The following is a 57,671-nucleotide window of genomic DNA, read 5'->3' on the forward strand; positions in this document are numbered from 1 at the left end:
CGAATTAACTGTTGGAAAATGTTCCAAAACTGTAAGATTTGAAAACAGCATTGATGTGGAAAAAATTACTGCAAAATATAAATCAGGTATAGTATTAATAACTATTCCTAAATTAATTATTCCAAAACACAAAGTAACTGTAGAATAAATTTTAAATAAAGTCTACTCTGCACCGCAGAGTAGTACCCATTTTATTTTTTTACCAAAAATAACCAATCACAAAAAAAGAATTAAATAAATTAATAACAGTAGATAGAATCTACCGTATTTAAAAAAAAATTAGTATCTGACTTTACCAATGTGTCTTGTAGCACCAGGATCTTCACCATTGAAATGTGCCAAATAGTAAACAAACCATTCAAGAGGAACAACAAAGATTAATGGAGATAATAACTTATCCACATCAGCATAGTCGCTTAAATTAAATAAAATTACTTTTGCTTCCAAATTATTGGAAAAATCAATAGCTTTTCTTGTAATTTCATCGGATTCAAAATCACAATCAAAGATAATCATCGGGACATCCTTTTCAGCACGTTCAATTAATCCATGCCTGAATTCTGATGAATACAAAGGACATGCATGCTTTATAGCACCCTCCATAAGCATGGTCATTGCTAATTTAAATGAAAGACCGAAGTTAGGTCCGCTTCCCAAACAGTAGAAAATTTCTTCATCCTTATACTGTTCAGCCAATTTTTTATTGTCTTCTTCAGTAGTCTTAAGCAATTCTTCAATGATATCTGGAATTTCTTTTAATTGAGATAACAATTCATCTTTGTTTTCATAATCAGATGCTGAAAATAAAATTTGATAAAGACAAGCGATTTGAGTTACATAAGTCTTTGTACCAAGAATAGCGGTTTCTGTTTCACACCTAGTTACAATTGGAGTTTTAGCTTCTTTAATCATTGAACTATCCGGTTCATTTGAAATTGAAACTGTGTGAATTCCGTATTCATTAGCACGTCTAAGAGATGATAATGTGTCTGCAGTTTCACCAGATTGTGAAGTGAAAATTGCCAGTGAATTTTCCCCTTTTTGTAAAAATTTATTATAATAAAACTCATAACCTGAGAATACTTCAATATTCATAGCAGTAGACATTCTAAGTGCATCCCTAACACTATAACAAGTTGATATTGAACTTCCACATCCAATTAAGTATACCTTATCTACTTTTTTTACTAACTCTGAAACTTCATCCATAGTAGATAATTCACTTTCAAAGGTTTTTCTTAGTGAATCTGGTTGTTCCATCATTTCATCATACATTTTATAGTTCATGAATAAAAACTCCTATAATTTTTATATAATATCTATATTTTATTTTTTAAAATATAAAAAGTTTTTTTAAAAAAGAGTTACAATGTTATATTGATGGAGATTGATTTAACAAAAATTAGCATGTTTAAAGGCCAACAATATGAAACTATCATAACTACAATCAACGATGACGGCAGTTTGAATGCCGCGCCGATAGGCATTTTATGCAGAGGAAAAGACAAGGTAATGTGCCGTATTTTTAAAGGAAGTCATACTTTAGAAAATATTATTTCCCAAAAGGAGTTCATTGTTAACATCTGTGAAAATCCTGAATTGTTTACATGGTCTTTATTGGACAATCTTGAAAAGGACGATTTTAGTGAAGATCAATCAATAAAAAATGTTGATGCTTATTTTAAATGTAAAGTTACCAGTATAAAAGAAGCCGTTAAACAAAGCGATCCAGTTAAAAAGAAATCCGAAGCAAATGTCATTAAGGCAGATGTCTGCAAACTGATTATCAGAAATCCTGTAAAAGCATATAATAGGTCATTCAGTTATGTTGTAGAATGCCTGGCCAATTTTTCAAGAATAGATATTGTCGATGATGAAAAAAGAAAATATTATCTTGATTCGTTTAAAGAAGCCCGTAGAGTTGTAAAAAAAGTAGGCTCTAAACAGGATAAAGAAGCTATGGATATGATAAAAAGTAAATTAAATGAAAAGGGATATGACATTTAATCTACAATAACATCTATGAATTCAAAATTATCCCCATCAAATAATCCCTTATCAGACATTTTTAAAGACGGAAGTACTAAAAGTGACATGAAAGCCATCGTCATGAATGGAGCATCAAGTTTACAACCTAATGCAGAAGCCATTTTCTGCAATACCCTCAATTTTTTAGCCACATCAAATGCATCCTTATTACTCATCAAACCGGCAATAGGAAGAGCTAAAGAATCACTGAAATCTTCACTTACAACAGCTATTCCACCTTTATTATCTATTACAGTATTTACTGCATTAGCCATCATTTCTGAATTATATCCGATGACAATAATATTATGAGAATCATGAGAAATTGATGATGCAATAGCTCCTTTTTTAAGGCCAAAACCCTGTATAAACCCATTAGCTATATTATTCCCACCATAACGTTCAACAACAGCTATTTTTAACACATCATGATAAATATCTGGTTGGACTTTGCCATCAACACATTTTAAATCTGCAGTTTTCTTTTTGGTCAACAATTCACCATTGTAACATTTTATTAAATTAACTTTACATTGGTCACCATCATAATATATGTCAAAATCTTCAGGCTGCTTTTTGGATGCATTAATAGTATTTTCAAATTCAACTTCACCACAATCAAACAAAACATTTTCACCATCGAATACGCATTCACCTGAAATATAAGTTTTTAATATATTAAAATCAACTATATTATCAATTATGACAAAATCTGCTTTTGCACCTGTTACAATAGCTCCAGCATCCAAGTTATAATGTGCTGCAGGATTGATAGTTACCATTTCAATAGCTTTAATTACATCCACACCTAATTCACATGCTTTTTTTACAGATTCATTTAAATAACCTCTAATCAAATCTCTAGGATTCTTATCGTCACTTACAATAAAGTCAAAAATCGGGGAGTGGATTCTTCGCTCAAGAACTTCAGTAGGTATTATTCCGAAACTATCCTGACTTTTCCAATAATTTACCCTTTCACTAAAATCAAAAAGAGCTTCCATATTCTTAGCAGATGAACCATCACGAACCATAATTTTCATGCCTTTCTGCTTTTTTTCAATAGCTTCTTTAAAATTACTGCATTCGTGGTCTGTAATGATATATTGTTCTAAATATTTATCCAATTCTTTACCTGAAAGCAATGGAGCATGACCATCAATAGGCAAATTATAATCTCGAGCCAACTTTAATTTTCTTAAAACTTCCTCATCCCCATTTAAAACACCAGGAAAATTCATCATTTCTCCAAGTGCTACAACTTCATCTTTTTTAAGTAAAAATTCAATATCATCAGAGTTCAAAGTAGCACCAGCAGTTTCAAAAGTAGTTGCTGGAACACAAGAAGGAGCAGAGAAATAAAAATTAAATGGAACTTGACGGGCATTTTCAATCATGAATTCAATACCTTCAATTCCACAAACATTAGCTATTTCATGAGGATCACAAACAACAGATGTAGTACCATGTCTAACAGCAATTTTAGCAAACTGCGCAGGTGTCAACATGCTGCTTTCAATATGAATATGGGAATCAATAAAACCTGGAATCAATAATCCTTCAACATCAACACTTAAGTTGTCATCAGAAACAATAGGAACAATTTCTTCAAAAACCCCATTATTGATAGTAATTCTGGCAGGATAAACTGAATTTGTTAATACATCCAAAATATAAGCAGTGAATGGCATTTTTAATCCTCTTTTAATGCATTATAAAGCAATGGCAAGAATGTTCCAATATCCGTAACAATACCAACTACCTGTGCACTACCCCTATCTGATAACTTAGTAACAGTGGATGGATTTATATCCACACAGATACTTTTAACTCTTGAAGGAAGCAAATTACCTGTTGCAATTGAATGGAGCATAGTTGAAATCATGAGAACCATGTCAACTTCCTGAGCGTATTTTCTCATGACTTTTTGCGCTTCAATAACGTCCGTCATGACATCAGGAAGAGGCCCATCGTCACGAATGGAACCTGCAAGAACAAATGGAACATCATTCTTTATGCATTCATACATGATTCCGCCGGTTAAAGTACCGTCTTCAACAGCTGCTTTAATGGAACCTGAACGATTGATTTTATTGATTGCTCTCATATGGTGAGTATGTCCATGAGCAACAATCTTACCTGTTTCTACTTCAATACCTAAAGAAGTTCCGAATAAGTTTGATTCAATATCGTGAGTAGCTAAAGCATTTCCTGCCATTATAACATCAATATAGCCTTCCCTAATCAATGATGCAAGATATTTTCCTGAACCGGTATGAACAATAGCTGGTCCTCCGACAATACCTATTTTACCGCCTTTTGCTTTGATTTCTTTCATTTCTTCAGCAATACCGTTGATTAAATTCATTAAAGGTTTTTCAGATGAAACTTCACTGTTCATAAATTCAAATACTTGCTGTTCATCCCTTGACCTATGTGGAGGAGAAACTTTAACACCATCCAAACCAACTACAATTTTATCTCCGGATTTTACTTCTGCAATCGGTTTTACAAATGCACGATTTTCCTGTTCATCCACAACAACCAAACAGTCCATTTCAATATCTTCAACAGGAATCCAATTACCATTATAAAAAATATGAGTAGTGTGGTTTGATGAAGAGTAAAAACCTTCAGGAGCAACCTTATCTTTTGTAGATGCAACTAACTGAACTTCCTTAAGTTCATCAATTGATGCACCAAGAACAGACAATTCATCCAATATAGATTCTAATAATTCGGGAGATTTAGCGGAAACTTCTATTTTCGCTCTACTAATATCAGATTTCTTTCTTCCAACATTAATTTCCAAAATATCAAATTCTCCACCTTTGTCCATAATTATTGCCATTGTTTTAGTTAAAGTTAATGAATCAATAATATGTCCAGAAAGGCCAATAGTTCTTTTATACATAACATTTTGCTCCATTTTAGTTAATATTATAATTATATTAACCGTGATATTTAATGGTATTGTTAAAAATAAGAAAAATGAAGTTGGAATAAATTATTAACACACAATATGAACATTGCTATTATCATGCTAATAGCATATACAAACCCATAAAATAGCAAAAAACAATATAATAATCATGGATATTAAAGATGACATGAGAATCATATCATTATTACTTCGTTCCAAAAAAAGAGTTGAGGTATTAAAATCTTTAGAATTTGAAGATAAAATTCCATCTAAAATCAGTAAGGATATTGGTGATAACAGCAATCATGTATCAAAATATTTAAAAAGCTTAAAAGATGCAGATTTAGTTGTTTGTTTGAACGAAGAAGATAACAGATATAGATTTTACAGCATTACAGATAAAGGATCTTATTATCTAAAGCAAGTAAAAGACAAATATGAATAACTACATATCCAAAGCATTAACAGAACAGTTTCTAATACATTCACCACACAATATACATTCAGTCCCATTCACTCTTTTTCTGGAATTATTTAGCATATCAACATCCATTGGACAATTTTTTAAGCACATATTACAATTAACACATTTATCTTCATCAACAGTTACTCTTAAAAGAGAATAATAACTACTTATTTTTAAAAATACTGCAATTGGACAAACATATTTACAAAAAGCCCTGTTGTCTTTAAATATGAAGGCCAGTGAAATGCCCAATACATAATATACAATATTTCCAAGGATAAATGTATAATACATTATTATCTCCAGATTTGGAATTTTAAATAGGAATAATCCTAAAATAAAAGTGAAAATAATTATGAATAACACATATCTAATATATCCATAGTTTTTTCTTGGATTTTTAGGTGCTTTATATGGAAGCAAATCCAGTATCATTGCAGTCCAGCATGCATATCCACACCATCCACGGCCAAAAAGTAAAGGTCCAGCAATTTTTGCAACCAAAAAATGAATTACAGCCGCTTCAAATACTCCTAAAAACAAATAATACCAGAAACCTGAAATCAGCATGTTTTCATGACCGATTATTCCTAAAAAAATCAGCAAATAACATCCTATACCAAACATTACTATATTACGACCATATTTGTAGCCATTTACAAGCAATCCTATTCCAATAGCTAGAGCAGTCCCAATATAAACAAAATTATAAATATAGAAATCATTGCCAGTTATAAAATAAATTAAAAAAGCTATAACTAAAAAAGTTATTTCAATAATTAATGGTGCCTTAATTTTCATTTAAATCAAAGATAAAAAATCATAAATGATTTTAGCAGCAGTTACTGCAGTATTTTCGCCCAACCGATCAGTTGCAGTTTCAACTACATCCATCCCAACAACATTCTTAAAAGATAAAGACCTAATCAAATCCTCTATTTCAGAAATGAATAAACCACCAGGAGTTGGGTTTCCAACAGAAGGAGCAATAGCTGGATCTAAAACATCCATATCAATTGACAGATAAATAGGAGTGTCTACAGTTGTTAAATAATATTCTACAGCATCCATATGACGATGAACATCCTTATTTTTAAATGTCTGAATATTATATGTAGATTTAACAAAGTCTTCTTCTTCAATTGATGAGGATCTTATTCCAATCTGAACCAAATCCACACCGAATTCATGAGCTCTTCTCATAACAGTTGCATGAGAGTATTTCTCACCAATGAAATCAAATGCCAAGTCCCTGTGTGCATCCAAATGAACTACAGTTAATTTTTCATATTTTTCAGATAATGCTTTTATCACACCGATAGATGCTGAATGCTCACCACCAATAGTAATCGGCTTAATGCCCAAATCAAACAGTTCATTAACTGTATCTTCAACGATGTTGCATGTAGCTTCACAATTTCCAGGAACTACATTCACATCACCGAAATCATAGAATATACAATCAAGAGATGTTTTAAAATTAATATTATAATTTTCAAAACCATATGACGCTTCACGAACAACAATAGGACCTAAACGAGAACCTGAATGATATGATGTTGTGCTGTCAAAAGGTACACCGATTATGCCATATGAATCCTTTTCAATGTTATCAAAATCAGTTTCTGCGGAAAATGCGAATTTCCACGGTTCATAAGTATTCAATAGCATAATATATCTTAAAAAAAAGAATAATAGAGAACTTATTTAGTTCTCATGATTTTCATATTGCCTAAAGCTACAATATATTCCACTTCAATACCTTCAGAGATTTGGTCTTTTAAGTCTTCAGGCATTGGTAAATCTAAAGTGTCGTAACTTTCCATATCCATTAACTGAACATTGTCACCTTGGATAGATAATACTTGACCTACTCTTTTATCAATAATAGGAATATCTACTTTAGTATCTACAGGTTTAACAATACTTCTTTTTTGATTATCAAAGATACCTACTGCTTCTAATCTTGCTTTAGCAGCCCCGTGTTTACCCGGGGATGAGGTAGTTAAACTAGTGATTTTAGATGCTTCTCCACCTAATACAATATATTTTCCAACTTTTAATGTTTTAATCTCTACAACTTTAGTTGACATTAATTTTCCTCCATAAATTCCAGAATTTTTATAATCTATAATAAGAATTATTTTAGATTAATTATTAATTTTATTTAATATTTTATATAAACTATTCGATTAACCTATTATAACAAAGGTTACTGCTAAAAGAATTGTCATCAAAATAACCCAAAAAATTACAAATATCTTTTTTATATCGCTTTCACCTTTGGTGATATATGATTCACCTTTAACATCAGAAGACCTTTTTCTTGTATTCTTATATTTATCATCATTTCTCAGATAACTATAAAATGCCCTGCATATAAAAACGAATGCAATCATCAAAATTCCAGAAAAAGCAATGTTTAATCCGGGACTAATCCACATTACAACAGACGATAGAAGTAACATCAGCATTAAAAATAAAACTCCCGTGAGTACCAATGAAATATATTTGTTTATAATCATACTTTTATATAAATAAAAAGTATATAATAAAATTAGTGATAAAATGAAAATAGCGATTGTTAGTGGAAAAGATGAAGGACCTACAAAATTAAATGCTTTTGACAATGCTTTAACTGATGCTGGAATTGGTGACGTGAATTTGATTAAAGTATCCAGCATGTTATCAGAAAATACTAAAATTACTGAATTACCTACACTTAAACCAGGATCTATGGTAAACTGCGTATTATCCGAAATTACTTCAGATAATCCTGGAGATGAAATAAATGCAGTATTGGCAGTGGCTATTGGAAAAGAATTAGGATGTGTTGTTGAAACAACAGGAATTAACAAAAATGAAGATGATTTGATTGATGAAGCAAAATTCATGGTTACATACATGATGGAAAAGCGCAATGTTGAGATTGAAGAATTAATTGTCGAAAAAGCTACAACAAAAGTTAAAGAAATAGCTTCTGTTGTAGCATCTGTAGTTTATTTAGAAGAGTGAAAACATGGATGCTAAAGATAAAAAAATAGCTACCGATTTAGCTTACGAAATAATTAGAGAAGTAAGTATAGCAATTAGACCTTATGCCGGAACTCCTGAAGCCGGTGAAAAAGTAAAGATGGGTGCTGACGGAACCCCTACATCCTACATAGATATTATTGCTGAAGATAAAGTAATAAATATCTTAAAAAATGCACCTGTTTTATCATACATCATCAGTGAAGAAGTTGGTGAATTAAAACTGGGAAAAGGAACTAAAAGAAGCATCAATTTATCCGAAGAACTGAAACGTGACGATTTGACTGAAGAGGAAACTCCGAAATTCATATTTTTAGTTGATCCTATTGATGGGACAAGCAATGCAATTAAAGAAATACCTGCATATGGAATTTCAATTGCAGTAGCGAATGTTCCTGAAGGCAGATTGGCTACATTGAATGATGTGGAATTAGGTTTTATCAGCAATTTTGGAAACGGAAACTTTTTTGAAGCTGAAAAAGGCAAAGGATGTTGGCTAAACAATGAAAGAGTTCACCCAAGTGATGTTATAAACATTAGTCAGATGACATTAGGAGGATTTACAAAAAGCGGAACATCTTCAGCATCAAAATTAGTTGATAATGCTAGAAGAATGCGCGTTTTAGGTTCTGTGGTGTTAGAATTATCCTATGTTGCAAGCGGAAGATATGATGCATTTCTTGATTTGAGAGGGAGTAGAATTATTGATGTCGCCGCTTCAAAACTAATTGTTGAAGAAGCTGGAGGAATTATTACATCAAAACATGGTGAAAAACTAAATAACAAGCTAAGCATATATGAAAAGGCAATAGTGGTAGCAGCCAATAATAAAATTCTTCACAAACAGATAATCAATATATTAAACGATAATGAAGCAGATATTATTGGAAAAGTTGGTATTTTAAGTCGTGTTGATCAGGAAAAGGCAATATTGTTCTCTGCGAAACTTGTCGAATACTTTTTAACAAACGGTATTGAAGTTGTTGTGGAAAAAAGACTGGCCAGCAAAATTGAGGAATTAAAACAGGATCCTAAAATCGAAAAAATTATTGAAAAAATAATTAAAAAATGCCCGGACATTGCAGAAGCGCTGCATGATTTGAATTTGAATATTGACTTTATGAAAATTGCAAAAGACACCCATGAGTTTGAATGTGATATGGCAGTTGTTTTAGGTGGAGATGGAACATTACTTAGAGCTCAGGCAAAACTTAAAGAAGAAACCCCATTGCTTGGAATAAATATGGGTACAGTTGGATTTTTAACTGATGTTGAAGTAAAGGAAACATTTAATGCACTGAATAAAATTATTAAAGGAGACTATTATAAAGAAAAAAGAAGCAAATTAATGGTTTCACACGAAAATCACTATTTTAATGCGATGAATGAAGTAGTCATAATGACAAACAAACCTGCAAAAATGCTGCACTTTGAAATTCAGGTTGATGGAGAAACAATTGAAGAAGTAAGAGCTGACGGACTTATAATATCTACACCTAGCGGATCTACAGCTTATGCAATGTCAGCAGGAGGTCCGATTGTTGATCCTAAGCTTGAAGGGCTCATCATCATACCAATATGTCCATACAAGTTAGGTGCCAGACCATTTATTGTATCGGATACCAGCGAAATAACTGTAAAATTACTTAAGAAAGGTAAAAGTGCAGTATTTGTAATGGATGGCCAAATCAATGAAGAAGCAGATTATCTTGAGGAAATCAAATTTAAAAAAGCAGATAAAGACGTTTATTTCATAAGAACCAGCAGCAAATACTTCTATGAAAAAGTTAAAGATAAATTAAAAGAAGGTGGACTCAAAAAACAAGAAGGGTGTTTATAGTGAACACCCTTGTAATCGATTTAACACATGGGGGAGTTAAAATTGCAGTAAGCCTTGCAAAAAAAGGAGATAATGTTTACTGCTATGATATTTACAATACACTCAAAGACATTGAAAAGAGAATGCTTGATGTCTATAATATCGAATTGATTCAATTAGACGATTTAAAAAAATTTAATGATGATTTAAAAGTTATTTACCCAATACATCTACCATTAAGCAATGATGAAATAAAAGAATATAATCCAGATTTGAATTACACATTCATTACACATCACCAAGCAATATCTGAAATTCTAACAGGCTGGGGAAAAGACATAAATAAGATTGAAGTGACTGGAGTTAAAGGCAAAACAAGTTGCGTATTCATGCTTAAAGAAATATTCATGGATTATAACCCTTTGATATTATCAAGTTTAGGTGCATTAATCTATGAAAATAATAAAGAGATAATTTTACAGAAAAATATATCCATTACTCCTGCAAACATCAAAGAAACAATTGATTTGGCATATAAGCTAGCCAATCCAATTTGTGGTGGACAAAAAAAAGATCAGATTTATAAATGTGCAATTTTTGAGTCATCGCTTGGCACCAGCGGAATTGGTGATGTAGGTCTTTTGACAAATATTGTAGAAGACTATCCGATAGCCAAAAACAAATCTTCAGCAAGTGCTGCAAAAAAACAGGTTTTTAACTGCAAAATTGTTTGCTGCAATAAGGAATCTCTGGACAAATATTATAATAATATTAATCACACCAAAATCAATACATTCAGCATAAATGATAAATCTGCCAATTTATATGTTAAAAACGTTGACTATTCACTTGATGAAACTAAAATCAGCATCATTTTTAATAACATTAAAACGAAAAATGATGATGTGATTAATGGTGAAATGAAAATAAAAACATTTGCTCCAGGACCACACCATGTTTTAAATGTTTTAGGTGTTGTAGAAACTGCATTATCCTTGAATATTGATAAAAACAAAATAATTTACGGATTAAGAAATTATAAAGGAATACCAGGAAGAACAAATAAAAGAAATGTTGAAAATAGCATAATTATTGAAGAAATAAATCCTGGAATCAATACAAAAGCCATTGAAGCATCAGTTAACATGTTAAATGATGAATCAAATTACCTCATTTCAATCGGAGGAGATTACGGAATAACCTGTGAAGAAATTAATGAAGATTCTGTTGCAAAGTTTATTGAAAACATAGACAATGAAATTATTTTAACTGGAGAAGTTGGAAAAAGCATTTCTGAAAAGATTAGTAAAGAAGTATTGTTTATTGAAGATTATAATTCTGTTTTTGACTTTGCAATTAAAAATAATAGAAATTTACTTTTTATTTACAGATCAGACTACAGAAAACTATCCCAAAGATAATAATTACCAGTTAATAACAAAAAAATGTAATATATAATTTACTAAAAATTGAAACATTTAATTATAATTAAAAATAGAATATATTTTGTAAATTTGAATAATAGTTATAAGTTAAAACTTATATGCAAAATAAAAAAAAATTGAATTTTTTCTGCAATACTATAAAATTGGAGACGATAATTTTGATTGTTGGAACAAGAGGTAGTCAATTAGCGCTTGCACAAACAAAACAAGTTTGTCAGGATTTAACCAAAATAACTGGAGAACAAATTGACTTAGAAATCATTAAGACGAAAGGAGATAAAATCACTACTTCCCAATTATACAACATGGATTCCAAAGGTCTTTTTACAAAAGAATTGGATATTGCATTGTTAGACGAAGAAGTTGATTTTACTGTCCACAGTTTTAAGGATTTGCCTACCGAGTTAGATGAAGACTTGGAAATTGTTGCAGTTCCAATACGTGAATCTCCTCGAGAAGTATTGATATCTGAAAAAAGTTGGGAAGAATTAGAACCAGGTTCCAAATTAGGTACCAGCAGCCTCAGACGCGAAGCATTTTGTAATCACTATGAAAAAGACTTTGAACTTAAGCCTATTCGAGGAAACATCGAAACAAGAATTAATAAAGTTTTTGAAAGTGATTTGGATGCTACGATAATGGCCGAAGCAGGATTGAAAAGACTCGGTTTAACAGAAAATATTAAAACAGTATTTCCAATCGATTATATTACTCCACCTGCAGGACAAGGCGCATTAGCAATAATAACCAGAAAAGATTCAAATAAAAAGAAAATCATTTCCAAATTAAATGATTATACTTCAATGCAAGAAGTATTTGCTGAAAAAAAAGTATTGGAAGAATTGGGTGTTGGTTGCCAATGGCCAATTGGTTCAATAGCACAAATGAAAGATAAAAAGTTTAATATTTACTCAATATTATTAACAAGAGACGGAGAAATCCTAAAAGAACAAAATGAAACTGGTTCAATTAAAAATGCAGTTGAATTAGGTAAAAAAATTGGGAAAGTATTCGAGGATTATGTTTAAGTGGAGGAATTAAAATTGAGAACTGTTAATGTAGGAGTTATCGGAGTAGGGGCAATGGGTGAAAACCATGTTCGTGTATACCATAAAATGGATGAAGCTAATTTAATTGCTGTTTCTGATGTTAATGAAAGAGCACTTAAAAAAATTGAGCGAAAATATGGTGCAAAAGGATACACTGAATATAGCGAACTACTCGAAAATCCAGATATTGAAGTAGTAAGTGTATGTGTTCCAACTACTTTCCACCATGCAGTTGTAATGGAAGCTATTAAAAATAAAAAACATGTGCTTGTTGAAAAACCAATAGCATTTACATTGAATGAAGCTGAAGAAATGATTGCTGCTGCAAAAGAAGCTGGAGTAATTCTTGCAACAGGACATGTCGAAAGATTCAATCCTGCTGTTCAAAAAGCTAAAGAACTCATTGAAGAAGGAGTAATTGGTGACATTGTATCTGCATTTGCAAAAAGAGTAGGACCACTCCCACCTAGGATAAAAGACGTTGGTGTTTCAATAGATTTAGCAATTCACGATTTAGATATTATGAATTACCTGTTTGAAGAGGAAGTTACTCAAGTTTATGGAACTATGAACAGTATACTTAATGATTGTGATTTTGAAGACCATGCAGAAATAATGGTAAGTTTCGATAACGAATCAACAGGAATAATTGAGGTAAATTGGTTAACTCCATACAAAAGAAGAGAACTTGAACTTACCGGAACAGATGGAATTATCTCTGTAGATTACATCAAACAAAGTATAGAAGTTTTTGGAAAATTTGCACAAGATATCCAAATCACACATGAAGAACCTTTAAAAGGAGAATTAAAATCATTCTTAAATGCTGTTGTTAATGAAGAAGAACCAGAAATTACTGGTGAAGATGGGCTTAAAGCTCTTAAAATGGTAATAGCAGCAAATAAATCATCTAAAGAACATAGACCAATTAGTTTAGATGAACTTGGGGAATAGTGATATTTATGAAAAATAAATTAATTCAAAAAGCTCAAGAGTTAAGGCAACATGGATTTACAACTGGTGAAATAGCTGATGAACTTAACGTAAGTATGGACACAGCAAGATGGTTAACTCTTCAGAAACCTAGTGAAGAGAAAATTGAATCCCCCGGAGACTTTGCCATCAATTGGAAAAGCATTGGAGGAAATTCAACCCGTTTAAGTTATGTTTCAGGTGCTTTAAGTGATTTAGCATTATCCCATGGTGAAGCAGATGTTGTTTTAGGAATTGCAGTTAGTGGAATCCCATTTGCAACAACAATGGCCGACTTTTTAGAAGATATGACTGGATTTGACACATCTTTAGCCATTTTCCACCCAAACAAACATAGAAAAGATCAGGACAAAACAGATGATGAAGGTACTATCAGTACAAATTTCGGAACTGTCGAAGGTAAAAAAGTCATCATCGTTGATGATGTAATTACAAGTGGAAAAACCGTTAAAGAAGTAATACATACAGTTAAAGACAATGGCGGGGAGCCTACCTGTGTTACTGTCCTAATCGATAAAGCAGGACTTTCAGAAATAGAAGGAGTTCCTGTGGAATCTTTAATTAAAGTAAGTAGATTATAATCATCTACTTTTAATTCTATTTTTTATCTATCACCACAATATTAAAAAATTTTAATTTAATATGAACAAATTACCATGAAATTACATTAAATTTATAATAAATTTAATTAAAAATATCTTTAAATAATATCAAAAACATACAATATAACAGAAATTATTAAGGAACAACGAAATTATGGACATATACTTATTACAAAACGTGGCAATGATTTTAATCACTGCGGTAATAGTCCTTCTAATTTTTAATAAACTCAAATTACCTACAATGATAGGTTTATTCATTACCGGAATCGTAATCGGTCATGTCATCAACGACACGAGCATGATTTCAACATTATCAGAATTAGGTGTTGTATTTTTATTATTTATAATAGGACTGGAATTCTCAATAGAAAAGTTCTCTGCAATAAAGCACTATGCTCTATTTGGAGGTATTCTACAGGTTAGTCTGACAACAATCTTAGTAACACTGCTTGGACTAGGATTAGGCCTTGTATTAAACAGTGCAATATTTTTAGGATTTTTAGTGGCATTTTCAAGCACTGCTATCGTAATGAAAATAATGCAACAGAAACATTTAAATCACTCTGTTCAAGGAAGAGTTACCTTAGGTATTTTAATATTTCAAGATATTGCAGCCATTGTTGTAATTTTAATCACACCTCTTCTTGGCGGACAATCAATTGAATTGCACACATTTCCGGAATTGCTTATTAAGTTAATTGGTGTGGCAATATTAATAGTTATTGGAGCGAAATGGTTTATCCCATTAGCTCTAAAAGATGCTGCCAAAACCAAAAATAGAGATTTATTCATGCTCCTGACATTATTCATTTGTATGGGAACCACATTTGCAACCAGCCTAATCGGTATTGGACCAGAACTTGGTGCATTCCTTGCAGGATTGCTCATTTCAAATACAGAATATTCACACCAGACATTAGGTTATATCCAACCATTCCAGGATGTGTTCATGAGCCTATTCTTCATCAGTATCGGATTGATGGTTAACCTGCATTTATTCATATACAATATTGGCATAATTTTAGCTTTAACGACAATTATACTCCTCATCAAATTTGCAGCTACCCTATTGACCGGAATCGTGTTAAAACTTCCAAACAAGATATCCATTTCAATAGCTATTCTTTTAAGCCAAATTGGGGAATTTTCTTTTGTTCTTGCAAGGGAAGGAATGACATATGGATTAATGACTCAAAGATTCTTTTCAATATTTTTGGGCGTCAGTATTTTAACGATGTCCGTTTCACCATTTTTACAAAAATTCACACCACAAATAACAAAATTATTGAGCAAATCCAGTTATTTCCAAGAAGAAGGAGAGTTAAAAACATTACCGGAAGAATTAACTGAAGCTCAACCCATAAAAGATCATGTTATTCTGGTCGGTATGGGTCGTGTCGGAAAGCAAATGACAAAGGCATGTAATCAGTTCAATGTTCCCATCCTTGCTGTTGACATGAATCCTATAGTTGTTGAACAGCAGCAGAATTTAGGTGTTCCAATCATATATGGTAATGCATCAAATGAGAATGTTTTAAAGCAGCTTCGAGTAACCAGCGCACAGTGCATTGTCATATCTGCTTCAACATATGAAGGAACTCTCAACACAATCGATGCGGCAAGGAGATTGAACCCAGATATCCATATCATTGTAAGAACAAAATATCTGAAAAATATTGAGGAAGTTATCGAAGCAGGGGCTGATGAAGTAATTCCTAAAGAATTTGAAACAAGTATTTTAATGTTTACAAGAATCATGGACTATTATAATAAGGATATGGATGAAATTGCTGATGCTGTCAATGACTTAAGATCAGATAACTATGATGCATTTCGTAGCGTATCATCAGAGGACGTTTCAGCATACTTAAGCAACTCATTTACAGAAGTGGAACTTGATTCGCTAAGAGTTTATAATGATGCACACATTAGCGATTTTCCTTTTGAAAAAAACAATCTGACTGTCACAAGCGTTATCCGTGACAATTCAACAATCATATATATCGATGAAAAGTTCCAATTCCTGGAAGACGATATCATCTTGTTTACAGGATTGCGACATGATATAAACAAATTTTTTGAAGATATTGAATTTTGATACAAACATGATAGAAAATTATTCATTTTTAAACATGTTTTCAGGTATAGTACTTTACCAAATTATTATGTTGGATTTGGTAAAAATTCTTGGGCTGTTACACTTTTAGTAGTATAAGGATTACCAAGCTATCCCCGGATTACTTTCCGGTTTGTTAATTTTATTAACAATTATACTTAAGTAATATAAATATAAGTAATTTTATGATTAATATAAATCATATTACTTTATGACACAAATATTTCTTTAACTCATTTGCACATATCCCAATTTATTTTGTTAAAAATGATTATTTTAAACAATATTCCATTAAATAAGTCAAAATTTATTGCATGCAAAAACTAGATTAAAATAGGTATAATATTTGAGAAAAAAAGATAATAATTTAGAAAAGTAGAAAATCTACAAATCCAAATCAAAATTTCGCACACGAATAATTAAAAAAAATATGGATTTTTTTAATTTTCATTAATTACTATGTCATGATTAGTATATAAATATTATAGTCATATAAAAATTACATCAATCGAGTAAAAATTTTAAATAATTATATGATACATAAACCACCAAAATAACAGCAATTATTGTTTGGATTAAAATAAGAATATTTAAAGAATCATAATTTATAATTTTAGAAACTTCTGTTGATGCAATTGCAGTTATAACAAATGGAAAAGTGAATGCAGAATAACTTGGATAAAAATCCAAATTCCGATACTCTATTACTTTTATCAATGCAAATATGAAAAACACAAAAGCAGTCAAGTATAATCCAAGTAAAAATTCCATAGAAATAACATTTGCGGAATTTGTATATCCCACAATCAATATACTGAAAATAGCTGTAAAAATACAGATTAATGGCTTATTTTGATCCAGCTTATTCGGATACTTCAAATATCTATAAACCACTAAAGGCAATGTAACAATCATTGCAACAAAACCGAATATGAAAAAGTAAAATCCGATTTCATTAAGGCCATGAACATGTGCAGTAATAGCACCCATAGTTATTCCAATAAAGACTATCCACCAACTGGGATAGACCACATTTATATCAAATTTACATATAATATAACGATAAGTAAACCAAACAATCAATAGAATATGTAAAGCTACACCCAAAATCCAAACACTTAATGCCAAAGTGCCATTAAATTGATTAAGGTATGTAGATAAAATCATCAAAGCCATGGAAAAAGTTCCGGAATTTGACAGAATTACTGGATTGGACAGGTCTTTTTTAATTTCCTCCGGATAAAAAACTAACTTTAAAACAAGTAATAAAATCAATAAAATACCAATTATTCCACAAATTAACCTGATATTTGAATTATAAACCGCCAAAAGATTTCCTAAAGATAAAATAGCTAAAATCAATCCAGAAACTGGAACAGGTATTTTTTTTATAATATTCATCAACAATATCTTTCGTTGAAAAAATTAATAAAATTATCTATTGAAGTCTGTTACCACAATTAGTACAAAAAACATCTCCTTGTGTTACTATCTGACCACAGTTAGGACATTTTGACTTGTCATCATGTAATTTAAAACCGCATGAAGTGCAAAATTGATCACTTTCACTAATGTTTACACCACAATTTGGACAAAACAGATGACTATCAAATTTAGACCCACAATTAGTACAGAATACCGCATCTTCATATTCTTTATGCCCACAATTTTTACAGGCCTTCATTGAAGTGTTTTCGACTTTAGGAGCATAATTGGCATCAGGACGATCTGCCAACACAGGCCTTGAATAATCAATGCCATCTTCAATTTCATCCACTAAAGACCTCATGACAGCAATTCTTTTATCATCTGCAGGATGTGTTGAAAAAAAATCAAAGTTGTTGGCATTCTGACCGCTCATTTTCTGCCAGAATGCAGGAACACCCGTGATATCATAGCCTGCCCAATGAATAATTAACATACCTAATCTGTCTGCTTCAAGTTCCTGGTCTCTTCCCCATGGATTCAATAGTAAAAACTGAGAACCAATATCCACACCATTAACGGCAGCTCTTGTAAGGCCACCTATCTCTCCCATACCAATTAAATCAAAAGCAAAACTGCCGAACCATGAGACAGTGGTCAGTGTATTTTTTGTATTTTGAGCACTGGCTCTTGTTCTTGTGTGGTCAAGCAATGCATGAGCCATTTCATGACCTAAAATAAAAGCCAATTCCTCTTCACTATTGGCAACAGATAAAATTCCAGAAAATACTGCAATCTTACCTCCAGGAATACAGAATGCATTTACAGTATTATCTAAAAGCAAATGAAATTCCCAATCATAATAATCTTCAACATAGTCAAGTCTTCCAATTGAAGACAGATAATTATAAACTGCCTTAATTAAATTGGTTGCAACATTATAAATTAATTGACCTTCAGGCGTATTATCTATAATTTGAGCTTTGTTAATAATAGCATAATATTCACGATAGCATTCTGCTAAAAATTGATCATCATTAACTTTATCATAATGTTTACGTCCAGTGAATGGATTTAATGGACTCCTGTCATCTTTTGCCATAATATGAAATTTATTGTTGCAATAATATAAATATTGTTATTAATATGTTATTAAATCCATTACTAGAATATTCTAGTAACTGGAAAAAAATCCATTTTGAAATAAAAATAAAATCAATAATCCTTAATTTCATTAATTTTTTCATCCAATTTATTTTTAATTATTTTAACACATTCTTCGCCTTCACTATCCAATCTGAAAGGATCTTTACTTGAAACGCCAAAATCCTTTAAAACATCAACAACTGCAACAGTTTTAAAGACATTAATGCCCTTATTTTCTAGAATCTTATTTACGCATGCACCATCGCAGCCATTGACTGCAATAATAGGGTATTTTTTAAGCATTTCATTATTTTTTCCATCAATATCCGCTGAAGTTGAACCCATACATATGGATATTACATCATCATGTTCCTCCCGACAATCCCCCACGGCGACACGTGAAACCAAACCGTTAGGACTCATGCCATTACATGGTGCCAGTGCAATCTTATCTGCCATAATATCACCTCAATATTTAATTAATATTATACATCATATTTTATATAAAGAGTGATTATTATGAGCATTTTAGTAGCATATTATTCCAGAACAGACATAACAAAAAAAGTGGCTGATGAAATAGCTGGCAGATTGAATGCAGATAGTGAAGAAATAATATCTGAAGTAAAATATGATGGAAAAATAGGTTATGCACGTGCAGGTAAAGACGGCATGACTGCAAAAATCATTAAAATCGGAGATTTAAAGTATGATCCGTCAAATTATGATATGGTATATCTTGGAGTTCCGGTATGGGCAGGAAAAGCCGCAAACCCTATGATTTCATACATCAAACAAAACGAAGGTAAATTCAACAATGTAAAATTTTTTGTTACTGCAGGTTCAAGCGGTTTTGAATCAGCTTTTAAACAGATGGAAGACTTTGTTGGAAAATCACCATTGAAAACACTATCATTAACAACAAAAGAAGTTAAGAAAGGAGAATATATGGAAAAATTAGCATCATTTTTAGAATGAATTTAAATTATTTACGTAATTTAAGTTCAATATTTCTTTTTTCACCACAATGAATTAGCTTTTCTTTTATGAATAGTGATTTTTCATCCAAATTCATATTAATAGTTGATTCATCACATTCTTTTAATACATTGTTCAAATCATCAAGTTCAAGCAAATTAACGGCAAGAGCGAAAAAAACATCCCTGTGACCAGCATCATAATCAGACAGAAACTTATTAAGAATCTTCTTTTTTTCCAGTTGTTTTTCATGATACTTTTCAATGCCAATTGTTTTTGCCTTTTGCATGTCTTTTAATTAATTTTTGTGTGAAATTAGGGAATCACGCTTATCTATTCCATCATACTTGGAGCATGGATACTCCCCACATTCAAAACAATAGTCAATGTTTCCATGCTCAATGCTACATGGTGCTATTCCACATATTAATGCACAGGAACTTCCCTCCCGACATCCAGTACAGTTTCCACGAATGAATGAAAGACACAAACTGCAATTCAACCCACATAATGAAAAAAGCAAATCATTTCTTTTTAATGTATTTTTTGTCAAGATATCACATCAATATTACTTTCTAAACTCCAATCTCTCAACAAAATTCAAAATTTTATTAACGACTTTGGATAATGGGCCTAATTTTAATGAGTATTCCCTTAAAGTTAGAATATCTTCTTGTGTGAAAAATTTAACCAAGATTAATGCAAAGAAATATACAATTATGCAAATGATAATGCCAGGAAACAAAAATAAAGGAGTTTTTGGAATGAAAAATCCAACCAAACCCATGATTAAAGCAGCTGCCACAATCTTAGCAATAGGAAGTTTAGGTGCTTTGGTTTTAGTTAGTTTAAATACAAAATACATACATGGAACCATCATGCAGAAACAAGCAATGGTTGTAGCAGTCGCACCTCCGGCAATACCCAAATATGGAACAAATATCCAGCAGAGAGCGGCTGTGACAACAGAACCAAAAATCAAAATATACATAGGAATTCTAGGATTTCCAACACCCTGAACAATACTTGTGGATATGGAAAATATTGAATAAAATGTCATTCCAATAGACAGTATTGCTAATGCTGAAGCTCCCGCAACATAATCAGGATTTTTGAAGTATAGGAGCTGCAATGTAGGAACTGCAAACAATGCAAGTCCAATACACATAGGAATAACAAATAACATAGATATCTTATAAGCTTCGCCAACATATTTTTGAAGAGAATCAATATCATTAACCTTGAATGCTTCAGAAGAGGCGGGCAAAATAGTAGTTGCAATAGAAATGGAAATCATCAAAGGTAATCTCGCAATAGGATCTGCAGCTGTGAAAAAACCAATATCCGCCAATGTCAGAAATTTACCCATAATAATTGTACAAATATTATAAATGAGCATTTCAGCAATTGCAGTAATAATTACAGGAATGGAAAATTTAACCAGCATTGCACCAAGTTTAAGCTCATCACGCAATGAAAATTCAAAATCATCACTAGGTTGAGGAATATATTGTCCCATATATAATTTAAATATGACCACACATGAAACAGCGGAAAGAGAATATCCGATGACAGTACCCCATAATGCACCAACAACTGAAAATCCTATCAAAACAAACGCAGTAGCGAATAAAATCATTGCCAACTGTTCAATAGCACGGGAATAAACTATATACTCCATTTTATAGACTCCCTGAAATGCCCCCCTAAATGCTCCCATAATAACACTGAATGGAGTAATCAAACCAATGATCTGCAGTGGAACCATAACCTCAGGCTTATGCATAAAATTATTAGCAATAAATGGGGCAATGACAAAAATCATCAAAAATCCCAAGGATAAACCCAGAAATACCATGATTTTTAAAGCGGTATAAATTGTCTGGCGAGCCATATTATAGTCTTCAACGGCATTATATTCAGCAATGTATTTAGATATTGCAGGCGGAAGTCCCCCCGCTGCCAATGTCTGAAATATTCCTTGAAATGACATGGTAGTTCCTAAAATACCATTGTTTACCGGACCTAAAAGTGTGGCCATTAAAAAACGATACAGATAACCTCCGATACGGAAAATTATATTACCAACAAAAATAATTAAACTACCACGCACTAACTTATTTCCCATAATATGACCTTAAAAAAAGTATTTAATATATTTTAACTTGGTTATAGTATTTAAATGTATTATTTAAAAAATTTTCAAAACGACAAAAGAAATAATAATTAAGAAAAATACGAAAATCCTCGTTTTATAAATGGAAATACTTATTACTTGCATTATTTAAAGGTATTATTAAAAAAACTTTATTATTGGAAAATTATGATTCAATCTTTAAAGCCAAAACTCATCATGTTTCTTGCAATGTTTTCATTCATGGCATTATACATGATAGTTTTTGGAAGCAAAAACGCAGTTATTGGATTAATAATGGTATTGGCAGCATTCATGAGTTTGGGCAATGACTTATCGTTCAAACCTAAGACTTCTTTTATCAAAGTACTGTCATTGCTGTTGATTTTAGGGATTGCCTCTTATTTAAACAATCCTTTGACAATATGGGGATGCATATTTACGTTCATTGTGGTGTTTGGAACCACTTTTACATCACATAACCTATTCGGAACTGATGTTTATATACCTTATCTTATGTGCTATTTCATGATGGTGGGAATTCCTATAGATATTGAACTGTTGCCTATGAGACTGCTGTCATTGGCATTCGGAGCAGTCTTTATTGTGGGATTGAATATAATAGTCAATAAGAAAAAAGATTATAAATTAACTAAAACTACAATATCCAATCTGATTGATGAATTGAACAAAGCAATCGACTTGAAATTGGCAGGAAAAGAGGTTTCATCCAATAGCTTCAAAACAGCCAATGGATTCTATTTAGCCATTTACAATAAGTTTGAATACAAATATTTTCCAACAAAAACCCACCAATCTGTTTTAAATGTAGTGAAGTCATTTCAATATATAGGACATATAATCTCCACTAAAAATCTAACAGAAAACGAATTAATGTATACAAAAGATACCCTATCTAAAATCAAGAAAATTAATCCCGATGATATTTTTCAAGGTATTGAATTAAAGACAAAGGATATGGCTTTGATTCTGTTGAACTTAGAGATTATTGCAAATGAAGTAAACAATGACCTTGCCTCTGATGAAAATATTCCTGATAGAAATACCGTGAAAACATTGTTGAAACCAATCATTAAAAGCCAGATTACTTTCAAATCTCCCAAATTCATATTTGCATTTAAAATGGCTTTTATAATGTTTATTTGGCAATTATTGACATTAATGTTCAACTTGACATTCAGCAAATGGTTATATTTTATCACAATTCCCCTGATGATGCCTTACATTAACGATTTGGCATACACTGCGAAGGCACGTATTAAGGGAACATTTTTAGGAGCGTTCATATTTGCAGTAATTAATGTCTTGATGCACTACATCCCAATATCTCAAGCAGCACCACTTATGGTAATGGTTGTCTGTATTTTCGTCATGGCCTTGAAGAGTGAAGACAAATTCATTTTAACGACATCTACAACAATAATGTCTTTAATGGCTGCGTTAATCTATATTTCGCCCCAAGAAGCTATTGAATTAAAAATATTATGGGTAACAATTGGAGTATGCGTAGTATCATTGTTCAACTTCAAATTCATGCCATACTCCGTTGAAATAGAAACTGAAAACAATTTAAGAGAATGCTGCAGATTAAATCTGAAATCATTTGATTTAATAAAGGAAAAATGCAGAGGAAGATTTGTTAATAAAACCACTTTACTCGTCGTGACAAATATCATTCGTGAAAATATTGAAGTCACTGATGAAAATCGTGAATTATATTATTTACAGATTAAAATAACAGACATCTGTAATTTTATATTGAGTTACCTCGATGTTAATATTGTTTCAGATGAATTGAAAAATAATTTAACAGACATTATTGATAAAGATAGTGATGTTGATGAAAATTTGAATGATAAGGAGAAGATTATTGCATTAACTTTAAATTATGTCAAAGAGTTATATGATCATGAAAAAGCTATTATGATAGATTTAAATGAATAATTCGGGCATTAAAATATGGGACTCTGTTTCTGGATAAAAAGGACTTTACAAGCATTGACCATGACCAGTAAAACGATGCATATGAATGAAGATTCAACCACTTTGATTCAGAATATGTGTTCAAAAGATATGTTTTCAAAGCAATAGACATTAAATTTAACTTTTTCATTGTCAAATTTACAATTTGCTTAACTTGATTGAAGTTAAGTTTAAAAAACAATTAATATACTGATTCAGAAAAGTTCCAATGGCGAAATAAAAAAATAAGAGTTAAAAACAAAAAAATAAACAAGGAAATCTATACGATTTCTATGTAGGAATTGGGCGATACCAGTCAACTTTTTAGACAATATTAATCTAATCTAAATGGATATGTTCCATTTTTCTCATATTCCAATTCTAACCATCTTTTAAGTATTGGTTCAGACAAATAATAGAGATTATTATCCAAAATCATTAATTCTTGATGTTGGAGATTAACTAATGGTTTACTGATAGAACCAGTAGTAACATTTAGTGTTTTTGCAATTTCGTTTCTTTTTAAAGGCCCATCTATTAAAGATATTATAATGTATTGTTCACGCAATGTTAATTTATCCCACATTACAATTAAATGAGTGTTAATGACTTCAATTTTATCTTCAAATTCTGATTTTACAAGATTTTCATCTAGTTCAATGTCTTTCGGAAGCAATGTTGCAAAAATATTGACATATGCAGGAATCCCCGAAGTGCATTTAAAAAACCTGTCAAATCCCTCATCGGAAAATTTTAAATTCGGAACCTCTTGTGTTAGATATGATTTAACAGTTTCCTTACTGAATGGAGATATGTTGATTGTAAGCATTCTACCTCCAAATGCACCTCTTTGGCTTGCAATTTCAGAAATTAATTCATCCTGCATACTCATTGATCCGGAAAAAACATAGGACACATAATTTTGATTTTGAATATAACTTCTTAATTTCCATAAGAATGATTCCTTATAATCGTCCAATTCCTTAATGATTTGAAATTCATCAATGAAAATCAAAACACCTTTTATTTTATCAGAATTGCTTTCATGAATTTTTTCAGGCAATGTTAAAACAAAATCCATTAATTTTTCAACATTAGTCTCACTGCCAAAAACAGGTATTGGGAACTTATCAAGTTGAATGAACTCCTTGATTTTAAAATCATTTACTTTAAAGTATTTCTCAATTCTTTTATCCAATGTGTTTAGATTCTTGTTTTTTGCTTCAATTAAAAATTCCTTAAAGAAAAATTCCATTAATCCCATTACAGACATGTTTCTTTTTTGATAACATTCTGCCTTAGAAAAATTAATGTATACCACTAAATAATCATTATCTAATTCTTTTTTAATTTTTTTAAGAAAAACTGTCTTTCCAACACCTCGAAGACCAGTTAATAAAATTTGTGGCGCATTGCCATTAGATGTTGTTTGTAAAAGACTTTTAAGATTATCTATTTCTGCAATCCGGTTATAAAATTCATCTTCACGAAGATTTTCTCTAGTCCCCCAGGGTATCATATTTACATCCTCACTATTATATAACATTAAATAATATATAAAATTATTCATCAAGAGAATAATTATTCACCATTAGAATAAGTATAAAAGTTATTCACTAAGAGAATAACTATTCATAACTTAAATAAAAATTAAAGTTATTCCAACAGAGAATATATTTTGAAGATCAATAAAAATTTGAGAACAGTGATTTTGCACAAAAACACATTAACACAAAAAACACTCTACTTTCAGCCAAAAAAATCAATGAAATAAACTCTCTTCAAAAACGATGAAAATAATAAAAAAAATAAGAGTTAAAAACTCTTAAAAATAAATTTACACAATTCCTTGTGCGTTCATTGCTTCAACAACTTTTTGGAATCCTGCAATGTTTGCTCCTGCTACATAGTTTTTATCCATTCCATATTCTTTAGCAGCAGCTGCAGCATTTGCAAAGATGTTTTCCATAATAGCTTGAAGTTTAGAGTCAACTTCTTCAAAGGTCCAGGATAATCTTTGTGAGTTTTGTGACATTTCTAAAGCGGAAGTAGCTACTCCACCAGCATTTGAAGCTTTACCTGGTGCGAATAATACATCATTTTCTTGTAAGTATTCGGTTGCTTCAATGGAAGTAGGCATATTTGCTCCTTCAGCTACAGCCAAAACACCATTTTTAACTAATGCTTTTGCATCATCCAATAATAATTCATTTTGGGTTGCGCATGGTAATGCGATGTCACATTTAATTGTCCATACACCTTTACCTTCGTGGTATTCTGCACTTTCTCTTGCTTCAGCATAAGCAGTTAATCTTTCTCTTCTAACTTCTTTTACTTCTTTTAATAATTCAACGTCGATTCCTTCAGGATCATAAATCCAACCGGTTGAATCGGAACAGGTTACAGGTTTACCACCTAATTGCTGTGCTTTTTCGATTGCATAAATAGCTACATTACCTGCACCTGATACTGCAATGGTTTTACCTGCAATATCAATATCGTTTGCTTTTAACATTGCATTGGTGAAGTATAATAATCCATATCCAGTAGCTTCAGTTCTTGCAAGAGATCCGCCGAAGGTTAATCCTTTACCGGTTAATACTCCTTCGTATAATCCTCTAATTCTTTTATATTGACCGAATAAGAATCCAATCTCACGACCACCTACACCAATATCTCCAGCAGGCACATCAGTATCTGCTCCGATGTATTTGCATAATTCGGTCATGAAACTTTGACAGAATGCCATGATTTCTCTGTCTGATTTTCCTTTAGGATCAAAGTCTGATCCTCCTTTTCCTCCACCGATTGGAAGTCCGGTTAATGAGTTTTTGAAGATTTGTTCAAATCCTAAAAATTTAATAATACCGAGGTTTACTGAAGGGTGGAAACGTAATCCTCCTTTGTATGGTCCAATAGCTGAATTGAATTGGACACGGTATCCTGTGTTTACTTGCACTTGTCCGTTGTCATCTACCCATGGGACACGGAATTTGAATTGTCTTTCAGGATTGGTTAATCTTTCAAGAAGTGCATTTTTCTTAAATTCTTCTTCATTTTCTTCAATAACAACCCTTAAGGATTCCAATACTTCGCGTACAGCTTGATGGAATTCTGGTTCGGAAGGGTTTTGTTCAATAATAGTTTCAATTACATCGTCTACGTATGACAAAATTATTCCTCCAATATTCATTATCAAATATTATTTTGATATGACAATTAATTTTTTGTACCTTCTTATATTTAATAGTTTTCAATTTTTTTAAAAAAAATCGAATATAATTAATTATATTAATAATTTTATTAGACAAATAAATATTAAATTTAAAAAAATTTATATAAAATTATAGAAGTTTTATTATAATAAGATACAATATTTAGTAAAAATAGTTATTTTATAAACAAAAATATAAAAAATCAAATAAAATATAAATAATAATATAAAATTCTGAAAAATAATAATCATTGTTTATAAAATTATTAATTAAATTAAACAAAATTGGGTGGAAGTATATGTCCGACTAGAAAAAAACACAAAACGGTGGAAGTATATGTCCGACTAGAAAAAAAACAAAAAAATTACACAAAAAAACCAAAAACAAAATAAAAAAAAGTAAAGGATTATAAAAATCCTAGTGTCCTACATAGTATCTTAAAATTGCCCCAATACCACCAAAAGCACGGTAAAGTTGCATTCCTTCTTCAGTTTCAGTAGAAATAAACTCAACAGACGTATTCATTTCTTCAGCCATTTCAACAAAATCATCAACTAAAAGCTCAGAAGAATCTTCTTTAAGCAATTCATTACAATTAGGACAACGTTCTTCAAGTGAATCTGCTTCAGATTGATTTTTAACAGTGATTCCTTTTTCAAAACCACAGCTTCCACATTTGAAAGTTTTACGCATTGAATCCAAATCTTCGGATAAGAGCAAAGTATCAACAGCACCAATAATCAAGTTGTTTCTAACTTCCTCTTCACCATAGGAATACAAACCATCATCTTTTCTAAGTTCACCCAAAAACTTTTGAATAACTTCTTTTTCATGGATAACATCCAATTCATTTAAAAGATCAGTTGATTTATTTATAACTTCACGAATACCAAATTCACCAGTGTAGGAAGTATCAACAGTTGCAATGATTTTATCCTTAATCTCATATTGGATATAATCCGCATCAACCAAATCATTTTTAGTAAAACCCGGTCCACCAATAACAACCGCTTTCAAATCATCTTTTAATGGTAAAAATTCATCATTGATACGCCTAGCAATACGTTTCAAGAATTCACGAGCTTCATCCTCAATTACACGGTCAAACCTTCTTTGTGATTGTCCCCCTGCCTTATGTTTTCCTGGAACACCACTGGTCAAATGACCGACAAGAGTAATTTTTTTACCTTTTAATGTTGCAATAGTAGCTTCTTTTCTGTCGACTACTGCCAAACCATAAGTGTCCCTTTCCTCAATCATGTATTCAAGAGGTTCTAAGAAAAATTCATTATTACATTTATACCAGTAAGTTGTAACCGGTTCAGGTGGCTCCAAAATATATTTTTCCATCTTTTCAGTACCAGGACCACCTTTAGGAATCATACCAACAAATAATACAATACCATTTTCCGGAGGTTGTTTGTATAAACGTATGCTTTGCAAAATAACCTCAATAGCTGACTGAACATTCTTTTTGGTTTGTTTACTCTTGATGTTAGCACTCTGCCCAAGTTCATCCCTCATATGTTTACCGACATCACTGAGCTGTTTGTCAGGAGGGATATATACTGAAACAAGTTCTGTACCTCTTCCTCTTTTTTGTGATAACTCTTTTAAAGTTTTTTTAAATTCATATAATTCTTTTGATGAGACTTCTGACATGATATCCCCCATAATAAAAATTAATATAATATATAAAATTATCTACTTACAAATATAAATAATTAATGAAAAATAAGCTATTTTTTACAATAATTTTTCTTTTCCATAATTATTAAATAATTCAATTTCCTCTTGAGGAATGCTTTCGATTTCAAGCAAATCCAAACCGGTTAATTTTTTAACATCATATGCCAGACACAAATAAGTATCTGGATATTCATTATGTCCTAGAATATTCCATATGATAGAATTATTGAAAACAAGCTCCAAATACCAGTCATATCCGTCCAATACAGGAGAATCATGATTTTTAGATTTATTTTGATAACTTTCAAAAATCCATTCATAGACACCGTACTTTTCTAAAAGATTATACAGAACTGTAAGGTCAATATCTTCCTTTTCATAATAACCAGTAATTTCCCGGTTTTCAACATCCACCATTACGCTAGGGTGTGGCGTATCATAAGGATAAACCTCATAATGGCCGAATTCAATTGAAGTGAGTTCCAGTCTATTATTTTTCTTATCATAAACCCCATCATGTTGTATATTGAAAAATAAATTTGTAACTATTTTTTCTAGATTGGATATATTCAAAACATCGAAATTAAATAAATTAAATAGCATTTCTCCAAATTCAATCCAATTTTCAGGAAAATTATTTTTTATACAATATTCCTGATAGTCTCCTGAAAAATAGAGATTAATGTTGCATGAATAGACATTTTCCAGTTTCTCAAAATATGAAAAGCTTTCGGATTCAAAATCATTAAAAAGCTTCAAATCAGCAAACTTCTTTTGAATATAATCTATTGATTTTTCGTCCAGATGATGAATCTTACTTGAAACTCTCTTTTTTAAATCATTTAAAATTGGAGACCAAGGATAACTGGCCAAATAATTAGTTTCAAAGAATCTGTCAGGATAAATCATTTCATTTATATTAAAATAAGCATTTCCACGAACTAAATCTATAATAAAACAATCATAATGCTTATTTAATTTTTTAAAATTGAATCTTTGGATAATCTCTATTTTTTCAAGCAAATTTTCACCGACACAGATTATTGATAATAATATTTGTAATGAATACTTTTAAATAATATTGATTAACTAATTTTAATTTAGTGATAATATGGTTATAAGAAGATGCCCTAAATGCCACACAACAAGTGACGACCAATATGGATTTTGTATAAAATGCGGATATGAATTTCCAGAATTAGAAGTTGATGCAAACACATGCCCATTATGCAATTATTCAAATCCTGAAGAGGCAGATTACTGTGTAAAATGCGGTAGCCCATTGATTTTTAAAAAACAGTTTGAACAGGAACAGTCACTCAATCCCATTATCATTCAAAGAAAAATATCTGAAGATGCCCAAAGAATTAATGCGCCACATACCAGCAGATTTTTAATTCTTTTAGGATACATCTTCTCAATTTTAGGTGGACTTTTAGGTCTAATTATTGCAATTTATCTTATAACAAGAAAAGATCCTGTCGCAAAAAAACACGGACGCATTCAGCTTGCAATATTCATATTCTATTTAGTGCTGATATTAATATTGATATTGACTGGCACGATAAATACCGATACATTAATGAACTATAGCCAAATGAATTTTGCTAATTTGACTAACGTGACCTTATAATCGGTAAATACATCACAATAGCCCCATCACCACCATCATAATAATTCGGAACTATCCTATCAACTTTAAAATTAAACTGCTTATAGAATTTATATGCACCACAGTTATTTTCATTAACTTCCAAATAGATATTTGCTATGTCAAACATCATTAAAACTTGAATAGCTTTGGATAATAAACGAGTTCCTGCCTTTAATCGCCTGTAATTCTTATCAACTGCAAGAGAAATAATGTGGCCCTGATTTTCATACTTAATCCAGAAAATTATATAGCCGATTACATAGCCGTCTTCTTCTGCAACCAAAAAACCAGTACCCATATCATATAATCCCTTAAATGTATTTATCCCATATGATTGACTAAATGACATGTTTTCAATTTCAAAAACTCTCTTTAAATCACTCGGCCTGAACTCACGTATTATCATCATATCAATAATATAACAAAGAAGTTATTTAAATATTATTAAGAAAAAAATATACATCTTTTTGTAACCAAAATTATTAAGAAAAATTTAATATTATAAATTACTTAAATATTAAAGATATATTATAAGAGTTGATTATATGTGGCAGAATTTCGCAGAATATATTTTATCACGATGTGAAAAAAATCCAACCAGAATATGTGAAATAGCTGTTGGAAAATTCACACAGGTTTTTGATTATTTAAATGAGCAGGAAAATGTTGAAATTATAAAAACAGACATTTCTCCAAACGATCCAAGTGTGATAAAAGACGACATTACTAATCCAAATTTGAAAATATATGAAAATTTAGATATAATCTATTCAATAAGGCCACCAAGCGAGTTGCAACCATATATAATTAATCTGGCATTAAAAACGGACACAAAACTAATCATTAAACCGTTATTTAATGAAGATATAAATGGAAAAAATGTAAAATTAAAATTAAAAAACTATAAAAAAGCAAGTTTTTATACATTGGGTGTCTAAATGACAAACGACATTTTATCAAAATATCAAACATCGAAAAATGGATTAAACGAAAGCGAAGTTCGAAAAAGACAAGAAAAATACGGTCCGAATAAACTCTTAGAACAAAAACCAAAAAGTCCTGTTTTTTATTTTTTGAACAGTTCGTGGATGTTTTAATAGCTCTTTTAATTATTGCAGCCATTGCTGCTTATGCTATTGGAGATGTTATAGATGCAGGAGTAATCATCTTAGCCATTTTATTAAATGTTATCATGGGATTTATACAGGAATATCGCTCCCAAAAAGCAGTAGAAATGCTTAAAACATTAATAACAAAACATGCAATAGTAAAAAGAGATGGTGAAATTAAAACAATCGATTCAGAAGAACTGACTATTGGAGACATAGTGCTTTTAGAGGAAGGAATTAAAGTACCTGCAGATTTAATTTTAATCGAATCAAATAATCTTATTGTTGATGAATCATCCCTGACAGGCGAATCAGAAGGCGTTAACAAAAACATTGGTGATGAAGCACACATGGATTCAAATATTTTATCCGGAAATGCTGTTGGCGTTGTCTCAAACATAGGTATGTCCACAAGCATTGGAAGGATTGCCGAAGTTGTCCAGCAGGAATCCAGCGAAACACCTCTTCAAAAGAAAGTTGACAGATTAGGAAAATCATTATCTGCAATTGCAATAATTGTATGTATTGTTGTTTTCTTTTTAGAGTTATTCAAGGGCGTTCCTCTGGTTCAGACATTCATGACTGCAGTTTCACTTGCAGTTGCAGCAATTCCCGAAGGATTGCCTGCCGTTTTAACATTGACCCTGGCTTTAGGAATGCAGCAGATGGCAAAATCAAATGCAATAGTTAAAAGACTGCTTTCTGTTGAAACTCTTGGATCATGTACAGTCATATGCAGTGATAAAACAGGTACATTAACAGAAAACAAAATGACAGTTACTGATTCATTTTATTATAATGAGGAAAAGACTGCATTTATTGGAACATTATGCAACAATGCACTGATTAAAGAGAATGAAACAATTGGAAACTCAACCGACATTGCAATTTTAAAACATTTCCAAGACAAAAAAATCAAAACTGAAAGATATGATAGAGTAAATGAAATTCCACTTGACCGTTCTCGTAAAATAATGACTACTGAATATACGTGCAGTGATGAAAATAATATTATTTTATCAAAAGGTGCTCCAGAAATAATAATATCCAAATGTAAATACATAGATAATAATGGAAGTACTAAAATAATCACACCTGAAATCAAGGAAACGCTATCTAAAAAAATTAATGAAATGACAGGCAATGCTTTAAGAGTAATAGGTTTTGCATATAAAATCAAAGATGAAAATCCGGATGAAGAAAACCTTACATTTACTGGCCTTGTTGGAATAATAGATCCTGCTAAAAAAAGTGCTGAAAAAGCAGTGAAAGACTGTAAAAAAGCAGGAATCAAAGTAGTGATGATAACAGGAGACCACAAAAAAACAGCAACTGCTATTGCAAAAAATCTCAAAATACTGACAACAGGCAAGGTCATAACAGGAGAAGAACTTGATTCAATGAATGATGAAGAATATTCCAAAATCGTAGAAGATATTCAGGTCTATGCAAGGGTAAAACCAACACAAAAAATGAGAATTGTTGAAACACTGAAAAACAAAGGAAACATAGTTTCAATGACTGGAGACGGTGTTAATGATGCCCCTGCACTTAAAAAAGCATCAATAGGAGTTTCAATGGGAAATGGTACAGATGTTGCTCATGAAGCATCAGATATGATAATAGAAGACAATGACTTTGCAACAATAGTCAAAGCAATAAAAGAAGGAAGAAAAATCTATGACAACATTAAAAGATTCGTAAAGTTTCAGGTATCCACAAATGTTGGTGCAATATTAACAATTATAGGTACATCAATCTTATCTCTCCCATTGCCGTTCAATCCAGCACAACTGTTATGGATTAATATAGTAATGGACGGACCTCCTGCACAGACATTAGGTCTTGAAGGTGCAGAAAAAGACATAATGGAAAGAAAACCAGAAACAGGAGATATTTTAAATAGAAATGTGCTGCTTAAAATATTCATATCAGGAATTGTTATGGCCATCGGAACAATTGGCGTTTTTATTCATGAATTGAATACATCAAACGACACTAAAGCAATGACTGTTGCATTTACATTATTTGTGGTTTATCAATTGTTTAATGCATATAACTGCAAGGCAAACTCTGAAAGCTCAAGTAAATACCTGTATTTGGGAATATCTCTTTCATTAATACTGCAAATTTTAATAATATATATTCCACAACTTCAAATTATATTTAAGACAACATCTATCGGATTAATAGATTGGATCATTATTATAATCGTTGCATTTACAATAATAATAACTGAAAAAGTAATGAATAAAGTGATACAATGAAAGATTTGAACATATTTATTTTGGGAGGAACCAAGGACTCAACTGAAATAATTAAACACTTGAAAAATAATTACAATACCCATATTTTAACTACCACAACAACAGAATATGGATCAAAATTAGCTGCGGAAGCGGGAAGCGATGATACAATATCAAGACCTCTCCTAAAAGATGAAATTATCAAAATCATAAACAATTCTGACTTTGATTTGCTGATAGATGCAACACACCCATTTGCAGAACACATTACAAAAACAAGCGTAAGCGTTTCAAAGATTTGCAATATCTCATACATCAGATTTGAAAGGCCATCACTAAACTTTGACAATATAGACACATCACATATAATTTATGCAAAATCCTTTGAAAATGCAGGACAGATAATATCTGAAGAAATACCCGAGGGAAATATCCTTCACTTTGCTGGCGCAAACACTATGGAAGATGTATTGAAAAATGTTTCAACAGAACGATTTTATCCACGAATTTTAAAAGTTCCAAAATCCATTGAAAAATGCGAAAAGCTGGGAATAAAAGAGGACCATATCATAGCTATGGAAGGTGCCGCCAGCTTAAAGGAAAACATGGATTTAATTGAAAAACATAATGCAAGTGTCATGATTACAAAGGAAAGCGGTGAAATAGGCGGAGTAATTGAAAAAATTGATGCTGCAAACAAGAAAGACATATCTCTAATCATGATTAAAAGACCATTCATCAAAGAATTGAATAAAAAAGACATTGTTTCTAATTTAGAAGAACTTGATGAAAAAATAGAAAAAATAATTAAAAGCGCCGAGACTGAGATTTGAACTCAGGAGGAGAAACTCCACGGGATTTCAAGTCCCGCGCCTTACCAGACTAGACTACCTCGGCCCACAAAACAAATGATATAAAAAAAATCTTATTTTTAAATTTGAAAAATTTATAATAACGCCGAGACTGGGATTTGAACCCAGGCGGAGAAACTCCACGGGATTTCAAGTCCCGCGCCTTACCAGGCTAGACTATCTCGGCTTTATGAATATAACAAGGAAATATTTAGAAAAGTCTAAATATTTATCCTTTAAGTTCAATTTCTATACTTACATTATCAGGAACATTAACTTTCATTACTTGTCTCATTGCACGTTCGTCAGCTCCAATACCGACTAAACGTTTGTGAATCCTAAGTTCCCATTTTTCCCAAGAAGCTTTTCCTTCACCATCTGGTGATTTTCTTGTAGGAACTACTAATTTTTTAGTAGGTAATGGAATAGGACCAGATAAATCCACACCAGTTCTTTCAGCAATGTTTTTAAGTTGGTCACAAACATATGCTAATTTTTCTGGATCGGTTCCTGTAAGCTTAATTCTTGCTTGATTCATTAATTATCCTCCAAAGTACAAAAAAAAGAAAAGATAGTGTTAAGTTAAAAACTTAAACACAAATTTTCACAAACTTATTGTTTTTCAGTAATTTCAATACATAAACCAGCTGCAACAGTTTGACCCATATCTCTGATAGCAAATCTACCCATTTGTGGGATTTCTTTTGCGTTTTCGAGACACATTGGTTTAGTAGGTTTGATTTTAACAATAGCTGCATTACCAGTTTTTAAGAAATCAGGGTTTTCTTCGTCAACAGCACCAGTAGCAGGGTTTAATTTTTGCATTAATTCTAAGAAAGTACATGCTACTTGGGAAGTGTGACAGTGGAATACAGGAGTGTATCCAACGGTGATTACACCAGGGTGTTGTAAAACAACAATTTGTGCTTTGAATTCTCTTGCAACAGTAGGAGCGGAATCAGTGTGTCCAGCTACGTCTCCTCTTCTGATATCGTTTTTACCGACACCTCTTACGTTAAATCCAATGTTGTCACCAGGTTCAGCAACATCAAATACTTCGTGGTGCATTTCGATAGATTTAACTTCTCCGGAAGCTCCAGCAGGTTGGAAGATAACGTTTTCACCTTTTTTCATGATACCGGTTTCAACTCTTCCTACAGGTACAGTACCTACACCAGTAATGGAGTAGACATCTTGAATAGGAATTCTTAAAGGTAAGTCGGTTGGTTTTTCAGGTGGAGTTAATTTGTCTAAAGCGTCAATTAATGCGTCACCTTTGTACCAAGGAGTGTTGGAACTTGCTTCTTTAATGTTGTCCCCTTCAAATGCAGATAATGGGATGAAAGGTACTTCAGCAGGGTTGAAACCTACGGTTTTGATTAAGTTTGATACTTCTTCTTTTAATTCATTGTATTTGTCTTCACTGTAATCAACTAAGTCGATTTTGTTAATAGCTACGATTAATTGGTTGATACCTAAAGTTTTGGATAAGAACACGTGTTCTTTAGTTTGTGGCATTACACCGTCGTCAGCTGCAACAACTAATACACCTGCGTCTGCTTGGGAAGCACCAGTGATCATGTTTTTAACGAAGTCTCTGTGTCCTGGGCAGTCTACTACAGTGTAGTCGTATTTTTTGGTGGAGAATTTTTGGTGAGCTAAATCGATAGTTACTCCTCTTTCTCTTTCTTCTCCTAATTTGTCCATAACAAATCTGAATTTGTTTTCTCCGTCATCTAATTGTTGTTCAGCGATTGCACCAGCTTTTAATAATAAGTGTCCAACTAAAGTGGATTTTCCGTGGTCAACGTGTCCAATAAATGCTAAGTTAAGATGTTCTTTTTCTTTTGCCATTATAATACCTCATTTTAAATTATATATTAACAAACATTAGTAAGCTTAAATGTTAGCTTAAATTTAATTTATATTTTAACATATAAATAGATAATGTTTTTTTCATGAATTTTTTATAAAAATATAAAAAATAAAAAATTAAAATTAAATTTTAAATTTATATGTCTCCTAAGTAGTGACTTGTAGGGAACGGTTCTGGAGATAAACCTTTTCTTTGTCTGATTTCTCTCACAATTTGGTTTTGCATTTCACGTGGGAGTGGTTCAAATCCTGCAATTTCAGTAGACCATAAACATCTACCTTCTGCTGCGGATCTGATGTCACCAGCAAAACCGAACATTTCTGCTACAGGAACTTTGGATTCGATTCTTGCCATGTCTCCTTCTTGACCCATGTCAACAATTTGACCTCTTCTGTTTTGGATTTCACGGGTACATGCTCCCATGTAATCATTAGGAGTGTCAATAACTACTTTTTGCATAGGTTCAAGTAAAGCAGGTTCTGCAAGAGTCATAGCACCTAAAATTGCGTTTCTGATTGCAGGTAATACTTGTGCAGGTCCTCTGTGAACTGCGTCTTCGTGAAGTTTTGCATCGTGGAGTTTGAATTTTAATCCCATGGAGATTTCTTCACCTAATGGACCACTTTCCAAAGTGGATTCAAATCCTTCGAGTAACAATTCTTTAACTTCATCCAAGTATTGAATACCACGAGTCATGTTAAGGAATAAGCTTCTGTTGTGGACAGACCAGACTCTTCTAGCTTCTTCTTTATCTAATCCGTATTCCATGAAGTCATTAGCTGCTTCTTTACCTTTAACTCTACCTTCTTTTATGTCACCATCTTGGATAGCGTCGTAAATAGCTGGTTCTAAAGGTTCGACAGTTATGTAGAATCTGTTATGTTTGTTTGGAGATTTACCTTCAACTTGTGGAGATAATTTTCTTACAGTTTCTCTGTATACAACAATAGGTTCGGAAGTAGTGATATCTACACCTTTTTCTCCAATTCTGTATCCGATAACTTCTAAGTGAAGTTCACCCATACCAGACACTAAGTGTTCACCAGTTTCTTCATTAATATCAATTTTAACAGTAGGATCTTCTTTACCAACTTGTCTTAATACTTCAATAAGTTTTGGTAAGTCTTTAGTATTTTTAGCTTCTACAGCAACAGTAACTACAGGTTCTGAAATGTGTTCTAAACCTTCAAACTCTTTAATTTTGTCTTCAGGTGAACAGAGAGTTTCCCCAGCGATTGCACCTTTTGCACCAGCAACATATACAATGTTACCTGCAGGTACTCTATCGGTGTTAACTCTTTCAGGACCGAAGTATACACCTACTTGTTGTACTCTGGATTTACCGTGAGAACCAACGAGATATACTTCTGTACCTTTTTCAATAGCTCCTCCATAAACCCTACCTGTTGCGATTTCACCAGCGTGCTTATCTACAGATACATTGGTAACCATTACAGCTAAAGGTCCGTCAGGAGAAGTTTCTACCATACATTGACCAGCAGGAGATTCGATGTCTCCATCCCATATGTTAGGTACTCTGTAAACTTGAGCTTCTTTAGGAGAAGGTAAGTGTTCTACTACCATACCTAATAATACGTCGGATAAAGGTACTTTTTGAGCTAATTCTTTTTCATTATCAGCATTACAGTAATCAATAATATCTTTAAAGTTGATTCCAGTTTCTTGCATGGTTGGAACATTGATAGCCCAGTTGTGGTATGCTGAACCGAAAGCTACACTACCGTCAGTGAAGTCTAATTTCCATTCTTCTTTTTTATCTTCAGGAGCCATGTTTTTGATTAACTTGTTAGCTTCCATGAAGATTTTCAAGAATCTGTTTTGTAATTCTTCAGGTTCTAATTTTAACTCGTTGATTAATCTGTCAACTTTGTTAATGAATAAAACAGGTTTTACGTTTTCTTTTAAAGCTTGTCTGAATACAGTTTCTGTTTGAGGCATGATACCTTCTACAGCACAAACAACAACTACTGCACCATCCACAGCTCTCATAGCACGAGTTACATCCCCACCAAAGTCAACGTGACCTGGAGTATCAATTAAGTTAATTAAGTATTCATTTTCTTTATAATCGTGTACCATAGATACGTTTGCTGCATCAATAGTAATACCACGAGCTTGTTCTTGCTCATCAAAATCTAAGAATCTTTGGTCACCAGCAAGTTCTTCAGAAATCATACCTGCACCTGCTAAGAGGTTATCAGATAAAGTGGTTTTACCGTGATCGATGTGAGCACAGATACCGATATTTCTGATTTGGTCAGGTTCATACATTAATTCTTTGATTTTTGCAATCATTTTGTCTCTTCTACTCAAAATAACCACCTAAAATATTATAAGATTAGTGTGCTGCTTTAGCAACTCTTTCTTTCTCTTCAGCTTTTTGTAAAGCAAAACTTCTTGAATCTTCTTCAGAAGCAAGAATTAATTCATCAGCCAAACATTCAGCAACAGATTTTTTGTTTTTGAATGATGATTGTAAAGTACCTCTAGTCAAGAAACCAAGGGATAAGTCAACTCTTCTTTGTGGAGAAATATCCACAGCCACTTGGTATCCGATACCACCGTATTTGATACGGGTAGTTTCTTCACGAGGTGCAGTATTTTCAACTGCAGTAACTAAAACTTGAACAGGATTCTTTTTAGTTCTTTTGTTGATAATTTCTAATGCTTCTTTTACAATGTTATAAGCTTTATTTTTCTTACCTGAGTTGAGGTGGGTTCTCATAACTTTGTTCATTAATCTTTCAACAATAGATACTTTTGATTTTGCGAATTGTCTTTTTACATGTCTACCTGAAGTGTGAGGTACAAGAGTTTCATCCAAACAAATGTATTTAATTAAACCTAAGTCCTCAACTTTTACTTCATCGAGATCCCATTTATCAAATAATTTACTCATAAAAATTACCTTCCTTATCTTACAGGTTTTTCAATTTTTCCACTTACCATTTCAGATAAAGCTACATTGTTAACTTTGGACACTTTCCAACGAACTCCAGGAATATCTCCCATGGATCTTCCGGATGGTCCTCCAATTCCTTCAATCATAACTTCATCGTGCTCATCGATAAAACCAATAGCTCCGTCACCTGGTGCGAAAGCAGTTAATTGTTTACCGTTTTTAATTAATTGAACACGTACACATTTACGAATAGCAGAGTTAGGTTGTTTTGCTTCTATCCCTACTTTTTCGATTACAATACCTCTAGCTTGAGGAGCTCCTTCAAGAGGGTCTGCTTTAACGTCTAATCTTAAAGCTTTCCTTTTGTAATCCACATCTTTCCACTTAAAATTTTGTCTATTTTTTTTAAGTTTTTTTGCAGCAAAAAGTCCTGGCATAATTTTTTCCTCTAAACATTTTTGTCAAAAAACATATCTAAGAATCCACCGCTGCGATTTATACTGTACACTAACAGTACAATCTAAATTCTAAGATATAAATTAGTAAATAATAATTAATAGATAAATAACAATTTTTATCTAAAACAAAGATATCTGAAAGTAAATTTTAAACATAGACAAAAAGCACACATAGTCATGTTTGTAATAAGTATCGATATCTTACAATTAAATATCTTTTTTAACCTTTATAAAGGTATGGTTTTTATCAATGAAAAAATAAAAAAAATAAATTTTCAAAAAATGAAATAAAAAAAATATATAAATAGCTTTAAAAAAAGCTATTTTAAAATAATATTGTCAATATTATGAAGTCTATTAGCTAATAATTTAGCTCTTTCAATGTTAATACCATTTTTACCAATAGCAATACGCTTATTAGTATTATCTGTTGCAACAGTAGCAATTTTTTCTCCAGATTTTCTAGTTGAAATTTTTACACTTTGTAATTCTGCCGGAGATAAAACATTTCTAATAAATTGAGCCGGATCTTCATTTAATTCAATGACTTCAACTCCTCTATCTACTGCCCTTTGAACTTTTGATACGGTACTTCCACGTTTGCCTATAGCTAATCCCATATCTCCTTGCTTAACAACGAAAGTAACCTTATTGTTATCATCATCGATAATGCAATCCTTAACCATTGCTCCAGTCATATTTTCAAACAGAGCAATGAATCTTATTTCATTTGCACCGAATTTAATAGACACGTAAATCTACCTCAAATCGTCTAATATAGTAGAATCTCCTGGATCGTTAACGATTAATGTAGCAACGGTAAAAGGTTTACCACAAACAGAACCTAAATCAACACTTGTTCCATCATAAATGTGACAAGGAATTTCTGAGAGTCTTGCATAATATTCAACATCTTCAATAATGTCTTTAGGAGCATTTTGAGCAACAACAACAAGTTGTCCTTTTCCTAATTTTAAAGATTGAATTGATTTTTCAGAGCCTAAAGTTACATCACCTGTATCAACAGCTACCCTGATTCCTCTATCTACGTCCATCATCTAGCCTCCTATTCATTTTTTGCCATTTTGACACCGATTGATCCGGTACCAAGAGGTATTGGTTGTCCAATAATAATATTTTCGATGATACCGGTTAAATCATCTACTTCACCACGAATACTTGCGTTAAGTAAATGTTTACCAGTTTCTTCAAAAGCTGCACGTGCTAAAACACTTGATTTTTCACCACTAATACCATGTCTACCAATAGATTTTACTTCACCCTCGGAAGTCATGATATCTGCAACTAACATAATATGTCTTACATCAACAGTAAGCCCTTGTTCTGAGAGAGTATTATTAGCCTCATTAATAATTGATTGACGAGCTGCTTCAATACCTAAAACATCTTCGATTTCACGAATACTGTTAGTTGTAGTTCTCCTAGCATCAATTCCATCAAAAGATAAAATTTCTTTAAGATTGGATCCTTCAGTGTGAATAACCCATTCTTCATCTTTACGAATAATGACTTTACCAATTTTTTTGACACCACTGATTTGTAAATCACGAACTTTATCTGCTAACAAACGGAGATTACGGATTCTGTGTCTGTCATCCCCATCCTGCTTAGGCTTGATTATTATGAGATTACCATTGATTTCTGGTTTCTCTTTTTTAAAGTCAGCTTCGATTTTTTGAATAATATCCTCTTTGACAAGTCTTCTTTCATCTATTTTTTTATCTGACAATGTAGCTTCAACTTGCATTTCAGCATAATTTAAGTTAAAATCATCAAGAATATCGTTAATAGTACTTTTTCCAATTTTATTTGCTAAAGTCTTAACAAATTCTTCATCATAACGTTTGTCTTCCTCAAAGTAAATATCCATTGTTGGAGTTGCAATGTCTTTTCTTGCATCAACAATCTCAATAAGTCTCGGAAGACCTAATGTTACGTTTAATTCAGTAACCCCTGCATAGTGAAAAGTACGCATAGTCATCTGAGTACCCGGTTCACCAACAGATTGTGCAGCTACTGTTCCAACAGCCTCTCCAGCTTCAACATGAGCTCGGTCATAGGCAGTTTTTAGCTTGTCAACAAGTTTATCTAATTCATCATCAGTTAAATCACGACGAGTATAAGCATTTGCTAAATCTTCAACATAACCTTTAGGGAATTCAATACCTTTATCGAATAGCACATTTAAAACTTTATCGATGACAGATATTTGGCCAATGACAGAGTCCAAATCTTCTTCGGAAAGTTGGTTAGTATTGAATTTGCTGAAAATATTTTTAATATAATAATAATCCAACAATTCAATATCATTTTCCTCTAAAGTTTGTGAAAATTCAACAAAATCCATATTAAATTGATTTAATAAATTACAAATTAAATTAATATTTTTTAATTTAGCGATTATTTCTTCAAATACTTCATCAGTAACATCTATTGAATCATAATCCACTAAAATATTTTTAATATCATAATTTTCTGGAATGCAAATATTACGCTCTTCCAAAGTATTTTGCACTTTTTCAATTAATTCATCCATATTTACACCCCTTATTTACCTACCTGAGATATTTCATTAGATTTTTCTTCTAATTTAATCTCTTCAATGAGTTTGTCTAAGTTTGCTGCTATACCAAAGTCACTTTTAGCCGGATCTACTCCATCGTCACCAAAGATTCTTTGAACAACATTACTTTGATTATCAGTTACAAGTCCGGATGGTTTTACCTGCAAGTCTTGAAGTGCGTTTACAAGTCTTCTTTGCATATAACCTGATTGTGCTGTACGAATCGCAGTATCTACAAGACCTTCTCTTCCCCCCATTGCGTGGAAGAAGAATTCAATTGGGTCAAGTCCAGATTTATAACTTGAATGTACAAATCCTTTCGCTTTTGCCCCTAATTCGTTTCTTTTGAAGTGAGGCAATGTTCTTTCAATGTAACCCCTGTGGATACGTCCACCCCTAACTGCCTGTTGACCTACACAGGAAGTAATCTGAGTCAAGTTCAACATGGATGCCCTAGCACCGGTACGTGCCATGACAACAGAGTGATTGTGTTCCATAGTCAAGTAATCTTCTGCAATTTCACCAGATTTATCCCTAGCTTCCCCGAGAACTTGCATGATTCTCATTTCCAAAGTTTCTTCTAAACTTCTACCCGGCAAAGCATCAAGAATACCTTCATTATATGCATCAATTAATCTATCTACTTTTTCTTCAGATTTTTGTAAATGCTCATTAATCCTTGCTTGAGCTTCTTCAGGAATTTCTTCATCGTTTAGACTGGTGGTGATACCAGTTACCATGATTCCACAGATAGCTAAGTCAGTTGATCTGTCTAAGAATTCTTTAGCTCTTCCAGGACCATATTCTTTAACTATTTTATCCAAAATTTGACCAGACATGGATCCATATGCTTTTTCATCGATTACTCCATGTTTTAAGATACCATTTTCAATCATAACATAAGCATCAATAGGACATAATTTATCATAATCGACAACTGATGGGTCAGGTGCCTCTCTTAAAATTTTGTCACATTGACCACATTTAGTACAAATTTCAGCTTTATAAGTTAAGTTTAAGTTATTTGGTAAGAGTAATGAGAATAACTCTTTACCAGTCCACTCATCACCATTATTTTTAATTATAAGTGAATCAGAGTTATCTTCAGCATCTGATGAATATTTAGCAGCGATTTCATCAGCAATACGTTTCTTTGCAATGTTTTTAATGGTTTCTTTTTCTTCATCATCCCATTTGTTTGCTTTGAGACGTTTAGCTATTTCATCTTCAGTTAAATCTAAAGTGTTAAGATAAACTTCCTTATCTGCTTTAGTTCCACGGACATTTTTAGTCTTTTTAGCAATTTCTCTTTCAATTTCCGGGCTTTCTTGAGATTCCGCTTTTAAAATCCATTTTTCCCCATCGTTTTGAGGTATTGGTAAATGTGATTTACGAACAATTTGCAATGCTTGTTCTTCAGTGAATTTCATTGTTTTTCTTGTTAACAGATATGCTCCAGAAATGTGGTCGTGAATTGCACCGATAATTGGTCCACCGAACCTTGGAGATAAAATGTGCTCTTGTACACGCATTAATGATTTTGCTTCTGCACGGGATTCATCAGTTTGGAAAACGTGCATGTTCATTTCGTCTCCATCGAAGTCTGCATTGTATGGAGGACATACACATAAGTTTAACCTGAAAGTTTTGTAAGGCAATACCCTTACTTCGTGTGCCATCATACTCATTCTGTGAAGAGAAGGTTGACGATTGAATAAAACCATATCTCCATCTTTCAAATGTCTTTCTACAATATCACCAGGTTTTAAATTCTCAAGGATAAATTCTTTTGTATCCTCATTGATTTTCCTTCTGTTTCCTGATTCGGTAATCATATAATTAGCACCAGGGTGTACATCAGGACCGTTTTCAATATATGTTTTGATTTCATCGATGTTCCAGTCATTTACATAAGCAGGTACGGTTACCTCTTTTGCAATCATTTCAGGAACACCAACTTCATTAATACTGATATTTGGATCAGGAGAAATTACAGTACGTGCTGAAAAGTTTACACGTTTACCAGAAAGGTTTGATCTGAATCTTCCTTCTTTTCCTTTTAACCTTTGAGTTAAGGTTTTTAATGGTCTGCCTGACCTATGTTTGGATGGTGGAACACCACTAGCCTCATTATCAAAGTAAGTGGTAACATGATATTGTAATAAATCCCATAAATCTTCAACAATTAATTGTGGAGCACCCGCTTCCATATTTTCAACTAATCTTTGATTAATACGTAAAATATCTACAAGCTTGTGAGTCAAGTCATCTTCTGAACGTTCACCAGTATCCAAAGTAATAGAAGGTCTAACAGTTACTGGAGGAACAGGTAAAACAGTTAAAACTAACCATTCAGGTCTAGCAACTTCAGGATTGATACCTAATACATATATATCTTCATCATTGATTCTTTCGAGCCTTTCCCTGATTTCAGAAGCGGTTAACTTATATTCACCTTGGCTGATAGTAGTAGGCTTATCCAAAACAATGGATTCCTGAACAAGATCTTGAATATATGCTTTGATATAATCTCTGATACGTCTTTTAAATTCGTTGCTGAATTTCTTATCAGATTTTAATTCTTGTTCTTCAACTAATTTAGCCCTTTCTTCTTCTAATTTTTCAACTTCTTCACTGCTAATATCTTCAGCAAGTTTTTTATCGATTTTTTCTATTTTTTTAGTGTATTCGTCATCGATATTTGCACGGATATTTTCTTTGATGGATTCAATATCCGCAGTATTTTTTGTTTCGATTATATCATAGCTTGCTTCGATATCTTCCAAAGATTGGTTTTTCCTACAATGAGGACAAAGCTGTTTTGGGTCGATGTACTTGAATGAATGTTTCTCTTCAGTTTCATCCCTTTCCATATATGCTTCAGCATAAAGTTGGTTCAAAATATTCAACAAAATATCCTGTCTATCTGCATCATCATACTCATCATCCTTTTCAGGATAGATTTCACTCATGATTTTATCAACAAGATCATTTTGTTTGTTTTCATTCATTTCAACTTTTTTAGCTTCATTTTGAATCTTTTTTAAGATATCCTCCAAGTTTTCTTTATGATTTACTGCATCAGCAAGTTTTTCCCTGTAGTCATCTAAAACATCCTCAGGCAAGAGAACACGACCACAGTGATTACAAGTAGAACGTAAAATCTTGTGAATAATATCTCCAAAACCAACATGAAGAACAGGTCTTGCAAGTTCAATACTACCAAAGTGTCCTTGACAATCCCCACCTCTGACACCACAAGTGTGACATCTTAAAGAAGGATCTAAAACACCTAAACGAGGATCCATTAAACCATTTTCAATTGGATAACCATCAGAGTCATAAGTATCTGGAGTTTCTACACGAACAACAGACATTTTACGAATATCTTCTGGAGACATTAATCCAAAGTTAATTCTTTCAATTTTTTTGATAAATTCTTTCAATGTACCGGCTCCTTCAAATTATGCTTTGTCTCCTAAAACTAATTTAGGGAAGATACATAAACTTTTAAGTTCGTCTAATAATAATTTAAATGCGTATGATATTTCGACTGGATAAGTTTCTACATCTCCACAAATAGGACAATATTTTTTATTTCTATTTTTATCTTCAACAGCTAACATTCCACAATTTTCACAAACAATTGCTTCATATTTATCGGATTCATCTAAAAGTCTTTCTTTTAAGGTTAAAGCAGCACCATGAGCAATAAGACAATCTCTTTCCATTTCTCCAAACCTTAAACCTCCTTCACGAGCCCTACCTTCAGTAGGCTGACGTGTAAGAACTTGTACTGGACCTCTAGAACGAGCATAAACTTTATCAGTTGTCATGTGGTGTAATTTTTGATAATATGCTACTCCAACGAAGATTTCAGCTTCAATTCTTTCACCAGTTACACCATTGTATAATGATTCACAACCTGCAGATTCAAATCCATGATTTAAAAGATGTTGTTTGATAGTTTTTTCAAGTTCTACATTGAATGGAGTACCGTCAACACGTTCTCCTTCAAGACAACCAGCTTTACCTGCAACCATCTCAAGCACCTGACCTACAGACATCCTTGAAGGAATAGCGTGTGGATTAACAATTAAATCCGGAACAACACCGAATTCTGTGAAAGGAACATCTTCAGGAGATAAGATTAAACCAATAACCCCTTTCTGACCGTGTCTTGATGCAAATTTATCACCAAATTCAGGTTGCCTGGTATCCCTTACCCTAATTTTAGCTAGTCTGGAACCTTCAATAGTTTCAGTTAATAAAACAGCATCAACAATACCTTTTTCACCATGACGTACAGTAACAGAAGTTTCTCTTCTTTTTTCTGCAGCACTGGCTAATTCATCAAATTCCCCTAAAAATCTTGGAGGTGAAGTTTTACCAATTAACACATCACCAGATTCAACATAGGATTCAGGATTTACAACACCAAATTCATCCAAGTGTCTGTATGCTTCTTCAGAGCGGTATCCTTTAATGTTTTTATCAGGAACTTCGAAATTATCCTCTTGACCACCAGGATATCTTTTTTCTGAAGTATCATAAGATCTGAAAAATGAAGATCTGCCTAATCCCCTTTCAAGAGAACCTTTGTTTATAACCATTGCATCCTCCATGTTATATCCTTCATAAGACATTAATGCAACAACAAAGTTTTGACCTGATGGTCTTAAATCATAGTTAGTTGAGTCAATGATACGTGTTTTTACGATAGGGGTTTGAGGATGATGCAATAAATGAGCCCTAGTGTCAGTACGGAATGCATAATTAGATACATATAAACCTAAAGCCTGTTTTGTCATACCTGCTTCCATAGTGTTCCTTGGAGAGGAATTATGGTCTGAAAATGGAATGATACCTGCACAAATTCCCAACATAGTAGCAGGGTCAATTTCCAAATGAGTATGTTCAGCATTTAATTCATTTAATCTCATAGCAATGTAAGAGTTTTCCTCTTCTTCCGCATCCAAATATTCAATTAAACCTTTTTCTATTAAGTCATCCCATTTTAACTTGCCGTTAGCAACTTTATTAAGATGATCTTCAGTGAGAAGAGGTTGACCTTCTTTAACAATGATTAAAGGCCTTCTAGCCCTACCTGGATCATTGAAGATATAAATCTCATTATTATCTTCATAATAAGTAATATTCATTTCATGAGAAATTTGACCATTTCTTCTTTTTTCTCTCATTTGTTGAGTAAACTCTTTAGGATTATCACAAGTTCCGAAAAGTTCACCATTTATGTAAATTTTTGTTTTAATAAATTGAGTAACTGGAGCTTCAACAACAACTTCATTATCAATAACTTCTTCGCTTAAAGCAATTTCCATTGATTCTGTATCTTCATTCATAGTGACATCCTCAGATTCTTCTTCAACTTCATTTGGAGATTCCATGTTTTCAAATACTTCATGGAATGCTTTGTTAAGTCTGGTATTTTTACCTAATTTTTTATGGGATTTGAAAAAGTTTTCAATGACCTCTTTGTGGAAATTGATTTCTGACATTTTCTCTTCATCGCCGCCATTATCCGGATGATGTTCTTTAACTAATTCTTCAAAGGCATCCCTAATTTTTTTACGAGTAACAATACTATCATATCCAAAAAATTTATAAGCATTAATTACATCTTTATCAGTATATTTAGTCAACATTTCACCTCCTTAAATCAATTCAACATCCATAGTTTCAATAATATCTTTTATTTCTTGTTCATCAGAACCTTCTGAAATATTACACATTAAAGCTAAATTCTTTACTAAACCACAATTTGGTCCCTCAGGAGTCTCATTCGGACAAATTTTACCAAATTGAGTTGGATGCAAATCTCTTGCTTCAAAGTGAGGTTGACTTCTTGTTAATGGTGATACAACACGTCTTAAATGAGAAAGTGTACCCATATAACTAGTCCTATCTAAAAGTTGGCTTACACCAGCTCTTCCACCAACCCAATTACCCGTAGCAATCGCATGTTTAATGTTTTCAGTTAAAACATCACTACGAACTGCCTGTTTAATAGAAAGCTCTTTTCCTCGGGAAATACTTCTTTCAAGTTGGTAACTCATATCTCTTGTTAAATTAGTGAAAGCAACTCTGAATAAATCTTCCATTAAATCTCCAGAAACTCTAAGTCTTTTATTAGTATAGTGGTCCTTATCGTGAGGTTCTCTTTGATCGTGAATGACTTCAAGCAACATTTCAGTCATTTCTGCTAAATAAGTAGCTTTATCTGCACGTTTTTCTTCACTATCCCCTAAATGAGGTAATAAATAACGATCAATTACTTCTTCAGCACGTTGAATACGATAATCCTCAGACATTTTAAAAGCAACACGGTTTCCAATATATTTAATAGCAGATGTAGTTAAATAATCATTCCTCTCTTCAATAGTTAATCCTTCCATTTCTTCAGGATCTATTTTGAGAGCTTCTTCAGATACTTTAATATCGTCTGCAATAATCATTTGGAAATTATTATTGGATTCTGAAATTTTTGTAATAATTTGTTCATCAGTGGACAAACCTAAAGCCCTTAATAAAATAACAAGTGGTATTTCACCAGGAACATAAGGGAAAGATACTCTTAAAAATGCTTTATTTTTACGTGGCTTCTTATATTCTAGAGTGATTCTAGCTCTAAAACCACTTCTAATTGAAGTTACAACAGCTTTAGCATGTCTATCTTCAATTTCTTTAACACGTTCAAGAATAACCTTATTAGGTGCAATTTCTTCCATAGTTACAACAGCCCTTTCAGAACCATTAACTATAAAGTAACCACCTAAATCCTGCGGATCTTCATTATGCTCTAACAACTCTTCAGCAGAAAGACCATTGAGATAGCAGTAATCAGATTTTAACATTACAGGCAATTCTCCAATGTAAACCTCTTCCAAAGGATTTTCTTCATCATCCTTATTTAATGCCATTTCAAGATACATATGTGCAGAATAGTTTAAATTTCTAAGTCTAGCATCTGTAGGATAAATATCACTGTTAGAACCATCTGCTTCACGAGTAAATGGTTTTTTAATTTTAACTTCTCCAGTTTTTACAGTATATTTAACCTTCTTTAATTCACCAGTCTCATCATCAGTCTCATCGTTTTCAATAACGATAGGTTCACTAATGTCAATAATTTTCTGAATTCTATTATTCACAAAATCATTGTATGATTTAATATGGTGATCAACTAAATCATATTTGTCAAAAAATGCATCAACTAACTTCCAGTTATTATCTGTCATTGACTTCCTCCAGCATTATATAAACAAAATAAAATAAATTAAACAATAAAAATAAATACAAATGAAAATATCATTTTTTAAATCATTATTCTTAATTTACTCCCAACTATCTAATTATAAGATAATTCATCTCAAACTAATTTATAATGAATTTCTAAAAAAACAAAAAATGCAGAAATTAAACAATATAAACTTACTCTAAAATTATATTAATTATCTAACCTTCAATAATAATTCTATATGAAATAAATTCACCAGCAGTTTTACTATTACGAGTAATCTTTAAAACATCCCCTGCAGAAATATTGTGACTTTTAGCAAGTTCTTTAACTACAGGATCATTAATTTTAATTTTTGGAAGGTCATTAATATCAAAATCAGAATTCTGTTGTAACAATTCTTTTTCAGATTCTGAAATAACTTCATGCTTTGGTACTAAATCATGTTGTTGAATATCTATTTTCAAATTTTTTCCTCCAGCTAGAAAAGTTAAATATAAAATTAGAACGGGCCCGACGGGAATTGAACCCGCGGCCGCTTGGTTAAAAGCCAAGCGCTCTGCCAGACTGAGCTACGGGCCCTAAAAAACATATAAAATTTAAGCGCCTTGGCCGGGATTTGAACCCGAGTCGCGGGCTCGACAGGCCCGCATGATAGCCCCTACACCACCAAGGCACAGAACTTAAATTTAGTGTACATAAGAATACACTATTAATTAATTATGAATGTCATCATATATAAATGTTTTGAAAAAATATAGTATTTTTAAAAAAATTCATATGACATTAACAAAATAATTGAAATCCCGCCTGCCGGACTTGAACCAGCAACATTTGGATCTACAGTCCAACGCTCTGCCAAATTGAGCTAAGGCGGGACAAGAATGGGACCGCCCGGATTTGAACCGGAGTCTCAGGCTCCCAAAGCCCAAAGGATCGACCAAGCTACCCTACGGTCCCAACAACATACAACATATTATAATATACATTTCATTCTATATAAAGTTATCTAATAATATATCTAAAAATGTAGAATGAGCCCCGGGCGGGAATTGAACCCGCGACCACCAGATTACAAGTCTGGCGCTCTACCAGGCTGAGCCACCGAGGCACAAATGTGAGTATTTAATGTAACATAACATTATTTATTAATTATTGTTTAAATACTTTTCGTAAAACAAACCAATTAAAGAAAAATTTTTAAATATAAGATAATTTATAATTAATAATCATGATAAATAATGAAAATGAAATTCTAAAAAAAATACCGGATACATTAAATAAATTTAAAACCACAACACCATTAACCCAATGTATCACGAACTTTGTTACTGTAAATGATTGTGCAAATGCAATTTTAGCATTAGGTGGATCTCCAATAATGGCAGACGACCCCCAAGAAGTAGAAGAAATTGTTAATATCGCAAATGCATTGGTAATAAATATTGGAACAGTAAGAAAAGAACAAATTGAAGCAATGAAATTAAGTTCTGCTCAAGCTAACAAAACCAATACCCCAATCACAATAGATCCAGTAGGAGTTGGAATAAGCAAAGTTAGAAATGACACAACATTAGACTTAATTGAAAACTATGATGTTGCTGCAATTCGTGGAAATATCACTGAAATAAAAACAATATCTAAATTAATCAATATTATTGATGATACAAATACTGCAAAGGGCGTAGATGTCTGTGATGATGACGTCATAACTGAAGAAAACTTAAAATTAAATGGTGAAATTATTGCTAAAACTGCTGAAAAGTTAAATACGGTAATCTTAGCAAGTGGACCAATAGATATATTAAGTGATGGAAAAACAACCATAGCAATTTATGGTGGAGATGAAATGATGCCACTAATAACAGGTAGTGGATGTATGTTATCATCACTTGTTGGAAGTTGTGCGGGTGCTGTTGACCCATTTAATGGAACTTTGCTTGCTATTCTTGCAATGAACAAAGCAGGTGAAAAGGCAAGAGCAAAAGTTGATGAAAATAATTTAGGAACCGGATCTTTTAGAACATTTTTAATTGATGCTTTATACCAAACAGATGCTGAAGAACTGGTAAACGAATCAAAAATCAGGATATTATGAATAATATAGACTTATCCCTTTATCTAGTAACCGATAATAGTGACGATGAAGAAAAATTTTTAAAAACAATAGAAGAAGCAATTAATGGTGGAGTTACTGTAGTCCAAATAAGAGAAAAAACTGCAGACACTTTAGATTTTTATAATTTAGCATTAAAAGTTAAAGAGATTACAACAAAATATAATGTTCCATTAATAATTAATGACCGTGTTGATGTGGCATTGGCTGTTGATGCTGATGGGGTTCATGTAGGCCAAAGCGACATGCCCTGTGACATTACACGCGAATTGATAGGTGAAAATAAAATATTAGGAGTATCCGCTGCAACCATTGATGAGGCAAAAAAAGCTGAAAAAGATGGTGCCGATTATATTGGAACCGGAGCAGTTTTTCCAACATCAACCAAAGATGATGCCCCAAGCATTACAAAAAAAGATTTAAAAAATATTGTGGATTCCATAAACATTCCTGTTGTAGCAATTGGTGGAATAAATATAGAAAATGCAAACGAATTAAAAAATACAGGGATTTCAGGATTATCTGTAGTTAGTGCAATAATGAGCGCAGACAATCCTAAAAAAGCTTCTGAAAAGCTATTAAATATTTTTAATAGCTAATCTTTACTTTTTTTTAAAGCTTCAACAGCAGCCAGTTCTTTACCAGCCAACATACTAATACAAGCTCCACCGCCACTACTTACATGACTCATTTGGTCTTCACAACCAAGACCTGCAGTAGCTGCAGCAATATGACCACCACCAATCAATGAAAAACCTTCAGAATTAGCAATAGCATTAATTAAATCTTCAGTACCCATTGCAAAGTTAGGGTCTTCAAATACACCTGCAGGACCATTTGCAAATATTGTTTTAGCTTTTCTTATTTCTCCAGCATAATAATTTATTGTTTTGACACCAATGTCGAAAATGGATTCATTAGGAATTTCTTCAAAGTCTATATCTACTCTTTCGCCATCCCTATCAACAGCAATATCAATAGGATACTTAACTTTATCACCAAATCTTTCAATTAATTCTTTGGACTTGGCAACCATATCCTCATATCCACGACTTGCAATAAAATCACGATTAACTTGTCCAATATCAACACCTGCTGCCCACATAACAATATTTGCTACAATACCTGTTGTCAATATTGAATCAGCAGTTCCATTGCTCAATACATTTTCCATAACATCAATGGAATCATCAGGTTTCATTCCACCAAGCAAAAATACACATGGGTGTTGTACATTATCTAATGCATCCTGAATTACTGTCAATTCTTTTTCCATGACACGACCTGCGGCAGATGGTGTATTAACTGTAAAACCAACCAAAGATGCTTGTGAACGGTGTGCTGCTGCAAATGCATCATTGACAAAATAATCAATCAATGGAGATAATTCCCTTACCAAAATAGTTTTGGATTGTTCTTCAGGGCTCCTTGAAAGTGATTCTTCAGAAAAAAACCTTACATTTTCAAGTAAAAGAATATCATGTGCTTTTAAATTCTTAATAGCTTCTTTGGCGGAAGCTGAAAATATAGAATCAACATAATTAACTCTCAAATTCAAAATATCTGCTAAAGCATCAGCATGTTGAGACAATGTAGTGAAATCCTTTTTACCAGGACGACTTTGGTGAGCAAGAATTACTACACGAGCTCCCTTATTAGACAATTCTCTTATAGTTTGTGCATGTAATTTCAATCTTGTATCATCTAAAATAATTCCAGAACTTGGATCTACTGGAGAATTTACATCAATACGTACAAGAACAGTTTTATCTTCAATGTCAAAATCATCTATTGTATTAAATTTCCCAGACATACTCCCACTCATTTATATTTTACTTACGAGGTCTAATAAAGCATCTTTTGGACTTTCAGCCTTTATAATTCCAGAAGCAAGCAATACCCCATCAGCACCTAAATCCATAGCTGCTTTCATATCATCACCATTAGTGATTCCTGCACCACATAAAACTTTAACATCTTTATTAATAGATTTTACACCATTAACGCTATCTTCTACAACTTCAGGCTGTGCTTGTGAAACAGGAATACCAGTACCAATAAGTTCTGGTGGTTCAACAGCAACTGCATCAGGATTTAAACTTGCAACAGCTTTACTGGTTGCAATATTATTGGTACAAACACATGATTCAATTTCATGCTGTTTGCATAATCGAATAACTTCATCAATGCCTGCAAGTTGCATTCTTTTTTCAGAATGATTGATTAAAGAACCTGAAACTCCAGCTTCAACCAAAGTTTCAATTAAGTTACCTCCAGTATGTCCACCAGGAGTAATTGAATCAATATGTTGAGCGAAAATAGGTAAAGATGTTTCTTCAGAAATTCTATAAATATCTGCAGCTTGAGGAACAGCAACCATTGGGATTCCAGACTCTGCAGAAGCACTCTCTAAATCACGTGCGAGATTTAAAGCATTCAATCCACTTGATTCTAAATAAGTTTTATAATTTAATATCACTATTGGTGTATTCATAATATCCCCATATACTAACTTATTACTATATATGTTTGAATAACATTATTAAAAAGACTTATGATTAGAAATTCTTGTGAATATGTGGACTATCTTAAAAAAAAATATCAGTTGATTAATTGATTTTATTCACATGAAACCTAAAAATTGCTTTTTAATATATATGTAAATAATTCTGGTCAAAAATGGATTTGAATGAAATTAATTTAAATTAATTCATTGAATCAATAATGTAAATACCAAAAAATCATTAAATTTTAAAAATAGCCTAAAATACTAATACTAAAAAAACTAAAAATAATTGTGATTTTATGTCATTTAATACAAGTCAACAAGAAAAATTAGAAAAAAGTGGATACCGATTCGTAGGAACTCATGGTCATGCAGCAGTTAAAACCTGCCATTGGACTCGCCAAAGTATTGTAGATAAAGGAGTTTGCTATAAAGAAAAATTCTATGGAATTGAGTCACATAGATGTTTGCAGATGTCACCTGCTGTTCCTAATTGCCAGCAAGAATGCGAGTTTTGTTGGAGAGACTTAACCTACACTCAGACAGAATGGGAAGATGACGAATATGATGATCCAAAAACAATAGTTGATGGAGCAATTGAAGCACAAAATAATTTATTGTGCGGATATTATGGGAATGACAAAGCAAATTCAAAAAAACTTGAAGAAATAAAAAAACCAACCAATGCTGCAATTTCACTGGCTGGTGAACCTACACTTTATCCTAAAATTGATGAGTTAATTGGTGAATTTAACAAAAGAGATTTTACAACATTTGTAGTGAGTAACGGTCAATGTGTTGATAGATTAAGAAATCTGGAAAATGATCCGTACCAATTATATCTCTCCTTGGATGCACCTACAAGTAAAATTTATGATGCTGTCTGTAGACCTAGAATAAGTAATGCTTGGGACAATTTAAATGAATCACTTGAAACACTTTCAAGTTTTAACTCACGTACATGTATAAGAAATACATGTGTTAAGGGAAGAAATATGGTTAATCCTGAAAAATATGCACAATTAATTGATAAGGCAAATCCGGATTTTGTTGAAGTGAAAGCATATATGTGTGTTGGTTCATCACGTCAAAGACTAACATTAGATAACATGCCGACATTTGATGAAGTAAAAGACTTCGCTCAAAAAATTGGAGATAACTGCGGTAGAGAAATATCTAATGAATCAGAAGTCAGTCGTGTTGTACTTTTAGAATAAATACATCTATTTTAAAAAAATTAAGGATTAACTGCCTCATCAGCAGCACCCATCGTAACCTTGATGCTATCGGAAAAATTAATTTCTGAAATTTTTTTAGATGACTCTGATTTTCCAATGTAATATGCCTGAGCAAAATTCATAGTAACAAAAATAACATCTTTAAAATCTAAAATAAATTCTTTTTCAGGTATTTTATTTAAAATATCAATTAATTCATTAGCTATATCATTTGATTCCAAATGTGTGCCAAATTCTGCACCAATATTAATAAGCATTATTTCACCTCTTATATAATATATAGTTCATTATTTATTAATTATTTCAAATATTTCATCATATTGAACTTGTCCATATCACATTTATATTTCTATAAAATAACATTCAAATGACCTTTACAATTATAGTATTTGAATTTTTAAGTTCTATCAAAATACTTTCAGCCATTTTATAATTACTTTCCATTAATAAGTTTCTAATCCTGAATTCAACTTCATGAGGATGCATGAACCACTTATTTTTTATATAATATATTATTATAAAATTTATAAAATTTTTTCAATGCCGTCAACCTAATTTTTTCTAATTTGTCTTATTTTAGTTATTATTAATATATTATTAATTTATTGTCTTTATATGGTGTTTATTTTTTTTTATTTTTAAAATAAGTTTGTTTTTAACTAGTATACTTCATTTAAATGAATATTTATGCTCCATTATTATTTAAACTTTACTATTAAAATCCGATTTAATCAAAGGGCCTTTTATTTTGCTCGTACTATCATGTAATCATGTTGATTTTCAATCGAGTGATATTCATGAATTTGTTAATTTATAGTATAGTAATTTGATTTTAAAAACAGTATTGAAGCACTATGGATAGTTTTATTAAGGATTGAGGGTATATTATATATTATGCGAGAAAATAACAAACCCTCAATACTATATTGGGGTAACAAATTAATTAATCTTTCTATTTTTTGCGAAAAAATAGAATTTTTGAAAGTTGCTGTAAAATGTTTAAAAAATGAAATAAACAGTATTTTTAATGTTTTTTCATCCCAGTATGGTGTTGTGATGCTTCATGTTTTCTTATTTTAAATCAGCAATTGATAATATTGTAAAACCAGCATCATTCTTTGTAATTGATGAAAAAAGATTTACAAGAGATAGTAAATTTTCATTCAAAGATTATGTGACTTTCTTTTGCGTAAACAAAGGCACTTCCAATCAAGCAGATCTTGAAGATTTCATCGAAGATGATTTCACCAACAATCTAGAAACAATAACAAGACAAGCACTATCCAAACAAAGAGTATTCATAAATCCACTAGTATTTAAAGAAATAAGTAAAGAATATTTACGTTTAATTGGTTATAATAGAAATAATCACTTTTTTAAGGAATACAAAGGTTTTCGTTTGTATGGTGGTGACGGATCTGATTTTGAAATTCCTGATTTTGAAGAAGTGCGAAGAGATTTTGGAATCAAAGACACACCAAAATACAGAAAACCTGCAATAGCCAAATTTTCATCAATAATGGACTTATTAAACGGATTTATACTCGATGGAATCATAGGAAACTACAAACAAGCAGAATTACCACTCATGCACCAAAATCTTGACAACATTCAAGACTTAATAATCCCAGAAAAATCAATTTTCATATTTGACAGAGGATACAATGCCATGGAACTATACGCACACATAATGTCCATAAATAGTTATTTTATAGTCAGATTAAAGGATAAAAGCTACATAGACGAACGGTACACAATTAAAGAAAACGACTCCGAAATCAAAATCAAACTAACCAAAGACAGAA

The 57,671-nt window shown here is 32.0% G+C and carries 53 protein-coding genes, 7 tRNA genes and 1 pseudogene (2 of these 61 only partly in view); 21 read left to right on the forward strand and 40 right to left on the reverse strand.

What is annotated here, in order from left to right:
• Positions 1 to 148 carry the 3' portion of an Hsp20/alpha crystallin family protein gene (locus tag SM9_RS08915; protein WP_058739814.1) on the forward strand. The gene continues 473 nt to the left of window position 1, outside the view, so the window shows 148 of its 621 coding nt (coding positions 474-621); its start codon lies beyond the left edge, outside the window; its stop codon occupies positions 146 to 148.
• Positions 149 to 279: 131 nt separating this feature from the next.
• Here the strand turns inward: SM9_RS08915 and SM9_RS08920 are convergent, their stop codons facing one another.
• Complete coding sequence (locus SM9_RS08920; RefSeq protein WP_058739815.1) at positions 280 to 1,287, reverse strand: SIS domain-containing protein; 1,008 nt, start codon at positions 1,285 to 1,287, stop codon at positions 280 to 282.
• Positions 1,288 to 1,380: 93 nt separating this feature from the next.
• Here SM9_RS08920 and SM9_RS08925 point away from each other — a divergent pair, with 93 nt between their 5' ends.
• On the forward strand, positions 1,381 to 2,007 hold the full coding sequence (locus SM9_RS08925) for a DUF447 domain-containing protein (protein ID WP_058739816.1): 627 nt from the start codon (positions 1,381 to 1,383) through the stop codon (positions 2,005 to 2,007).
• Here the strand turns inward: SM9_RS08925 and ade are convergent.
• Together ade and SM9_RS08935 are read right to left on the reverse strand one after the other, a co-directional pair.
• Positions 2,004 to 3,719, reverse strand: coding sequence for an adenine deaminase (ade, locus tag SM9_RS08930; protein WP_058739817.1), 1,716 nt, complete (start codon positions 3,717 to 3,719; stop codon positions 2,004 to 2,006). The genes SM9_RS08925 and ade overlap by 4 nt on opposite strands.
• 2 nt (positions 3,720 to 3,721) lie before the next feature.
• A complete protein-coding gene (locus tag SM9_RS08935) occupies positions 3,722 to 4,942 on the reverse strand; it encodes an ornithine cyclodeaminase, nickel-pincer nucleotide-dependent (protein ID WP_058739818.1) in 1,221 nt (406 codons plus the stop codon).
• Between the two features lie 178 nt (positions 4,943 to 5,120).
• Here SM9_RS08935 and SM9_RS08940 point away from each other — a divergent pair, with 178 nt between their 5' ends.
• On the forward strand, positions 5,121 to 5,396 hold the full coding sequence (locus tag SM9_RS08940) for a winged helix-turn-helix domain-containing protein (protein WP_058739819.1): 276 nt from the start codon (positions 5,121 to 5,123) through the stop codon (positions 5,394 to 5,396).
• On the opposite strand, the gene SM9_RS08945 is transcribed toward SM9_RS08940, so the two are convergent.
• The 4 genes from SM9_RS08945 to SM9_RS08960 all read right to left on the reverse strand — a co-directional run bounded on the left by SM9_RS08945 (position 5,397) and on the right by SM9_RS08960 (position 7,891).
• Complete coding sequence (locus SM9_RS08945) at positions 5,397 to 6,218, reverse strand: 4Fe-4S binding protein (RefSeq protein ID WP_058739820.1); 822 nt, start codon at positions 6,216 to 6,218, stop codon at positions 5,397 to 5,399. It lies immediately after the preceding gene.
• A complete protein-coding gene (gene speB, locus SM9_RS08950) occupies positions 6,219 to 7,088 on the reverse strand; it encodes an agmatinase (protein WP_058739821.1) in 870 nt (289 codons plus the stop codon).
• Positions 7,089 to 7,120: 32 nt separating this feature from the next.
• Positions 7,121 to 7,510: a translation initiation factor IF-5A gene (locus tag SM9_RS08955; protein WP_058739822.1), complete on the reverse strand. Its 390-nt coding sequence runs from the start codon at positions 7,508 to 7,510 to the stop codon at positions 7,121 to 7,123.
• A 99-nt stretch (positions 7,511 to 7,609) separates the two neighbouring features.
• Positions 7,610 to 7,891 carry a hypothetical protein gene (locus SM9_RS08960; protein ID WP_157064722.1) on the reverse strand — a complete coding sequence of 94 codons (282 nt, stop codon included), beginning with the start codon at positions 7,889 to 7,891 and terminating at the stop codon, positions 7,610 to 7,612.
• A gap of 94 nt (positions 7,892 to 7,985) precedes the next feature.
• On the opposite strand from SM9_RS08960, the gene SM9_RS08965 reads away from it, so the two are divergent.
• The 7 genes from SM9_RS08965 to SM9_RS08995 all read left to right on the forward strand — a co-directional run bounded on the left by SM9_RS08965 (position 7,986) and on the right by SM9_RS08995 (position 16,459).
• Positions 7,986 to 8,432 carry a pyruvoyl-dependent arginine decarboxylase gene (locus SM9_RS08965; protein WP_058739824.1) on the forward strand — a complete coding sequence of 149 codons (447 nt, stop codon included), beginning with the start codon at positions 7,986 to 7,988 and terminating at the stop codon, positions 8,430 to 8,432.
• 4 nt (positions 8,433 to 8,436) lie between these two features.
• Positions 8,437 to 10,290 carry a bifunctional NADP phosphatase/NAD kinase gene (locus tag SM9_RS08970; RefSeq protein WP_058739825.1) on the forward strand — a complete coding sequence of 618 codons (1,854 nt, stop codon included), beginning with the start codon at positions 8,437 to 8,439 and terminating at the stop codon, positions 10,288 to 10,290.
• Complete coding sequence (gene cfbE / locus SM9_RS08975; RefSeq protein WP_058739826.1) at positions 10,290 to 11,690, forward strand: coenzyme F430 synthase; 1,401 nt, start codon at positions 10,290 to 10,292, stop codon at positions 11,688 to 11,690. The genes SM9_RS08970 and cfbE overlap by 1 nt, the downstream gene beginning before the upstream one ends.
• A 182-nt stretch (positions 11,691 to 11,872) precedes the next feature.
• The gene (gene hemC, locus SM9_RS08980; RefSeq protein ID WP_058739827.1) at positions 11,873 to 12,742 is read left to right on the forward strand and encodes a hydroxymethylbilane synthase; all 870 of its coding nucleotides are present in this window, start codon (positions 11,873 to 11,875) and stop codon (positions 12,740 to 12,742) included.
• Between the two features lie 15 nt (positions 12,743 to 12,757).
• Complete coding sequence (locus SM9_RS08985; protein WP_058739828.1) at positions 12,758 to 13,717, forward strand: Gfo/Idh/MocA family protein; 960 nt, start codon at positions 12,758 to 12,760, stop codon at positions 13,715 to 13,717.
• An 8-nt stretch (positions 13,718 to 13,725) separates the two neighbouring features.
• The gene (locus SM9_RS08990) at positions 13,726 to 14,337 is read left to right on the forward strand and encodes an orotate phosphoribosyltransferase-like protein (protein WP_058739829.1); all 612 of its coding nucleotides are present in this window, start codon (positions 13,726 to 13,728) and stop codon (positions 14,335 to 14,337) included.
• Positions 14,338 to 14,512: 175 nt separating this feature from the next.
• Positions 14,513 to 16,459 (forward strand): cation:proton antiporter, encoded by a 1,947-nt coding sequence (locus SM9_RS08995; RefSeq protein ID WP_083495892.1) that lies wholly within the window; start codon positions 14,513 to 14,515, stop codon positions 16,457 to 16,459.
• A gap of 522 nt (positions 16,460 to 16,981) precedes the next feature.
• Here SM9_RS08995 and SM9_RS09000 read toward each other — a convergent pair.
• The 3 genes from SM9_RS09000 to SM9_RS09010 form a co-directional block, all read right to left on the reverse strand.
• Positions 16,982 to 17,878, reverse strand: a complete 897-nt coding sequence (locus SM9_RS09000) for a TDT family transporter (RefSeq protein ID WP_058739831.1) — start codon at positions 17,876 to 17,878, stop codon at positions 16,982 to 16,984.
• 37 nt (positions 17,879 to 17,915) lie between these two features.
• Positions 17,916 to 19,004, reverse strand: a complete 1,089-nt coding sequence (locus tag SM9_RS09005) for a M48 family metallopeptidase (protein ID WP_058739832.1) — start codon at positions 19,002 to 19,004, stop codon at positions 17,916 to 17,918.
• A gap of 113 nt (positions 19,005 to 19,117) precedes the next feature.
• A complete protein-coding gene (locus tag SM9_RS09010; RefSeq protein WP_058739833.1) occupies positions 19,118 to 19,507 on the reverse strand; it encodes a putative zinc-binding protein in 390 nt (129 codons plus the stop codon).
• Between the two features lie 60 nt (positions 19,508 to 19,567).
• Here SM9_RS09010 and SM9_RS09015 point away from each other — a divergent pair, with 60 nt between their 5' ends.
• On the forward strand, positions 19,568 to 20,026 hold the full coding sequence (locus tag SM9_RS09015; RefSeq protein WP_058739834.1) for a flavodoxin family protein: 459 nt from the start codon (positions 19,568 to 19,570) through the stop codon (positions 20,024 to 20,026).
• A 7-nt stretch (positions 20,027 to 20,033) separates the two neighbouring features.
• Here SM9_RS09015 and SM9_RS09020 read toward each other — a convergent pair whose 3' ends face one another.
• The 3 genes from SM9_RS09020 to SM9_RS09030 are packed head-to-tail and all read right to left on the reverse strand — an operon-like array spanning position 20,034 to position 22,154.
• Positions 20,034 to 20,315 (reverse strand): hypothetical protein, encoded by a 282-nt coding sequence (locus SM9_RS09020; protein ID WP_058739835.1) that lies wholly within the window; start codon positions 20,313 to 20,315, stop codon positions 20,034 to 20,036.
• A gap of 9 nt (positions 20,316 to 20,324) precedes the next feature.
• Positions 20,325 to 20,579: a DUF3795 domain-containing protein gene (locus tag SM9_RS09025; protein WP_058739836.1), complete on the reverse strand. Its 255-nt coding sequence runs from the start codon at positions 20,577 to 20,579 to the stop codon at positions 20,325 to 20,327.
• A 15-nt stretch (positions 20,580 to 20,594) separates the two neighbouring features.
• A complete protein-coding gene (locus SM9_RS09030) occupies positions 20,595 to 22,154 on the reverse strand; it encodes a flippase (protein ID WP_058739837.1) in 1,560 nt (519 codons plus the stop codon).
• A 195-nt stretch (positions 22,155 to 22,349) separates the two neighbouring features.
• Between SM9_RS09030 and SM9_RS09035 the strand changes: the two genes are divergently transcribed.
• Both SM9_RS09035 and SM9_RS12530 read left to right on the forward strand, forming a co-directional pair.
• On the forward strand, positions 22,350 to 24,125 hold the full coding sequence (locus tag SM9_RS09035) for an FUSC family protein (protein WP_058739838.1): 1,776 nt from the start codon (positions 22,350 to 22,352) through the stop codon (positions 24,123 to 24,125).
• A gap of 15 nt (positions 24,126 to 24,140) precedes the next feature.
• On the forward strand, positions 24,141 to 24,272 hold the full coding sequence (locus SM9_RS12530) for a hypothetical protein (RefSeq protein ID WP_269744785.1): 132 nt from the start codon (positions 24,141 to 24,143) through the stop codon (positions 24,270 to 24,272).
• 205 nt (positions 24,273 to 24,477) lie between these two features.
• On the opposite strand, the gene SM9_RS09040 is transcribed toward SM9_RS12530, so the two are convergent.
• From SM9_RS09040 to SM9_RS09055, 4 genes are all read right to left on the reverse strand, one after another.
• On the reverse strand, positions 24,478 to 25,689 hold the full coding sequence (locus SM9_RS09040) for an AAA family ATPase (RefSeq protein WP_198144365.1): 1,212 nt from the start codon (positions 25,687 to 25,689) through the stop codon (positions 24,478 to 24,480).
• Between the two features lie 291 nt (positions 25,690 to 25,980).
• The gene (gene gdhA / locus SM9_RS09045) at positions 25,981 to 27,315 is read right to left on the reverse strand and encodes an NADP-specific glutamate dehydrogenase (RefSeq protein WP_058739840.1); all 1,335 of its coding nucleotides are present in this window, start codon (positions 27,313 to 27,315) and stop codon (positions 25,981 to 25,983) included.
• Between the two features lie 460 nt (positions 27,316 to 27,775).
• On the reverse strand, positions 27,776 to 29,020 hold the full coding sequence (gene prf1 / locus SM9_RS09050; protein WP_058739841.1) for a peptide chain release factor aRF-1: 1,245 nt from the start codon (positions 29,018 to 29,020) through the stop codon (positions 27,776 to 27,778).
• A gap of 84 nt (positions 29,021 to 29,104) precedes the next feature.
• Positions 29,105 to 30,070: a hypothetical protein gene (locus tag SM9_RS09055; RefSeq protein ID WP_058739842.1), complete on the reverse strand. Its 966-nt coding sequence runs from the start codon at positions 30,068 to 30,070 to the stop codon at positions 29,105 to 29,107.
• Between the two features lie 88 nt (positions 30,071 to 30,158).
• On the opposite strand from SM9_RS09055, the gene SM9_RS09060 reads away from it, so the two are divergent.
• The gene (locus SM9_RS09060; protein WP_058739843.1) at positions 30,159 to 30,680 is read left to right on the forward strand and encodes a zinc ribbon domain-containing protein; all 522 of its coding nucleotides are present in this window, start codon (positions 30,159 to 30,161) and stop codon (positions 30,678 to 30,680) included.
• On the opposite strand, the gene rimI is transcribed toward SM9_RS09060, so the two are convergent.
• A complete protein-coding gene (gene rimI, locus SM9_RS09065) occupies positions 30,664 to 31,107 on the reverse strand; it encodes a ribosomal protein S18-alanine N-acetyltransferase (protein WP_058739844.1) in 444 nt (147 codons plus the stop codon). The genes SM9_RS09060 and rimI overlap by 17 nt on opposite strands.
• 139 nt (positions 31,108 to 31,246) lie before the next feature.
• On the opposite strand from rimI, the gene SM9_RS09070 reads away from it, so the two are divergent.
• The 3 genes and pseudogenes from SM9_RS09070 (at position 31,247) to cobK (ending at position 34,889) form a co-directional block, all read left to right on the forward strand.
• On the forward strand, positions 31,247 to 31,639 hold the full coding sequence (locus tag SM9_RS09070) for a UPF0146 family protein (RefSeq protein WP_058739845.1): 393 nt from the start codon (positions 31,247 to 31,249) through the stop codon (positions 31,637 to 31,639).
• Positions 31,640 to 34,077: pseudogene (locus SM9_RS09075) on the forward strand (calcium-translocating P-type ATPase, PMCA-type). It abuts the gene before it with no gap.
• Positions 34,074 to 34,889, forward strand: coding sequence for a precorrin-6A reductase (cobK, locus tag SM9_RS09080; protein WP_058740343.1), 816 nt, complete (start codon positions 34,074 to 34,076; stop codon positions 34,887 to 34,889). Before SM9_RS09075 ends, cobK begins: the two are co-directional and overlap by 4 nt.
• Here cobK and SM9_RS09085 read toward each other — a convergent pair.
• From SM9_RS09085 to SM9_RS09180, 19 genes are all read right to left on the reverse strand, one after another.
• Positions 34,871 to 34,953 (reverse strand) — tRNA-Ser (locus SM9_RS09085). The two genes, cobK and SM9_RS09085, sit on opposite strands and share 19 nt — an antisense overlap.
• 58 nt (positions 34,954 to 35,011) lie before the next feature.
• Positions 35,012 to 35,094: transfer RNA gene (locus tag SM9_RS09090), tRNA-Ser, on the reverse strand.
• Between the two features lie 42 nt (positions 35,095 to 35,136).
• Positions 35,137 to 35,445 (reverse strand): 30S ribosomal protein S10, encoded by a 309-nt coding sequence (rpsJ, locus tag SM9_RS09095; protein ID WP_058739846.1) that lies wholly within the window; start codon positions 35,443 to 35,445, stop codon positions 35,137 to 35,139.
• A 74-nt stretch (positions 35,446 to 35,519) separates the two neighbouring features.
• Positions 35,520 to 36,761: a translation elongation factor EF-1 subunit alpha gene (gene tuf / locus SM9_RS09100; RefSeq protein WP_058739847.1), complete on the reverse strand. Its 1,242-nt coding sequence runs from the start codon at positions 36,759 to 36,761 to the stop codon at positions 35,520 to 35,522.
• A gap of 157 nt (positions 36,762 to 36,918) precedes the next feature.
• Complete coding sequence (locus tag SM9_RS09105) at positions 36,919 to 39,117, reverse strand: elongation factor EF-2 (RefSeq protein ID WP_058739848.1); 2,199 nt, start codon at positions 39,115 to 39,117, stop codon at positions 36,919 to 36,921.
• A gap of 25 nt (positions 39,118 to 39,142) precedes the next feature.
• Positions 39,143 to 39,703 carry a 30S ribosomal protein S7 gene (locus tag SM9_RS09110; RefSeq protein WP_058739849.1) on the reverse strand — a complete coding sequence of 187 codons (561 nt, stop codon included), beginning with the start codon at positions 39,701 to 39,703 and terminating at the stop codon, positions 39,143 to 39,145.
• Between the two features lie 14 nt (positions 39,704 to 39,717).
• Complete coding sequence (locus tag SM9_RS09115) at positions 39,718 to 40,143, reverse strand: 30S ribosomal protein S12 (protein WP_004033029.1); 426 nt, start codon at positions 40,141 to 40,143, stop codon at positions 39,718 to 39,720.
• Between the two features lie 341 nt (positions 40,144 to 40,484).
• Positions 40,485 to 40,916 carry a NusA-like transcription termination signal-binding factor gene (locus SM9_RS09120; RefSeq protein WP_058739850.1) on the reverse strand — a complete coding sequence of 144 codons (432 nt, stop codon included), beginning with the start codon at positions 40,914 to 40,916 and terminating at the stop codon, positions 40,485 to 40,487.
• A 6-nt stretch (positions 40,917 to 40,922) separates the two neighbouring features.
• The gene (locus SM9_RS09125) at positions 40,923 to 41,222 is read right to left on the reverse strand and encodes a 50S ribosomal protein L30e (RefSeq protein ID WP_198144368.1); all 300 of its coding nucleotides are present in this window, start codon (positions 41,220 to 41,222) and stop codon (positions 40,923 to 40,925) included.
• A gap of 8 nt (positions 41,223 to 41,230) precedes the next feature.
• Entirely contained in the window at positions 41,231 to 42,619 is a 1,389-nt protein-coding gene (gene rpoA2, locus SM9_RS09130; protein WP_394326124.1) for a DNA-directed RNA polymerase subunit A'', read from the reverse strand.
• A gap of 113 nt (positions 42,620 to 42,732) precedes the next feature.
• Positions 42,733 to 46,149 (reverse strand): DNA-directed RNA polymerase subunit A', encoded by a 3,417-nt coding sequence (locus SM9_RS11755; RefSeq protein ID WP_083495929.1) that lies wholly within the window; start codon positions 46,147 to 46,149, stop codon positions 42,733 to 42,735.
• 63 nt (positions 46,150 to 46,212) lie between these two features.
• On the reverse strand, positions 46,213 to 48,414 hold the full coding sequence (gene rpoB / locus SM9_RS09145; protein ID WP_232299121.1) for a DNA-directed RNA polymerase subunit B: 2,202 nt from the start codon (positions 48,412 to 48,414) through the stop codon (positions 46,213 to 46,215).
• A gap of 9 nt (positions 48,415 to 48,423) precedes the next feature.
• Positions 48,424 to 50,007 (reverse strand): DNA-directed RNA polymerase subunit B'', encoded by a 1,584-nt coding sequence (locus SM9_RS09150; protein ID WP_058739851.1) that lies wholly within the window; start codon positions 50,005 to 50,007, stop codon positions 48,424 to 48,426.
• 217 nt (positions 50,008 to 50,224) lie between these two features.
• Positions 50,225 to 50,473 (reverse strand): DNA-directed RNA polymerase subunit H, encoded by a 249-nt coding sequence (locus SM9_RS09155; protein ID WP_058740347.1) that lies wholly within the window; start codon positions 50,471 to 50,473, stop codon positions 50,225 to 50,227.
• Between the two features lie 41 nt (positions 50,474 to 50,514).
• A tRNA-Lys gene (locus SM9_RS09160) sits at positions 50,515 to 50,588 on the reverse strand.
• Positions 50,589 to 50,610: 22 nt separating this feature from the next.
• A tRNA-Asp gene (locus SM9_RS09165) sits at positions 50,611 to 50,682 on the reverse strand.
• Between the two features lie 128 nt (positions 50,683 to 50,810).
• Positions 50,811 to 50,884: transfer RNA gene (locus SM9_RS09170), tRNA-Tyr, on the reverse strand.
• A 7-nt stretch (positions 50,885 to 50,891) separates the two neighbouring features.
• Positions 50,892 to 50,966, reverse strand: a tRNA-Pro gene (locus SM9_RS09175).
• A gap of 77 nt (positions 50,967 to 51,043) precedes the next feature.
• Positions 51,044 to 51,117 (reverse strand) — tRNA-Thr (locus SM9_RS09180).
• A gap of 120 nt (positions 51,118 to 51,237) precedes the next feature.
• On the opposite strand from SM9_RS09180, the gene thiM reads away from it, so the two are divergent.
• Together thiM and thiE are read left to right on the forward strand one after the other, a co-directional pair.
• Entirely contained in the window at positions 51,238 to 52,104 is an 867-nt protein-coding gene (thiM, locus tag SM9_RS09185; RefSeq protein ID WP_058739852.1) for a hydroxyethylthiazole kinase, read from the forward strand.
• On the forward strand, positions 52,101 to 52,721 hold the full coding sequence (gene thiE, locus SM9_RS09190; protein WP_058739853.1) for a thiamine phosphate synthase: 621 nt from the start codon (positions 52,101 to 52,103) through the stop codon (positions 52,719 to 52,721). Before thiM ends, thiE begins: the two co-directional genes overlap by 4 nt.
• On the opposite strand, the gene SM9_RS09195 is transcribed toward thiE, so the two are convergent.
• Positions 52,718 to 53,935 carry a phosphoglycerate kinase gene (locus SM9_RS09195; RefSeq protein ID WP_058739854.1) on the reverse strand — a complete coding sequence of 406 codons (1,218 nt, stop codon included), beginning with the start codon at positions 53,933 to 53,935 and terminating at the stop codon, positions 52,718 to 52,720. The genes thiE and SM9_RS09195 overlap by 4 nt on opposite strands.
• Before the next feature lie 12 nt (positions 53,936 to 53,947).
• Positions 53,948 to 54,616, reverse strand: coding sequence for a triose-phosphate isomerase (gene tpiA / locus SM9_RS09200; protein ID WP_058739855.1), 669 nt, complete (start codon positions 54,614 to 54,616; stop codon positions 53,948 to 53,950).
• A 311-nt stretch (positions 54,617 to 54,927) separates the two neighbouring features.
• Here tpiA and twy1 point away from each other — a divergent pair, with 311 nt between their 5' ends.
• Positions 54,928 to 55,845: a 4-demethylwyosine synthase TYW1 gene (gene twy1, locus SM9_RS09205; protein WP_058739856.1), complete on the forward strand. Its 918-nt coding sequence runs from the start codon at positions 54,928 to 54,930 to the stop codon at positions 55,843 to 55,845.
• Positions 55,846 to 55,865: 20 nt separating this feature from the next.
• Here twy1 and SM9_RS09210 read toward each other — a convergent pair whose 3' ends face one another.
• A complete protein-coding gene (locus SM9_RS09210) occupies positions 55,866 to 56,123 on the reverse strand; it encodes a hypothetical protein (RefSeq protein ID WP_058739857.1) in 258 nt (85 codons plus the stop codon).
• Between the two features lie 806 nt (positions 56,124 to 56,929).
• Here SM9_RS09210 and SM9_RS09220 point away from each other — a divergent pair.
• On the forward strand, positions 56,930 to 57,671 hold the 5' portion of the coding sequence (locus tag SM9_RS09220; RefSeq protein WP_058739858.1) for an IS4 family transposase. 572 nt of this gene lie beyond the right edge of the window; the window shows 742 of its 1,314 coding nt (coding positions 1-742); the start codon lies at positions 56,930 to 56,932; the stop codon falls past the right edge of the window.

It is taken from the genome of Methanobrevibacter millerae (assembly GCF_001477655.1).
In the GTDB taxonomy this organism is placed as follows: domain Archaea; phylum Methanobacteriota; class Methanobacteria; order Methanobacteriales; family Methanobacteriaceae; genus Methanocatella; species Methanocatella millerae_A.

What these genes read in the sequence shown, in the direction of transcription:
- SM9_RS09035 (WP_058739838.1), top strand. Translation starts at nt 22,350, where the DNA reads ATGATTCAATCTTTAAAGCCAAAACTCATCATGTTTCTTGCAATGTTT.
- rpsJ (WP_058739846.1), bottom strand. Translation starts at nt 35,445, where the DNA reads ATGAATCAAGCAAGAATTAAGCTTACAGGAACCGATCCAGAAAAATTA.
- SM9_RS08935 (WP_058739818.1), bottom strand. Translation starts at nt 4,942, where the DNA reads ATGTATAAAAGAACTATTGGCCTTTCTGGACATATTATTGATTCATTA.
- SM9_RS08940 (WP_058739819.1), top strand. Translation starts at nt 5,121, where the DNA reads ATGGATATTAAAGATGACATGAGAATCATATCATTATTACTTCGTTCC.
- SM9_RS08920 (WP_058739815.1), bottom strand. Translation starts at nt 1,287, where the DNA reads ATGAACTATAAAATGTATGATGAAATGATGGAACAACCAGATTCACTA.
- SM9_RS09015 (WP_058739834.1), top strand. Translation starts at nt 19,568, where the DNA reads ATGAGCATTTTAGTAGCATATTATTCCAGAACAGACATAACAAAAAAA.
- SM9_RS09000 (WP_058739831.1), bottom strand. Translation starts at nt 17,878, where the DNA reads ATGAATATTATAAAAAAAATACCTGTTCCAGTTTCTGGATTGATTTTA.
- SM9_RS08995 (WP_083495892.1), top strand. Translation starts at nt 14,513, where the DNA reads ATGGACATATACTTATTACAAAACGTGGCAATGATTTTAATCACTGCG.
- SM9_RS09195 (WP_058739854.1), bottom strand. Translation starts at nt 53,935, where the DNA reads ATGTCTGGGAAATTTAATACAATAGATGATTTTGACATTGAAGATAAA.
- SM9_RS08990 (WP_058739829.1), top strand. Translation starts at nt 13,726, where the DNA reads ATGAAAAATAAATTAATTCAAAAAGCTCAAGAGTTAAGGCAACATGGA.
- rpoB (WP_232299121.1), bottom strand. Translation starts at nt 48,414, where the DNA reads ATGTTGACTAAATATACTGATAAAGATGTAATTAATGCTTATAAATTT.
- thiM (WP_058739852.1), top strand. Translation starts at nt 51,238, where the DNA reads ATGATAAATAATGAAAATGAAATTCTAAAAAAAATACCGGATACATTA.
- SM9_RS09005 (WP_058739832.1), bottom strand. Translation starts at nt 19,004, where the DNA reads ATGGCAAAAGATGACAGGAGTCCATTAAATCCATTCACTGGACGTAAA.
- SM9_RS08960 (WP_157064722.1), bottom strand. Translation starts at nt 7,891, where the DNA reads ATGCTGATGTTACTTCTATCGTCTGTTGTAATGTGGATTAGTCCCGGA.
- SM9_RS08945 (WP_058739820.1), bottom strand. Translation starts at nt 6,218, where the DNA reads ATGAAAATTAAGGCACCATTAATTATTGAAATAACTTTTTTAGTTATA.
- SM9_RS09010 (WP_058739833.1), bottom strand. Translation starts at nt 19,507, where the DNA reads ATGGCAGATAAGATTGCACTGGCACCATGTAATGGCATGAGTCCTAAC.
- SM9_RS11755 (WP_083495929.1), bottom strand. Translation starts at nt 46,149, where the DNA reads ATGTCTCCAGAAGATATTCGTAAAATGTCTGTTGTTCGTGTAGAAACT.
- SM9_RS09110 (WP_058739849.1), bottom strand. Translation starts at nt 39,703, where the DNA reads ATGAGTAAATTATTTGATAAATGGGATCTCGATGAAGTAAAAGTTGAG.
- SM9_RS09060 (WP_058739843.1), top strand. Translation starts at nt 30,159, where the DNA reads ATGGTTATAAGAAGATGCCCTAAATGCCACACAACAAGTGACGACCAA.
- SM9_RS08925 (WP_058739816.1), top strand. Translation starts at nt 1,381, where the DNA reads ATGGAGATTGATTTAACAAAAATTAGCATGTTTAAAGGCCAACAATAT.
- SM9_RS08955 (WP_058739822.1), bottom strand. Translation starts at nt 7,510, where the DNA reads ATGTCAACTAAAGTTGTAGAGATTAAAACATTAAAAGTTGGAAAATAT.
- cobK (WP_058740343.1), top strand. Translation starts at nt 34,074, where the DNA reads ATGAAAGATTTGAACATATTTATTTTGGGAGGAACCAAGGACTCAACT.
- tpiA (WP_058739855.1), bottom strand. Translation starts at nt 54,616, where the DNA reads ATGAATACACCAATAGTGATATTAAATTATAAAACTTATTTAGAATCA.
- speB (WP_058739821.1), bottom strand. Translation starts at nt 7,088, where the DNA reads ATGCTATTGAATACTTATGAACCGTGGAAATTCGCATTTTCCGCAGAA.
- SM9_RS08970 (WP_058739825.1), top strand. Translation starts at nt 8,437, where the DNA reads ATGGATGCTAAAGATAAAAAAATAGCTACCGATTTAGCTTACGAAATA.
- tuf (WP_058739847.1), bottom strand. Translation starts at nt 36,761, where the DNA reads ATGGCAAAAGAAAAAGAACATCTTAACTTAGCATTTATTGGACACGTT.
- twy1 (WP_058739856.1), top strand. Translation starts at nt 54,928, where the DNA reads ATGTCATTTAATACAAGTCAACAAGAAAAATTAGAAAAAAGTGGATAC.
- rimI (WP_058739844.1), bottom strand. Translation starts at nt 31,107, where the DNA reads ATGATAATACGTGAGTTCAGGCCGAGTGATTTAAAGAGAGTTTTTGAA.
- SM9_RS09030 (WP_058739837.1), bottom strand. Translation starts at nt 22,154, where the DNA reads ATGGGAAATAAGTTAGTGCGTGGTAGTTTAATTATTTTTGTTGGTAAT.
- SM9_RS09115 (WP_004033029.1), bottom strand. Translation starts at nt 40,143, where the DNA reads ATGCCAGGACTTTTTGCTGCAAAAAAACTTAAAAAAAATAGACAAAAT.
- SM9_RS09210 (WP_058739857.1), bottom strand. Translation starts at nt 56,123, where the DNA reads ATGCTTATTAATATTGGTGCAGAATTTGGCACACATTTGGAATCAAAT.
- SM9_RS09020 (WP_058739835.1), bottom strand. Translation starts at nt 20,315, where the DNA reads ATGCAAAAGGCAAAAACAATTGGCATTGAAAAGTATCATGAAAAACAA.
- SM9_RS09125 (WP_198144368.1), bottom strand. Translation starts at nt 41,222, where the DNA reads ATGATGGACGTAGATAGAGGAATCAGGGTAGCTGTTGATACAGGTGAT.
- SM9_RS09150 (WP_058739851.1), bottom strand. Translation starts at nt 50,007, where the DNA reads ATGACAGATAATAACTGGAAGTTAGTTGATGCATTTTTTGACAAATAT.
- SM9_RS12530 (WP_269744785.1), top strand. Translation starts at nt 24,141, where the DNA reads ATGGGACTCTGTTTCTGGATAAAAAGGACTTTACAAGCATTGACCATG.
- thiE (WP_058739853.1), top strand. Translation starts at nt 52,101, where the DNA reads ATGAATAATATAGACTTATCCCTTTATCTAGTAACCGATAATAGTGAC.
- SM9_RS09040 (WP_198144365.1), bottom strand. Translation starts at nt 25,689, where the DNA reads ATGTTATATAATAGTGAGGATGTAAATATGATACCCTGGGGGACTAGA.
- SM9_RS08965 (WP_058739824.1), top strand. Translation starts at nt 7,986, where the DNA reads ATGAAAATAGCGATTGTTAGTGGAAAAGATGAAGGACCTACAAAATTA.
- prf1 (WP_058739841.1), bottom strand. Translation starts at nt 29,020, where the DNA reads ATGTCAGAAGTCTCATCAAAAGAATTATATGAATTTAAAAAAACTTTA.
- SM9_RS09070 (WP_058739845.1), top strand. Translation starts at nt 31,247, where the DNA reads ATGTGGCAGAATTTCGCAGAATATATTTTATCACGATGTGAAAAAAAT.
- ade (WP_058739817.1), bottom strand. Translation starts at nt 3,719, where the DNA reads ATGCCATTCACTGCTTATATTTTGGATGTATTAACAAATTCAGTTTAT.